This is a genomic window from Variovorax sp. AB1(2024), assembly GCF_037482385.2.
In the GTDB taxonomy this organism is placed as follows: domain Bacteria; phylum Pseudomonadota; class Gammaproteobacteria; order Burkholderiales; family Burkholderiaceae_C; genus Variovorax.
In genome coordinates this window covers 1,466,369-1,523,236 of sequence record NZ_JBBHKP020000001.1, presented here as the reverse complement: position 1 = coordinate 1,523,236, position 56,868 = coordinate 1,466,369, and the positions used below count along the sequence as shown (strand labels likewise).

The following is a 56,868-nucleotide window of genomic DNA, read 5'->3' as shown; positions in this document are numbered from 1 at the left end:
CATCGGTCAGCGGCTTGCCGCTGATGCGCTCGAACACCAGCGGGCCCGAGGGACCGGTGGCGGCCGCCACGCTGAAGGCCGGGATGTCCTTGGTGGCGCGCTGGCGCTTCAGGCGGCTGAACACGCGCTGCTCCAGCGGGTAGCTCGCGAGCACCGCGCGCACGCTGCGCACCAGGTTCTCGTCCATCTTCAGCGGCGAGCGCGGCGGGCCTTGCGCGATCAGCACGTCGAGCTGGTCTTCGAGCGCCTTGCGCTGGTCTTCGGGAATGCCGCGGTCGAGGTTGCGCGACCAGTCGAGCGTGATCCAGGCCTTCAGTGCCTCGGGGTCGAAGTGCTCGGGCTGGTAGAGCATCAGGTAGCTCTTGAGCGCCTCGTAGGTGTACTCGAGGTTGTCTTTCTGCGCGGTGCGCAGCTGGTCTTCGATGCGCTTGGCGATCTGCGGCAGGAAGGCGTCGTTGAGCGCGCGCTGGTGCGTGAGCATGGCGGCGGCGTCGAGCTTGTCGCCCTGGTAGAGGCCCAGCGTCATCGACAGCGGCTCGTTGCCGTCGTGGTTGTCGGGCGTCTTCCAGATGTCGCGCAGGCCCTGCAGCACGGGCGCGACTTCCACCAGGTTCTGCACCCGCGCGGGCAGCGCAGCCAGGTTCTGCCGGGCGGGCTCGACGCGGGCCTCGACCGACTTCAGGTAGTTCATGTTCTGCAGCGTGCTGTAGCCCCAGGCCGCGAGCAGGCCGACGGTGACCAGCGCCATCGCCGTCACGCCGATCACGCGCAGCGTGTGGCGGCGGCGCTCCAGCTTCACGTCGGCACCGGCCAGGCGCTGCTCGGGGAACACCACCTCGCGCAGCAGCGAGGTGAGGAAGTAGCTGCGCCCGCTGCTCTTCTGCGGTGCGAGCATCGCGCGCTCGATGCCGAAGCTGCGCGCCAGGCTGCCCATCACGCGGTCGATCGGGCTGCCTTCCTGCGTGCCGCTGGTGAAGTACACGCCGCGCACCCACGGCGGCTGCGCGAAGCGCGAACCGGTGAACACCTGCTCCAGCAGGTCGGACAGCAGCGGGCCGACGGAGCCGAACTGGGCAGGGAAGCCGAAGATCGCCGCGCGGCGCGTGCCGTCGGTCTCGCGCTGCATGCGCGCGATGAGGCCGTCGTTCACGCGGTTGTGCAGCAATGCGAATTCGCGGTTGAAGGCCGTGGAGAGCCCCTTCTCCTCGACCTGCAGGTTCTCGTCGGCCGGCAGCGTGAAGCCGAAGACCTGCGCACGCTGCTCCTTGCCCAGGTCGTCGAAGTAGTCGGTGAAGCCGTAGAGCAGGTCGCTCTTGGTGACGAGCACGTACACCGGCAGCCGCGTGGTGAGCTTGCTGTCGAGTTCGAGCAGCCGCGCGCGGATCGACGCCGCGAGCTGGCTGCGCGCCTCCGGCCCCTGGCTCAGCAGGTCGGCCACGCTCACGGTCAGGAACACGCCGTTCAGCGGCCGGCGCGGGCGCGCCTTCTTCAGCAGGCCCAGGAAGCCTTCCCATGCGCTCTTGTCTTCGGACTGGTGGCTGTCCTGCGTGGTGTAGCGCCCGGCGGTGTCGATGAGCACCGCTTCGTCGGTGAACCACCAGTCGCAGTTGCGCGTGCCGCCCACGCCGCGAATGGCGCCGGGGCCGAACTTCTCGGCCAGCGGGAAGCTCAGGCCGGAGTTGACCAGCGCGGTGGTCTTGCCGGCACCGGGCGCGCCGATGAACACGTACCAAGGCAGGTCGTACAGGTAGCTGCCGCCCGAGATGGAGAGCCAGTCGCGCCAGCCGGGTTTCTTGCCGGCCGCATGCAGGCGCATCTGCTTGAGCGTGGCGACGGCCTCGCTGAATCGCGTGTCGAGGATCTTCTGCTCGCCGTTGACCGGGGCATCGGCCCTGGCGGCGGGCGCCTTCATGAGGCCGTCGGTCAGGTGGCGGCTCGCGCGGCGGGCGCGCCAGCGGCGGTACAGCGCGCGCAGCACCACGACGAGCACGATGACGCCGATGACGATGGCGCGCGTCATCTCGCCTTCGAGCGGCGCGAGCGAACCGATCTTCACCAGCGGGCCGATCCACCAGACCAGCAGCGCGACGACGATGAGCGCAAGCAGCGTCAGCAGCAGCGGGCTGAACAGGAAGCCGAAGATTTTCTTGATCATTTCGTCGCTCCTGGAACGGGAGCAGCCGATGTGGCGGCGGCGAGCCGGTCGGGTTCGGTCAGCAGCACGATGTCGACGCGGCGGTTGCGCGCGCGGTTGGCGGGCGTGTCGTTGGCGGCCACGGGCTCGGCATCGGCCTTGCCGTCGGAGCGCATGCGCGCGGGCTCGACCAGCGTGCTCAGCGCGCCCTTCACCGCGTCGGCACGCGCGGCCGACAGGTGCCAGTTGGACGGATAGCGCAGCGAGCGGATCGGCTGGTTGTCGGAGTGGCCGGTGATCAGCACCTCGCCCTTCACCTCGGCCAGCGCCTGCCCGATGCGGCGCAGCACCGGCAGCGACTGCGCCATCGGCTCGGCGCTGCCGGAGCCGAAGAAGGAATCACCGCGCAGGCGCACCACGCTGCGGTCGGCTTCGTCGGTCACGGTGACCAGGCCCTGCTTGATCTCCGGCTCCAGGAAGCGCGCGAGGCGCGGCGTCTTCGCCGGCAGGGCCGGCGGCGCGATCTGGATGTTGGGCGCGCGCAGGCTCGAGACTGCGGCATAGGTGGTGTCGGAGCGGTAGTTGAGCGTGAGCCGCAGCGCGAACCACGCGAGCGCCAGCAGCAGCGCGAAGCCGGCCGCGAACACCCACAGCGGCAGCGACTCGCGCAGCCGCACCGCGCCCGCGCCCTGCCCGCGCCAGTGCGGAGAAAGCTCGGGCTCCACGGCGGGGCGGTCCTTGGCGATCAGGTCGGCCAGGCGCTGGCGCACCGAGTCGAGCTGCGCGCGGCCGTTGTCGACCACGCGGTAGCGGCCCTCGAAGCCGAGCGCGAGCACGCTGTAGATCAGCTCCAGCAACTGGCGGTGCGTGGGCACGTCCTGCGCGAGCTTGGCGAGCAGCTGGAACACCTTCTCGCCGCCCCAGGTCTCGTTGTGGAACTGCACCAGCAGGCTCTGCTTGTTCCAGCCGGCCTGCACGCCCCAGGGCGTGTTGGCCACCGCTTCGTCGAGCGCGGTGCACAGCACGTAGCGCGCGGCGAGCACCGATTCGTTGCTCACGCCGGCGCGGCGCGCATTGGCGTCGAACTGGTTCACCGCGTCCGCGGTGGAGGCGCGCAGGGCCGGCACGTTGGGCGGCTGCGCCAGGTTGCGCAGCTTGCCTATCAGCACCAGCAGCTTGCCGGCGGCCGACACCAGCGGGTTGAGCAGGCCGAGCTCGCCGACGTCGGCGGCCGGCGTCGGATCGGCACCGCCGAAGAACGGCGCCGGTGCAGGCGCAGGCGGCGCACCGCCCGGCGTGCGCGGCTTGGGCTTGATGACCGTGCGTTCGGATTCGAAAGCGGCAAAAGGATCGGGAGGTGTGCTCATGATGGCTCCACGCTGACGGTGCCAATAAGTGCGCGAAGACTGGGGGTCATGCTCGTATCGCCCAGAAGGCAAGGTCGAGGCCGGGGAAGTCGCCCGCGATGTGCATCGCGATGCCGCCCGACTGCTCGAGCTGGCGCCACAGGTCGCTGTTGCGTGTTTCGAGCTCGAAGTAGTTGGCGCCCGTGTGGAACGGAATCTGCCGCGGCGCGACCGGCATCGGCGTGAGCGTGACGCCCGGCAGCGCCAGGTTCACGAGGTCGCGGATGCGCTCCACCGGGCCGATCTTGACCTGCGTGGGAAAGCGCGCGCGCAGCGCCTCGCTGGGCATGTTCGCGTTCACCGCGAGCACGAAGGTCGCCTTGCGCTGCAGTTCCACGTCCGTCACCATCGCCACGCGCACGCCGTGCTTGCGGTCGTGCAGTTCGATGCGGATCGCCGACTGCTCCAGCACCATCGACAGGCTGCGGCGCAGGTCGTCCATGAGCGGGCGGAAGCTCGTCGCGAGGTCGTCGTGGATGTAGGGCCCGAAGCGCGCCACGCGGCGTGAATCCCGAAAGCTCGCCAGGTCGCCGGCCAGCCCGAGCGCATGCTCGAAGAAATGCTGCGGATGCAGCATCGCGCTTCTGGCCAGGTGCGCGAACACCGCCTCGTTGCGGTTGACGGCCTGCAGCAGCATGAAGTCGGCGATCTCGGCCACGCCGCCGGTGCCGCCCTGCGTCATGCGGCCGGCAAGCGCCTCGCCGCGCTGGCGCAGCAGGCCCAGCAGCTCGTCGAGCCAGGCGCGGATCACCGAATGGCCCGCCACGTCGAGCAGCGGCGGCAGCATCGCGCGGTCCAGCAGCACCTGGTTGTCGACGCGGCGCTCCTGCACGCGGGCGATGCCGAGCGTGGTCCAGGCGTCGGTCGCCTCGCCGGCGCGCATCAGCCGCGTGTGGAGCTGGCCCAGCTGCAGCATGGCGGTGCGCTCGCCGGCGGTGTTGGAGTCGGGCACCTCCGACTCGAGCACGCGGTGGCGCACCAGCTCCTCGTAGTCTTCCGCGTCGGCCTCGCGCGCGCTGGCGCGGCGCAGCGGCAGCGCGAGCACCACGGCCTCGTCGCGCATGCCGGCGGGAATGTCGATGGGCTCGGGCAGCGGGTCGACCGCCGGCATGTCGAACACGGTGCCGTCGCCGAACACGCCCACCGCCCGCACCAGCGCGAGCTTGCCGAGCGTGAGCGCGGCGGCATCGATCTCGAGTTCGGCAAAGCCCCAGGCATAGGGCGTGGTCGCGCGCAGCAGCACATGCCGCGCATGGTCGGCATGGCGCTCGCTTTGCTGCAGGTGCTGAGGCTGCAGCAGCATCCCCTCGCTCCACACCACTTTTGTTCGCCAGCTCATCCACGCTCCGTCAACGGCAAGGGTGCCGGAAAAGAAGCACGGAGTTTCAGGCGCGCGACGCGGCGGGCAAATCCGCCTTAAGGCCTAGGCGCGGGGGTTTGGTGGTACGGCGAAGGGACTAGGGACCGCCGCGAGGCGTCAGCGGTTCGGCGCGCGCAATGCCTCGACCTGCTCCGCGTAGGTCTTCTCGATGCGCTGCAGCCGCTGTTCGCGCGCGGCCTCGTTGACCCACGAAGCGGCCATGGCGCGCTGCCTGCCCAGCTGGTACTCCAGCCGGGCTTCGGGCAGCAGCGCGCTGTCGTCGGCCTCGACGTAGCCGTAGCCCGCGCGCAGGTTCTTCAGCACCTCGCGCTCGGCGTCGCCGCGCGGGCCCCTGGCCTTGCCGTAGCCGGTCAGGAAGTTCTGCAGCCGCGCCTGGAACTCGGGCGGGTAGCTGCGCCGCACCACCATCGGCGCGCCCGGCGGCGGCTCCGACTCCCACACCACCTGCAGCCGCTCGGCCTCGATAGGGAACTGCTGCCTGAAGCGTTCGAAGTCGGTGGTGTTGTTGGTGGCCACGTCGGCGTCGCCGTTGGCCACGGCGAGCGCGGTGGCCTGGTGGGTGCCGACGAACTCGCTGAGGAAGCGGGTTTCCATCTGGATGTTGTTCGGCAGGAAGAACTGGCTCTGCGGCACGATGAAGCCCGTGACCGAGCGGCTGTCGCCGCGCGCGAGCCGCCAGCGCTGCGGCTCGGCGAGCAGGCCGGCCAGCGTGTTGAGAGGGCCGGCCTTGCGCATCAGCAGCACCGCGCGGTGCTGGGGGTTTCCGGGCTGCTTGGCAATCTGCGCCACCACCTTCATGCGCCGCTGCATCACGGCGTCGAGCGCCATCTTGGCCGACAGGAAGGCCATGTCGATCTCGTCGCGGCCGATGGCGCGGTCGAGTTCCTCGTAAGACGGCACCGAGTACGAGCTGACCGGGACGCCGAGCGCGCGGCTCATGTCGGCCATCAGCGGCGTCCACAGCGCCCGCGACTCGACGGTGCCGCCCAGCGGCAGCACGCCGAAGCGCACCGCGCGCACCACCTCTGGCACGCCGGTCGCGCCCCTGGCGGGCGCGGGCGCGGGCGCCGGCGCCGCCGCATTGGCGCCCTGCGCGGCGGCCGTGGCGGGCGCGGCCAGCATCGCGGCCGACGCGGCGCAAAGCAGCGTCGCGGCAAGCAGTCGGGCGGCGGCGCGGGCCATCAGGGAGACACGTCCTTGAGCACGCCGACCTGCTCGGCGTAGCTGCTGTCGATGCGCTGCAGGCGGGCTTCGCGCGCGGCGTCGTTGACCCACTGCGCGGTCATGGCATTCTGCCGCGCCAGTTGCCAGGCCAGCCTGGCGGCCGGCTCCAGCGAGCTGTTGTCGGCCGGCAGGAAGCCGGCCAGGTCGTGCAGCGACTTGAGCACCAGCCGCTCGGCGTCGCCGCGCGGGCCCTTGGCGCGGCCGTAGGCGGTCAGGAACACCTGCACGCGCTTGCGCAGCTCGGGCGGGTATTCGCGCCGCACCACGATCTGCGCGTGCGGAATGAGGTCCGACTGCCACAGCACCTGCAGCCGTTCCGCTTCGGCCGGAAAGCGCTGCTTGAAGCGCTCGAAGTCGGCCGTGTTGTTGGTGGCCACGTCGGCCTCGCTGTTGGCCACGGCCAGCGCGGTGGCCTGGTGGGTGCCGACGGTCTCGCTGAGGAAGCGCGTCTCCATCGCGATGTGGTTCGGCAGGAAGAGCTGCAGCTGCGGCACGATGAAGCCCGACACCGACTGCTTCTCGCCGCGCGCCAGCCGCCAGCGCTCGGGCTGGGCCAGCAGGTCTTTGAGCGAATTGAAGGGCGGCACCTTGCGCGCCAGCAGCAGCGCGCGGTAGCCGGGCAGGCCGTCGTGCCGCACCACCTGCGCCACCACCTTCATGCGGCGCTGGGTGACGGCGTCCAGCGCCATCTTGCCGGACAGGAAGGCCATGTCGACCTCGTCGCGCCGGATGGCCTGCTCCAGCGCCTCGTACGAGTTGACGGACAGCACGCTCACCGGCCGGTCGATGGCGCGGCTGAGCTCGGCCAGCAGCGGATCCCAGTCGCTGCGCGACTCGAAGGCGCCGCCCAGCGGCAGGATGCCGAAGCGCACCGGCGGCTCGCGCGCGGTGCCCTGGGCGCAGGCCAGCAACGGCGCGAGGCCGACGAGCAAGCCCATCGCCGCCGCGCGCAGGGCAGCTGGAAACAGGGCAGTGAGGCGCAATGAAACCAGCATTTTTTGACCGGATGGCATGGGGTTCGCCGACGGGCGGCGGGTCTGACACGGGCTGTGCGGACGCCATTAAATAGCAATTGCGCGTAGTTTTCGTGATGTTTTTCCTGCTTCCCTGTTCGCTCCGGCGCCCCTAAGCTCGGGCCTCCATGCGTCCGAAGCCTTCATGAACTGGAACTTCCGCGTCCTCCGCGGCCTGGCCCGCCTCACTTTCGCGCAGCAGCTGATCCTGCTGGCGCTGGTGCCGGCGGCCTTGGCCACGCTGGCGGCCATCGCGGTACTGACGCGCCAGCACCTGGGCAACCTCACCGAGCTGATGCGGGCCAATGCGCAGACGGTCGCGCTGCAGGTGGCCACGGTGGCGCAGGCCCCGCTGGCGCGCATGGACCGCCGGGCGCTGCAGCGCACCGCCCAGTCGGGCACCTACCAGCCGCATGTGCAGCAGGTGCAGATCTGGACCGAGGACGGCGAGATCGTCGCCAACTCCGAGACCTCCGACCGCGCGCGCGGCGAGGGCCTGCAGGTGGTGGTGCCGATCGTGGGCGACGACGGCCGCCACACGGGCAAGGTGATGGTCGAGATCAGCCTGAGCGCGGTGCAGAGCGCGCGGCGTTCCGTGTGGCTCAACGTGGCGCTGGTGCTGGCCTTCAGCCTGGCGGGCGTGGGCCTGGCCGGCTGGTGGGCCGCGCGGCGCATCAGCGAGCCGATCCGGGCGCTGGGCAAGGCGGTGGACCGGCTGGGCGCGGGCGAGGACGCGAGCGTGGCGATCGAGGGAACGTCGGAGGTGCGCCACCTGCAGCACGGCTTCAACCAGGCCGCGCGCGCGCTGGCCGAGAGCCACCGGCTGCTGCAGAGCCGCATCAACGAGGCCACCGCCGAGCTGGCGCGCAAGAACCAGCAGCTGGAAGTGGCGAGCCAGGCCAAGACCCGGCTGCTGGCCGCCGCCAGCCATGACCTGCGCCAGCCGCTGCACGCGCTCACGCTGTTCTCCGACGGACTGGCCAACGGCGAGACCGACCCGGTGAAGCTGCAGCGCATCGGCCACATCCGCGAGTGCGTGGATTCGCTCGACCGGCTGTTCTCCGAGCTGCTGAACCTGTCGCAGCTCGACGCCGGCGTGCTGCAGCCGCAGTGGGCCGACTTCCCGCTCGACCGGCTGTTCGACGAGATCAGCCGCAACTTCCGCCCGGTGGCCGAGCAGCAGGGCCTGCGGCTGGTGGTGCGCAAGACCGACGTGTGGGTGCGCTGCGACTACGTGATGCTCTCGCGCATCCTGAACAACCTGGTGTCGAACTCGCTGCGCCACACCATCGAGGGCGGCGTGCTGATCGGCGCGCGGCGGCGCGGCAAGGGCGTGCGCATCGACGTGGTCGACACCGGCGTGGGCATCGCGCTGCAGCACCAGGCGCGGGTGTTCGAGGAGTTCTACCAGGTCGAGCCCACCGGCCGGCAGGCGGCGCGCGGCGCGCGCGGCATGGGGCTGGGCCTGGCCACGGTACAGCGGCTGGCCGACCTGCTCAACACCCGCGTCGACCTCAGCTCGAAGCTGCACAAGGGCACCTGCGTGCGGGTGCAGGTGCGCTCGGCGCCGGCCGCGCTGCCGGTGCCGGCGCTGCCGGTGGCCCTGGCCGGCATGGAGGAGGAGGAAAGCCTGGCCAACGTGCGCATCCTGGTGATCGACGACGAGCGCACCATCCTCGAAGGCCTGAGCGTGGTGCTCGCCAACTGGGGCGCCGAGGTGCTGCCCGCGCAGACACGCGCCGAGGCGCTGGCCATGGCCGACGGCTGGGCGCAGCCGCCCGACGTGGTCATCAGCGACCTGCTGCTGCAGGGCGGCGACAACGGACTCGACGTGATCGCGGCGCTGGAGCGGCACCCGCGCGGCATCGGCCCCGGCACCGCGCGGCTGCTGGTGACGGGCGAGACCAAGCCCGACCGGCTGCGCGAAGTGGCCAACGCGGGCATCACGGTGCTCTACAAGCCGGTGTCGCCGCGCGTGCTGCGCCAGGCCATCCAGGCGCAGCGCGCCGCCGCGGCCGCGCTGCTGGCGGACGCCTGACGGCCGCCTTGCGGGGTAGGTGCGCGGGTAGTCCGTCGGACATAGGCCGAGCGGCTGCCGCGCAGTGATATTCGTCACGCGGGCAGGCCGCCGCGGCCACTGACATAAGCCCTCCGCCTTATCGCAAGAAGCAGGGGCGGTCCTTACATTGGATCATCGCCCCTTGCTGCGGAAGCAGTCCATGTTCCTTGCCGTGCCCCACATCTTCGCGCTCTTCCGCGGACGTCCAGGACGCCCCGCGAAACCGCGCGCGGGCGTGCGGCGCGGCGCGCTGGCCCTGCTGGCCGCGGCGGCCGCGTCAGCCACGGGCCTGGCGGCTGCATCCAGCCTCACCGTGCTGATGGGCGACGACATTCCGGCGTCCTCGGAGTTCGTGCAGCAGCTGCGCGCCGACCAGGAACCCGGCAGCCGCTTCGAGCTGGTGCGGCTGCCGGCCGGCGGGGCCGCGCCGTCTTCGGAGCCGCAGCTGGCGCCGGACGCCGGCACCGACCCCGATCGCGCCGCCAATGCGGGCGTGCGCACCCGCGGCCTGCGCGCGGCACCGGCCGACGCCCCGCTGACCATGGCCGTCGGCCCGGCCGCCGCGCGCGCCGCGGTCGAGCGGCCCGGCCAGGAGCCGCTGGTGCTCGCGATGCTGAGCCGGCTCGACTACGAGACGCTCAAGGCCGCGAGCCCGGCGGCCCTGCGGCGCAGCGACCGCCGCGTGGGCGTGCTGCTGCGCGACCCGGCCATGACCGACCAGCTCGCGCTGATGAGCGCGGTGCTGCCGCAGAAGCACCGCGTGGGCGTGGTGGCCACGCCCGAGTCGGAGCCGCTGGTGCGCGAGTTGCAGCGCGCCGCCCAGGTGGCCAACCCGGCCTGGGACGTGCGCATCGAATACGCGCCCGACGCCCGCTCGCTGGCCGCCGCGCTGCGCATCGTGGTGCCGCAGAGCGATGCGCTGATGGTGCTGCCCGACCTGATCGGCGACAACCAGGCGGCCACGCTCTCGGTGCTTCGCGCGGGCGCCGGCGCGGGCCTTCCGGTGTTCGGCACCAGCGAAGGGCTGGTGCGCTCGGGCGGCCTGGCCGCGGCGGTGTCGACGCCTTCGCAGCTCGCCCAGCAGGCACGGCTGCTCGGCCAGAAAGTGGCCGCCGCGAACGCGAACGCAAGCAGCAACAACGGCCCGCTGGTGGAAGCGGCGACGCCCGCCAGCGTGCGCGTCAACGCCACCGTGGCACGCGGACTCGGCCTGCGCCTGCCGGAGGAACGGGAACTGACCGAGCGACTCGCGGCGCCGCGATGAGCACCGCCGCGCGGCCCTCCAATGGCACGGCACCGGATGCGGCGCCCGCCGCATCGCCGCCGCCGCCCAACCACACGCTGGTGGTGCGCGGCAACCTGCAGAACGACCTGTTCCGCCTCGGCGTGGTGCCGTGCGCAGCGGTGGCGCTGGCGCTGACCGGCTGGTTCACGCACAGCCGGCTGCAGACGCTGGAAGCCGCCTTCGATGCCGAGGGCCAGGCGGTCGCGCGGCAGGTGGCGGCCATGTCCGACCTGAGCCTGTATGCGGGCGACCTGCCCGCGCTGCAGAACGTGGCCAATGCAGCGCTGCGCGGCGGGCAGGTGACGCGGGTGGAAATCAGCAACAGCGCGGGCGTGTTCGTCACCGCGGGGCCCAAGACCACCTCGCTCGCGCGGCTGCGCATGTTCACTTCGCCGGTCACGCTGCGCGAGGCCTCGCGCGCCAGCGCCTTCGCGCCCGCGGGGTCCACGGCGGCGGGCGACACGCCCATCGGCCTGGTGCAGACCTTCCGCGACACCACGGCCTACACGCGCGAGCGCAGCCGCTCGCTCATTGCCGGCATCGGCATCGCGATGGTGGCGCTGATCGCAGCCTGGGCCTCGGTGCGCCACATGGCGCGCACGGTGGCGCGGCCGCTGCGGCGCGTGTCGCGCACCGTCGCCGCGCTGGAGACCGGGCAGTTCGACGTGCGCTGCGGCGTGGTCGAAGGCGGCACGCGCGGCACGCACGAGCTGGCGGTGCTGGCGCACGACATCGACCGGCTCGCCGAGCGGCTGCAGCACAACCGCCAGGTCAGCGAGGAGCGCGTGCGCGAGGCCACTGCCGTGGCGCTGCAGCGCATGGCCGAGGCCGAGCAGGCGGCGCTGTCGCGCGCGCGCTTCCTGGCCGCCGCCAGCCACGACCTGCGCCAGCCGCTGCATGCCATGGGCCTGTTCATCGACGGCCTGCTGCCCGGCGCCACGCCGGCGCAGCGCCCGGCCGTGCTGCGGCTGCAGGAGAGCACCGAGTTCATGGGCGTGCTGCTCGACGACCTGCTGGAGATCTCGCGGCTCGACGCGCAGGTGCTCACGCCGGCGATCGCCAAGGTATCGCTGGACGCGCTGTTCGACCAGATCGACGCGCAGCATGCCGCCGCGGCGGCGCAGGCGCGCGTGCGCCTGCACTGGAGCGACCGGGGCCTGGCGGTGCGCACCGACGCGGCCATGCTGCGGCGCATCGTCGGCAACCTGGTGAGCAACGCGCTGCGCCATGCGCCCGAAGGCGGCACCGTGCTGGTGGCCGCGCGGCGCTGCGCAGCGGGCGTGCGCATCGAGGTGCGCGACAACGGCGTGGGCATCGCGCCCATCCACCAGGGCCGCATCTTCGAAGAGTTCTACCAGGTGGCCAACACCGAGCGCGACCGCCGGCGCGGCTTCGGGCTGGGGCTGGCGATCTGCGCGCGCATCGCCACGCTGCTGGGCACGCGCATCACCGTGCGCTCGGCGCTGCAGGCCGGCAGCACCTTCGCCTTCACCCTGCCCGCCGCGCGCGCCGCCGACGCGGCGCCGCCCGAGCCGCCGCAGTTCGCGCCCGCGCCGCTGGCCGGCCTGCGCTGCCTGGTGGTGGACGACGACCCCGCCATCCTCGAAGGCACCCGCACGCTGCTGGCGCAATGGGGCTGCCAGGTCGACTGCGTGACCACCGGCGCCGAGGCCATCGCGCGGCTGGGCGGCGGCGGCGTGCGCTACGACGCCGTGCTGTGCGACCTGCAGCTGGCGGGCGACGACGACGGCGTGAACGTGCTCGACGCCGCCAAGCGCCTGCAGCCCGACGCGCTCGCGGTGCTGGTGTCGGGCGCGACCGGGCCCGACGTGCTGCAGCGGCTGCGCCAGGGCGGCGTGATGCTGCTGACCAAGCCGGTGGCGCCGGCCAAGCTGCGCGCGCTGCTCACCACGCGGCGGCAGGTTGCGGCAAGCTGACGACCGCGCAAGACCATCCACACCCGGACCGCCCATGCTCTCCATCGACGCCCTCCCGCAGATCCGCCCCTTCATCGCCACGCCCAGCTACACCGGCCAGCTCACCAGCGACTACGTGCGCAGCCTGCTCGGCCTGGCCAACCTGGCGTGGCGGCACGGCTTCGCAATGCAGACGCGATTCCTCGACGGCGACAGCCTGATCCCGCGCGCTCGCAACAGGCTGGTGGCGGAGTTCATGGCCGACGCGCGCTGGACGCATCTGTTCTGGATCGACGCCGACATCGGCTTCGAGCCGGAGGCCGCGCTGCGGCTGCTGCTGGCGGACCGCGCGGTGGTGGCCGGCGTGTACCCGCACAAGAGCGACGGCTGGCCGGGCGAGGGCCTGGCGCAGGCGCTGCCCGCGGGCAGCACGCGCGAAGACTTCGAGGCGCGCCACGCGGTGTTCCCGGTGAACCTGAAAAACGCCGGCGTGGACGCCGACGGCTTCGCCGAAGTGCTGGACGCCCCCACCGGGTTCATGCTGATCGAGCGCAGCGTTTTCACCCGGCTCGCGCAGGCCATGCCGCAGCTGCGCTACACGCCCGACCACATGGAAGACGCGCAGGCGGCCGCGCAGGCGCACTACCGCTTCTTCGACGTGTGGGCCGAACCCGGCAACGGCCGTTACCTGAGCGAGGATTTCGCCTTCTGCCGGCGCTGGCAGTCGATCGGCGGGCAGGTGTTCGTCGACACGCGCTCGCGGCTGAGCCACACCGGCACGCGCACCTACCGCGGCGATTTTTCGCGTTCGCTGGCGATGTCCGCGGGCCCGTCCGAAGGTCAGGCCTGAAGCAGCGCCGCCAGGTCCTTCGGCAGGCTCGCGAGCGCATAGCCGCGCCCGGGCGCCACCGCGGCAAGCCGCAACGCCGGCCCTTCCTCGGCAAGATAGTCGTAGCCCATGGGCTGCAGGCGTCGCTCGGGGTCGAGGCGCCGGTACAGGTCGCGCCGCGCGACGCGGTCTTCGCGGCGAATCATCTTCAGGTGGTAGAGCCGGTAGTAGCTGCGGTACATCACGCCGTGTTGCGCCACCGCGTCGGGGTACCACGGTCCATGCAGCGCCGGCGCCTGCGCAAAAGCGATCTCCTGCGGCAGGCGGAACAGGCAGGCGCGCGACTTGTGCGCCCACGGGCCGTCGATGCGGAACCGGTCGGGCGCGTCCCACAGTTCCCGCATCGCGACCGACAGGCAGGACAGCTGCGTCTCGGAGAGCGAATCGACGATGGCATTCAGGTTGTCGAGGAAGAGCGTCTCGTAGCGCTCGTCGGCATCGCACGCCAGCACCCAGCCGGCACCGTGCGCGCGTGCGCATTCGAGCAGGCGGCGGCGGTTCTCGCGCTCGTTCCATGCGTGCCTTTGCGCCGGCGCCGGCGGGTTCGACAGCAGCTCGAGCAGCTTGGGCTCGCGCCGTGCGATGTGCGCCGTCTCGTCGGTCGAGCCGTCGTCGAGCAGCACGAAGCCGTCGACATGCGCGCGCAGGTGCGCGAGGCAGCCCTCGAGCAGCCGCGCCTCGTTGCGCAGCTGCATCACGCAGACGATGCGCGGGCGCGCGGTCAGGCGTCGTGGCGCTTCCTTGCTGCAGCGCGGGCAATGAAAGTGCGGCGCCGGCTCGTGGTGGACCATGCGCGCGCAAATCTCGCACTGCAGGCGCGAACCCATCGCGAACACGGGCGCGGGGCGCAGCCAGGGTGGCGCGTCCTGCGGCGACGGCGGCAACGCAGCGGCGTCCGTGCGAGCGATGCGCGTGAAGTCGCAGCCCCACGCGCGGCGCTCCGCGCCCTCGTTCGCGCGCGCGGTGGCCGGGGTGCAGCATGCCCAGTCGTTGTCGGGGTCGAACTGCTCGCTGCCGTCGCGCGCCTCGAAAGAAAGGTGCAGCAGCTTCAGGTCGGCGCAGGCCAGCAGTTGCCAGCCGGCCATCTCCAGGCGCACGCGGAAGTTGTCGTCGTCGCCGCCCCAGCGCGCCAGCGATTCGTCGTAGCCGCCGACGGCATCGAAAGCCTCGCGCGCGCAGCACAGGGAGCCGTAGAAGGTGCGCAGGTAGAGCGCGTCGGGCACGGCGTGTGCGAACAGCGTGGCCAGCGCGGCAGGCATAGCATGGGCGCCGGGCTCCGGCGCAGCGTCCAGTTCGTCGAACCGCGCGAAGCCGACGCGGCCGACCGCCACGCCCCGGCCGCCCTGCATGGCCGCATGCAGCGCGATGGCGGGAGCATCGCCCACGTAAGCGGATTCGGGCGAATGCACGAACACGAAGCGGCCCGCGCTGTGGCGCACGCCCGCGTTGATCGCACAGCTCGGCGGGCGCCACGCGTGCGCGCGGTCGTTGGCCAGCAGGGTCCAGGCAACGCCGGGAAAGCGCGCGAGCAGTTGCCGCAGCCCCTTTTCCTCGCTCGCATCGTCGAGCGCGATCACCACCTCGATGCCGGGGCGCGACCAGAACGGCGCGTTGAGCGCGACGACGCGCTCGAACTCGGCCAGCTTGCGATAGAACGGCATCACCACGCTGAGCCACGGCCGCGCCGCGCCGGGCGCGGTCATGCGCGGCCCCGCCCGGACGCGTCCTCGCCGGCGGCCGCGCCGCGAGACAATGCTTCTTCACGTGCCCGTGTTCCCACCAGCGTCATACCGCCATCATGAACGGCTGCTTCATCAACCTGCAAGACAGCATCGCGCGCCGCGAGGCCATGGAACTGCAGCTGCGCGCGCTCGGCCTGCCGGGCATCGCCCGCCTGGAGGCGACCGGCACGCACGGGCTGCCCGCGCACGCCGCCTTGCCGGACGCCCCGGTGAGCCCGCGCGAGCACGCCTGTTTTCTTTCGCATGCAGGCGCCATCGACAGTGCGCCGCCGGGCGACTTCTTCCTGGTGCTCGAAGACGACGCGCTGCTGAGCCGCGCGCTGCCGCCGCTGCTGCGCCAGCCCGATGCGCTTGCGCAGCTCGGCGGATTCGACCTGGTGTTCCTCGAGTGCATGCCCGGCATTTCGGCGCCCGGCCTGCTGGCGCTCTGGCAGGCGTTGCGCAAGCACCTGCCGCACGACGCGCACGGCGCGGGCATGCCGCGCGATGCCATCGGGGGCGTGGAGATTCTCGATGCGCGGGGCCTCTACAACTGGGGCGCGGTGGCCTACCTGGTCACGCCGCAGGGCCTGCGCACGCTGCCACCGCTGCTGCGCGAGGCGCTGGCCGCGGGCCCGGCGCTGGCCTTCGACATGACGCTCAACACGCTGGTGCACGACGGCCGCATCCGTGCCGCCGTGCTCGCGCCGTTCCTGGCCACACCGGCGCTGTCGAGCCATGCGCAAAGCACCATCGACGACCGGCCGCGCGCGGCCGGGAACGACGCGCTGTCGGGCGCGCTGCGGCGGCTTTTCTTCGCCGGCCCGCTCGACGCGCCCGAGCTCGAAGCCCACGTCGGTGCCTATCGCCATGCGGCGCTCACGCAAGATCCGCAGCTGCAGTTGCTGGCCGACCTGATGGCGCAGCTCTTCGTCATCAGCGCGCGGCCGCCGCATTGAAGCCGCGCGCTCAGAAGTCCGAACATCCGTTGCGCCGCTCGGTGTTCACGCAGCTCAACAGGTTGGGCCGCGAGCGCACGCGCGACCATTCGCGCGCCAGCACGTCGCCGGCCTGCGAGGCGCGGTCGCCGTCCAGCGGGCCGGTGGCCAGGCAGATCGGTGCCTGGCCGATGTTGCGGTCGTACAGGTAGGTGGAAGGCAGCTCGCGCAACACGTCCACCGTGGGCAGATCGGCCGGGCTGAACTGCGCCACCACGGGGGCCGCATCCACGCGCAGCGTGCCCGGCACCACGCGCACCGCGTAGCCCGCGGCCGACGCGAAGGCGCCGTCGATCGGGTAGCTGCCCGGCGGGCTGCCGGCGTTGGCGCTGGTGCCCGGCGCACCGCTGAAGCTCGACGCGTTGTCGCCCAATATCAGCCCGCTCACGCTGTACGTGAAAAGCGGATTCGGCGCGCCCTGCGGCCGTGCGGCGTCGCCGATGGTCACGGTGGCCGTCGGCTGCTGCGCATAGATGAAGTGGTTGCCGCCGGCCGGCACCGTCACCGTGCACAGGCCCAGGTAGGCGCAGTGATACAGGTTGGGCAGCGTGCCGGTGCCGGCGAGGCCGCCGCGCGCCTCGCCCACCCAGGTGTCGGCCCAGATGCGCCACGCACCGCCGCCGATGGCGAAGCCGCCCGGATTCTGGAAACGCGCGGCCGCCACCAGGTCGGTGCCCGCCCCGCCGGCCACCGTGGTGCCCAGCGTGAGGTCGTCGGCCAAGGTGCGCACGAACACCGTGTTGGCCGCCATCGACGCCACGCCGGCCGTTGCCGCCTGGTTGGTGGCGGCGTCGAAGCCGGCGACGCTCGGCGCACCGATGGTGACCGCATTGGCGTCCACGTAGCCGAACCCGCCCGCGGCACCGCCGCCCACGACGGCCACGTTGTTCGCCGGGTTGCGCAGGTCGACGCTGCCCTGGAGCGAACGTGCGAGCAGGCTCGTGGCATTGATGACGCCCGCAGCCGATTGCGTGATGTTGCCGGCCGACAGCAGCCCGACCTGCGTGGCATTGATCGCACCGTTGACGGCGATGTTTCCGCCGCCGTCGTTCTGCAGCGTCAGCGCGCCCGAAGCCGACAGCGGCCCGGCCACGGTGATGTCCGCCGCCTGCGTGTTGCTGCCCGCGACGATGGTGGGCGCGCCCAGCAGCGCGAACTCGGCGCCCGAGACCGAGAAGCCGCCGGTGCCCGCGCCGCCGAGCACCACGGGTGCGGTGGTGGCATCGGACGCGGCGAAGTTCTGATCCATGCCGCCCGGCCGCAGGTCGATGGCGCCTGCCGCGCTCACCGGCGCGCCGATCACGATGGCGTCGGTGCTGCCGTCGTTCACCGCGCGCAGCACCACGTTGCCGCTGCCCTGCACCACCGGCAGCGCGCCCGGCAAGGTCGGCGAGCCGCCGGCCTCGATGGCAACGCCGGCGCCGCCGTTGGCCGAGCGGCCGGTGATCTCGATGCCGCCACCGCCGGTGGTCGTGATGCGTGCACCGTTTTCCAGGCGCACGCCGCTGTCGCCGCCCACGGCGGGCGCCGTCGGGTCGTTGTTGAAGTTGTAGCCGCGCAGCGCGATGGTGCCGCTGCCGCTGGCGATGCTGCTTCCGCCGTTCACCAGCACGCCGTAAGAGCCCGCGAAGGTCGACGAAGCCTGGCGCCGCGCCACGCCCTGCACCGTGATGTTGCCGCTGGTCGTCGACAGCGCCGAAGCCGCGCGGCCGTCGGTGATGACCACGCCGCTGTTCCAGTCCGCCGAGCTGCCGCGGATGTCGATGGCGCCGCTCGAACTCGCCAGCTGCACGCCCGCCAGCGTGACGTTGCCGCCCGCGATCTGCACCGCGCCGCCCGCGCCGGCGTTGCTCTGCCCCACGCGCGTGTCGATCTGCGAATCGACCAGCGTCACATAGCCGGTGGGTGCGCCCGGCTGGCCGCTGTAGAGCGTGACGGCGCCGCCGCCGGTCTGCACGCTCGCGCCGTTCATGCCGATCCGCCCGCTGCCCGGCGTGCCGTCGCCGCGCGCGGTCATGGCGACGCTGCCGCCGCGCGTGTCGATGCTGCCGTTGTACGTGATGGTGCCGATGGAGCCGGAGGGCGTGCCGTCGGGGTTGAAGCCCGCGTTGAACACCACGTTCAGCGGCCCGCCCGCGCCCGAGGAGCGGATGACGGTGCCCACGCCGTTGGCCTGGATGCTGCTGCCCGAGTCGAGCTCGAAGCTCAGCGCGCCGGCAGCGGCGGTGTAGTCGATGAGCACGTCGTTGGCCAGCGTGATGCTGCCCGTGCCCACGCCGCCCGTGCCGGTGGTGATCTTCACACTGGCGCCGCCGTTGAGCGCGGCGTTGATGTCGCCGTCCTGGATCGTCGAGTTCGACAGCGCGTCGAAGGGGTTGGTCGGCAGCGTGCCGGCGCCGGCGCCGCTGACGATGGCCACCGCGTAGGGGTCGACCAGCCAGGTGCCCGCGGCGCCCGCCGGCGCACCCGCGTTCGCGCGAATGCCGGTCAGGTCCAGGTTGCCGCCGGAGGTCTCTATGAAGCCGCCGTTGCCGCCGGCCGCCCCGCCGCGCGCGCTCAGCGTGCCGTGCGCGCGCAGGCTGTTGTCCGCCAGCAGGCGGATGCTGCCGCCGTTGCCCGTGGCGGAAGCGCTGTCGGCCAGCACCGACAGCCCCGGCGCCAGCGCGAGCATGCCGCCTGTGTTGTCGCTGGTGCGCGTGGTGGCCTGCAGGCGCACGTCGCCGCCCGTGCCCGCGCCGCTCGCGTCGGCCAGCGTGCCGGCGGCACCGGCCAGCGCGCCGGCGTAGATGTTGCGGCCGGTGACGGTGATGCCGCCGCCCGCGCCGTCGCCGCTCGCCGTGCTCAGCAGGGCATCGGTTTGCGCGCCGCGCTGCAGCAGCACGTCGCCGCTGCCGCCGCTCACCGCGATCTGCCCGCCCTCGGCCCGCAGGCCCTGGCCGGCGCCGCTCGCGCGGATCCACACCGCCGCCGGCGTGAGTCCTTCGTCGATGGCGCCCGCCGGCGGCTGCGGGTCGCCGTTGAAGTCGTACACCACGCCCGCGCTGCCGGTGGTGCCCACGACGTCGATGCGCTTGCCCCGCCCCGCCACGATGCCCGTGTCGCCCACGGTCACGCCGCGCGAGGCGCCGATGGTGGAGGATGCCGACAGCTTGCGGAACTGGTCGTTGGCCAGCAGCGCGCCCAGGTCGGCGCCCGTGCCCTCGACGCGCACGTTGCCGCCGGTGGCGATGTCGGTGCCGCTCACCGCCACGCCCACCGACACCGCGCGCGACGACCAGTCGGCGACCTGGTCGGTGTCGCTCCATCCGCGGGTGGCGCCGCGCACGCTGATTTCGCCGCTGCCCGATGCGATGCGGCTGCGCGTGTCCGGGGGGCCGTCGTTGAACGTCTGCCCTATCGACACCCCCGCGCCGCCCAGGCCGCCGACACCGTCGAGCGTGATGCCGCCGCTGCCGCTGATGATTTCCGCGCCGGTGATCAGCACGCCGGTGCTGCCGGAAAAAGTGGAGCTCGACACCACGGTGCCGCCCTGCCCGCGCAGGCTGATGCTGCCGCCCAGCGCGCAGCTGGCGGCACCCGGCGCGCAGGTCGAGATGCGGCCGCCCGTCACCTGCACGCCGGCGCTCTCGAACGGCACGTTGAAGTAGGTGTCGTCGGTGTAGCCGATGGCGCGCCCGTTCTGCGCATCGCTCTGGCCGTAGAAGCGCACATTGCCGCCGTTGGTCTCGATGGTCGCGCCGGTCAGGACGATGGGCGCGATGCGCATGCCGTTCGTGTCGGTGATCGGCATGTCGGTGGCCGGCAGCGCCGCACCGGCCGCGTCGGCGTTGAAGTCGACGTTCAGCGGACCCGACGTGGACCTGATCGACGACCGGTCGGACATGCCGATGCCGGTGGCCGAATCGACGCGCAGCGATGCGGTGCCGCCCGCGCTCTTCACCACCGCGGAAGCGGTGTCGAACACCACGCCCAGGGGCTCCTGCCCGCCTTCGGCGTTGCGTGCGTTGCTGCCGAGCACCACGTCGGTCGAACGCCCGAGCGCGCCGCCGATGGCCGCGTCGCTCAGCTGGCTGGAGGCTGCGCCGCCTGCGCTCGGATAGGCGCCCGCGTCGTACGCCGGCGCCGTGGCCGTGACGACGATCTGTTTTTCGGACTGCAGGCTCCACTGACCGTTGGCGCCACCGTTGGCGCCCCCTGCCGCGGACACCGAAAGATCGCTTGCGACCTCGATCGCATTCGCGCTGGTGGAGATCGCACCCCCCTTGCCGCTGCCGGAGCCCTGCGCCGACAGCTCGCCCGACAGGTGCAGCCCCAGCACGGTGTCCGTTGGCGGCGCGCCGGCCGCGCCGGGCAGCGTCGTGTAGTCGGCCGCGCCGATGCGGATCTCGCCGCCCGCGGCGTTGCCCGCGCTGCCGTCGGCGCGCAGCACGGTGGTCGGCCCCACCGACAGGCCGCCGAGCGCCGCCAGCTGCACCGTGCCGCCGCCGGCCTCGCCGCTTGCGTCGAGCGTGGCGCCTTCCACGCGCACCTTGCCCGCGGCCACCGTGATGCGCCCGCCCGCCACCGTACCGGTCGATGTGGCCTGCAGCGTGCCGCCGACGCGCACTTCGTTGTTGGCGCCCGCGCTCAGCACGATCTCGCCGTTCTTCATGCCGAGCGAGTTGGCGCGCACCGTGCCGCTCTGGTTTACCACCAGCTCGCCGGGCGTGATCGACTGGCCCACCAGCACCACCCGGCCTGCGTTGGCCTGCAGGGTGCCGCTGTTGGCGACCGATGCACTGGCGGCTTGCGAATCCGTCAGGATGTTGAGGCTGGTGAGGCCGTCGCCCCCGATGTCCAGCGTGATCTTGCGGCCCGACGCCAGCGCCACCGTCTGGCCGTCGGCGGTGATGGTGCCGGTGGCCTCGTTGCCCACGCCCGCGCCCATCAGCACCACCGGCCCGCCGGTGGCCGTGATGTCGCCGAGGTTGCGCACGGTGGCGGTGCCGATGTCGGCACGCTCGAAGGCAAGGCGGGTCTGGCCGTCGAGAAAATTCGCGTCGCTGGTGGTCATGGCCAGCGTGGAGGCCAAGAGCCCGCCCACGTTGACGCTCGCGCCCTGGCTGAACAGCACGCCGTTGGGGTTGATGAGGAACACCCGGCCGTTGGCCGTGAGCTGGCCCGCGATGGTCGACAGCTCGTTGCCGTTCACGCGGTTCAGCAGGATGCTCGAACTGCCCATGGCCTGCTGGATGTTGACCGCGTCCTTCGCGCCGATGGAAAAGCTGTTCCAGTCGATGATCGCGCGCAGCGATCCCTGCGTGATGCCGAGCGCCTGGCCGCCGCGCGGCGTGGCCGTGAGGACCGGGTTCACCGTCACCATGCCCTGCGTGGTGAACATGCCCGGCTGGTAGCTCGGCAGGATGACCTGCGCGAGCGCGGGCGCCATGCCCATGCAGGCCAGCGACAAGGCCAGCGGACGCAGCGCGAGGCGCGGTGCGAGAGGTTTGAGTTTGCGTGGCTTCATGGTCAGAACGCCTTTTGAACCTGGACGTACAGCCGCGGGCCGCGGCCTCCGCCATCGGTCTGCGGCCGCGGCGTGCCGTCGCGCCATGCCAGGGTCGCATTGATCGAGAAATTGCCCGGCCGCGACCAGCTCAGCCCGATGCCGTAGCCGCGCAGGCTGCGCGAGTTCTCGCCGTCGAACGGCGAGGGGTGACGCTGCAGCCGGCCGCGCGCGGCGTCGTAGAACGCGAAGGGCGTCAGCTCTTCGTTCACCGACCAGCGCCATTCGACGGTGCCGATCAGGCCCTGGTCCACGAGCAGTTCACCCGACGGATAGGCCCGCACCGCGCGCGCGCCGCCGAGCGCGAGCTTCTCGGAGGCATCGAGGTTCTTGCTCGCCCACTGGCCGCCGATGGAGAGGTACAGCGAATGCCGCGGCACGATGGCCTGCAGCCGCGACAGCTGGAAGCTCAGCTTGTTGAAGCCGCCTTCGGTGTGGCGCCCGCCGAAGGCCTGGTCGTCGGCCCGGCCCTGCGGGTCGCGGATGGACAGCGAGCCGTGGTAAAGCGTGCCCGAGCTGGCCCAGTAGCCGCCGCCCAGCACGTCGTCGCGCCGCTCCCAGGTCCATCCCACGCCGAAGCCGCGCACGCGCTTCCTGGCGTCGTACTCGAACGCGCGGATTTCGTCGTCGAGGTCCTTGCTGTCGGCGCTCAGGCGCAGGAAGAGGTTCTGCTGGCGCTGCCGGATCAGCGGGTAGTTGAGCGACACGTCGAACACGTTGGCGCGGCCCTGGGCCTCGAGGTCGGAAAACTGCCCGCCCAGGTCGTAGCTCACGCGCGAGAGGCCCACGCCGGCGCGCAAGCCGCTGGTGCCGATGGGCGCCTCGTAAGAGACGCGGCCGAACTGCAGCGCGTTGCCGTTGGACACCATCACCCGCGCATCGAGGTTGTCGCCGATGCCGAAGGGGCTGAGCCAGCGCACGGTGCCACCCACGCGGTAGCGGCCCGATTCCTTGGTGCCGTGGTTGTCGCCCTCGGCGGTGAAGGCCCAGCGCGGCGCGGGCGCCACCTCGACGGACAGGTCGGTGGTGCCGGGCTGCGAGCCTTCCTGCAGGCCGGAGGAAACCTTGATGCCGGGCTGGTCGGACAGCAGCAGCATCGCGCGTTCGTAGGCCGGCGCGCTGACGGCTTCGCCGGGCTGAAGCGGCGCGAGGAAGCCGCGCACGCGCGCCTCGGCGATGGGCGCGTCGGGCGCGACGACGACCTCGACCTTGCCGAGGCGGCCTTCGATGACGCTGATCTCGACGATGCCGTCGCGCACGGTCTGCACGGGCACCACGGCCTGGGCGAGGAAGTAGCCGCGTTCCTTGTAGCGTGCGGTGATGGCCTTGGCGAGTTCCTCGAGCTCCGAGAGCGTGACGTCGCGCCCGATGTAGGGCGATGTGATGGCCTGCAGCTCTTCGTTGCTGAGTGCCTTGACGCCGTTGAGGCGCAGGTCGTTGAGCCTGAACGACGCGCCTGCAGGCCTGGGCGGTGCGGGCAGGCTTTGCGGTGCGACGGTGCCTGGTGCTTGTGCCAGGGGCCGATCGCAAGTGCCGCAGGGATCTTGTGTGGGGAGCAGCGTGTTTGTTTCTTCGGTCTCTGCTGCGTGCGTGCTCTGGGCTGCGATCAGCAATGCCGCGCTGAACAGGGTTGCTGCTGCGAAGGCCGTGGGCGTCAGGGGGTGGCGGGCTTGCATCTCAGTGCTCTGTGCTGCGTTGTGCTGCTGTTGTTTCGGGGCGCGTGCACAGGGCACCGGGTACTCCCCTCCGCGAATGTCCCCCGGGGCTGCGCCCCTCCTCCTTTATTTCGCTGCGGGGAGCACCCGGCACCCTGTGCACTGGACACGCTGCTGTTTCACGGCCGATCGACGAACGCTCTGTCCAACGATCACGCCGGCGGGGTGCCTTGCGCAGCGAAACAAAGGAGGAGGCCGCAGGCCGGGGGACATTCGCGGAGCAAGGCACCCCGTCGCCGTGATCGCGCCCCGAACAAAGAACATCGAACAAGAACCAAAGCTTCATGTCGCCCCCCCCACCGTTAGACGCCAGTTGCCGATCAGGTTGAACGGTGCCCAGAAGAAGGGATGGGACATCTTGGGGTCCTTCAACACGGCAAGCTGCCCCGCCTGCATCGCCTTCTGGATGTCGCGGCCCCTGGCCAGCTCGCCATAGAGCGTGCTCATGAGCACCGCCGTGGCGTCGTCGGACACCGGCCACAGCGACGCGATCAGGCTCGAGCTGCCGGCCGAGAGAAACGAGCGCGTGAAGCCCAGCACCTCGTCGCCCTGCGCGATGCGCCCCAGCCCCGACTCGCAGGCCGACAGCGTGACCAGCGCGGTGCCGTCCATCGGCAGGCCGAGGATCTCGTGGGCCTCCAGGAAATTCTGCTTGCCGCCCTCGTTGGCCAGCAGGATGCGCGAATACAGCGGATCGACCGCGTCGGCCTCCGCATGCGCGGCCACATGCATCAGCGGCGAGCGCGAGGCCACGTCGCGGAACTGCGTCTTGGTGGCGGCGGCGCCCATGTACACCGTGTTGCGCGGGAACAGCTGCGCGAGCTGCTTCACCTCGGTCTCGGCGCCGGGCAGGTCGTACTTGTCCTCGATGCGCGGATTGCCGAAGGCGGTGAGCGACGCGTTCACGCGCGGGGTGCGCTGCGCGAGCTGCACCGCGATGCTGATCGACGGTGCCACGGCCACCGGGTGCGTCTCGATGATGTAGCGCCCGTCCAGCCGCAGCGCCTGGAACGGCAGGTAGTGCAGCGGCCCGTGCGGCACCACGATCAGCCTCTGCCCCGGCGCCAGGCCCAGCGGCCCGAGCAGCGCGGCGCCCAGCTTGTCGGCGTTGGTGATGGCCGTGCGGCGGCCGCGCACGATGGAATTGCGGAAGGTCTCGACCAGCTCGTTGAGTTCGTCGCGCTTCACCGCCACGGTCTTCTCGGTGATGCTGTTCGCGCTCACCACCCACACCACCAGCCGGTCGGGCAGCGAATGGAACTGCACCACGCGCTCGTCGGGCGCCAGCGTGGCCTGCAGCGCCGGCAGGTCGATGGTGTTGGCGGCCTGCTCGTTGATCTTCGCGCGGCCGCGCACCGCGTCGAGCAGCGCACGCGAACGGCTGTGCTCGCTCACCTCGAAGGCCTGGCGCGCATCGCCCGCGTCGCTGTACACGGCCACGCCGCGCTCGAACACCGTCTGCAGGTCCGAGAACAGGCCCATCTTGAATTCTTCGCTGCGGAACTTCGCGCGCACCTTGTCGACGTCGCCCAGCGCGCGGCCCACGGCCTCGGCCGCCGCCTGCTTCTGGCCCAGCGCGAGTTCGCTGCGCGCCACGCCGTCCCAGGCCCAGAGGCGGTAGTACTCCGTGTCGGCGCCCACCTGGCGCGCGGTGAGCGCGCGGTAGGCATCGCGCGCCTCGGCAGGCTTGTTCTCGGCCAGCAGCAGGCGCGCGCGGGTGCGGTCGAGCTGCGCGGTGAGCGGCGCGTCCTTGGGCGGGGCCATGGTGCCGATCAGCTCGCGCGCCCGCGCGGTGTCGCCCGCTTCGATCAGCGCATTGACCAGCGAGGCCTGCACCAGCGGCGCATAGCGCGGCGAGCTGTTGGCCAGCGCCTCGTCATAGCTGAGCACCGCGCCGGAGAAGTCGCCGCGGCGCGTGCGCACGTCGCCGATCACCTTCTGCACCGGGCCCACCACCAGCTTGGGGTCGCGCGCCTGATGGCGCAGCGCCTCGCGCGCGAATTCCTCGGCCTTCTCCAGCTGGCCGGAGTAGCTGTAGACGATGGCCAGGTCGCGGTTGGCCATGGCCATCAGGTTGGGGTCGTTGGTGGCGTTGGCCAGGTGCAGCGCCTTGCTGGCGGCACGCACGCTCTGGCGGAACTCTCCCGCCTCGGCCAGTGCCACGGCCTGGCTGCAGTACTGGTAGCCGGAGAGCTTGACGCTGTCCTGCCCGTAGAGCACCGCGCCTTCGCTGGTCAGGGCCAGCAGGGTGTCGGTGTCGGCGAGCCGTGCCTGCTCCATGCGGTCGGCGGCGGCCTCGGCACCGGTCGGCGCCTGCGCGCGTTGCTGCTGTTGCTGCTGCGCCGCCGCCGGGGAACCGATGCCGGAGGCGAGAAGAACGCCCGCAAGACCCAGCGCCACCGCAAGGCCCGCGCGGCCACATGCGGGACGCTCCCATCCCCAACTGGAAAACCAAGCCATTGGACCCCCGCGTCGGGCCCATGCACCCGCTGCAAGCGGGCGGCCGGCGCCTCGGAAGTGGGCGCCGTTCAGGCCTCGGGGCGGAGTCTAGGAGCGGCCACCCGCCGCGCCTATTCGCAATACGGTCTAGCGCAAACGAACTAGGACTGCCGCGGTTCAGGCGGGCACGGCGTCGATGTTCGCCCGGTCCCAATGGCGGTGCTTCGCGATGGCCGCGATGAAGTCGCTCGCCACCTGCGTCGCGGCCGTGGTGTCGCCCATGTTGGTGACGGGCGTCGCCGCCACCACCACGCCGGCCGGCGCGTCGGCCGGCGGCACGTCCGCGCCGATGCCCAGCGAGGACAGCAGCCGCACGCCCTCGCCCACGGTGCAGATCGCCTTGCAGTGCTTGTAGGCCTCGAGCACGAAGTGCACCGCATCGCCGATGCCGCTCATGGCCGCGGCGCTCTCGCTGCCCGCGGGCACCAGCACGGCGTCGAACATCACCGACGGCGTGTTGGCGAAGGTCATGTCGACATCGATCTGCCGCTTCGACGCGCTGGCGACGGTGCCCAGCTTCGGGCCCACCGTCTTGCATTGCGCGCCGGCCTGCTCGAGCGCGTCGCGGATCGGCTTGAGCGAAGCCGAGTCGACACCGTCCGCCACCAGGATCGCGATCTTGCGGGTGCGGATGGAGCCGTCGCCGGTGTCGGCCATGCTGAGCGCGCGCGACTCCTCGATGGGCAGCGTCATGCGGTGTTCGCGAAAGCCTGCGCGGCCTGCCGCCGCCTTGGCATCGGGCTCGCCGATGCCCAGCGGCTCGGCCACGCGGCGCGCGAGCTTCTCGTCCACGTGCGCGAGGTTGTCGACCACCCGCTGGCGGATGGCCGGCACCTCCAGCTTCGACAGCTCGAAGCGGAAGGCCGCGATGATGTGTTCCTTCTCGGCCGCGCTCTGGCTGTTGAAGAACAGGCGCGCCTGCGTGAAGTGATCGTCGAACGAGGCGCTGCGGCGGCGCACCTTCGGCGGATCGATTTCTTCGGGGAACGACTGGAAGCCGTGGCTGCCGCCGTCCACGCGGAACTCGGCGCCGCTGCCCAGCGTATTGGGCTCGTAGGCCACCTGGCCGCGCGAAATGGTCTGGCGGTGCATGCCGTCGCGCTGCATGTTGTGGAACGGGCACACGGCCTTGTTGATGGGCAGTTCGTGGAAGTTCGCGCCGCCCAGGCGCGAGATCTGCGTGTCGGTGTACGAAAACAGGCGACCCTGCAGAAGCGGGTCGTTGCTGAAGTCGATGCCCGGCACCACGTGGCCCGGGTGGAAGGCCACCTGCTCGGTCTCGGCGAAGAAGTTGTCCGGGTTGCGGTTGAGCACCAGCCGCCCGATCTTCTGCACCGGCACCATCTCTTCGGGAATGAGCTTGGTGGGGTCGAGCAGGTCGAAGCCCAGCGAGTGTTCCTTGTCCTGCGGAATCATCTGCACGCCGAGTTCCCATTCGGGGAAGTCGCCGTTCTCGATGGCTTCCCACAGGTCGCGGCGGTGGAAGTCGGCGTCCTTGCCGGCGATCTTCTGTGCCTCGTCCCACACCAGGCCATGGATGCCGAGCTTGGGCTTCCAGTGGAACTTCACGAAGTGGCTCTCGCCGCGGCTGTTGATGAAGCGGAAGGTGTGGACGCCGAAGCCTTCCATCATGCGCAGGCTGCGCGGAATGGCGCGGTCGCTCATGGCCCACATCAGCATGTGGGTGCTCTCGGGCATGAGCGAGGCGAAGTCCCAGAAGGTGTCGTGCGCGCTCGCGGCCTGCGGCATCTCGTGGTGCGGCTCGGGCTTGACGGCGTGGATGAGGTCGGGGAACTTCATCGCGTCCTGGATGAAGAACACCGGGATGTTGTTGCCCACCAGGTCGTAGTTGCCTTCGCGGGTGTAGAACTTGACGGCGAAGCCGCGCACGTCGCGCACCGTGTCGGCGGATCCGCGCGAGCCGGCCACGGTCGAGAAGCGCACGAAAACGGGCGTCTTCTGGTCGGGGTCCTGCAGGAAGTCGGCGCAGGTGAACTGCGACATCGACTTGTAGACCTGGAAGTAGCCGTGCGCCGCGGACCCGCGCGCATGCACCACGCGCTCGGGAATGCGCTCGTGGTCGAAGTGCGTGATCTTCTCGCGCAGGATGAAATCTTCGAGCAGCGTGGGCCCGCGCACACCCGCCTTGAGCGAGTTGTGGTTGTCGGGAATCTGCAGGCCCTGGTTGGTGGTCAGGGTCGGCGGATGCTCGACCGTGAAGCCTTCGAGCTGCTGCTGCTTGGCGCTGCTGCCGTCGCTCGCCTTGGCGGCGCTCGCGCGGCGGCCCGCAGCGGCCTTGTTCTGTGGCGTCATCGGGGATTTGCTGGAATCTTTCATGGGTAGGGCGCTCAGCCCATTTCGTTGTTGTCCAGGAACATGTCGAGCACGTTCACCAGCGCGATCAGGCAAATGCAACCGGCCACCGCGGCGACGGCCCACACAAGAATCTCGTCTCCCCACGCACCGGTGAGCGAGTCGAACAGCGTTGAAAACTCCATGATTCCCTCCGAGGAACTAGTACAGCCATACACACAATGCAGGTTGCTCGCAAGGTTATGTTTGGTGAGCGAAGTAACCCGTAGTGGCCCCCCGCCCCCCTCTGTGGGAGAACAAGCGCGCAGGCGGTAGGAGCGCGCCGACAGCGCATGGCGGCGGCCTACGCCGGGTCGCGCGTCCTGGATGCGTGGCTGTGCAACCCGCGTCGCATAGCATGTGGAACACGTGGCACTCATCGTGCTTGTCATCAGTGCCCGGGCCATTCCAGGGAAGAAAGAACTTCATGCAGATCAGGATCGGTTTCGACATCGAGCTCGGCGTCACCGCCCCCACGGCATTGATCTACATGCTGCAGGTGCATCCGTCGCGCGCCGGCGACTTGCAGGACGGCGAGCACATCACCATCAGCCCGCCACTGGTGACGGACCACTACACGGACAGCTTCGGCAACCAGTGCGCGCGAGTGCACGTGCCCCCGGGCGTGAGCAGAGTGCGGCTGCGCAACCACGCGACGGTGTACGACACCGGCTGGCCCGATGCAGTCGACTTCGGCGCGGTGGAGCACGCGACGGCCGACCTCCCCGTGGAGACGCTGCCCTTCGTGCTGCCCAGCCGCTACTGCGAGGTCGACAGCGAGCTGCTGGGTTTCGCATGGGCCAACTTCTCGAGCGTGACGCCCGGCTGGGCGCGCGTGCAGGCGATCTGCGACTTCGTGCACCGGCACCTGCGCTTCGACTACCAGAACGCGCGCGCCACCCGCACCGCGCTGGAGGGCTACCGCGAACGCACCGGCGTGTGCCGCGACTTCGCGCACCTGGCGATCACGCTGTGCCGCTGCATGAACATTCCCGCGCGCTACGTGACGGGCTACCTGGGCGACATCGGCATTCCGCCGGTGCGCTACCCGATGGACTTCAGCGCCTGGTTCGAGGTGTACCTGGGCAACCGCTGGCACACCTTCGACGCGCGGCACAACACGCCGCGCATCGGGCGCGTGGTGATCGCGCGCGGGCGCGACGCGGCGGACGTTCCGATCACGATGGTGTTCGGAGCGAACACGCTGCAGCGCTTCGAGGTGACGACGGAAGAAGTGCTGCAGTAGTTGTTCGTCTTGCGCCTTCCCCTTCCGGGGGAAGGTTGGGATGGGGGCCGGCCCTCGTGCAGGCACGGTGCTGTCTCGAACGCCGTCGTGCCCCCACCCCTGCCCTCCCCCGGAAGGGGAGGGAGAAATACCTCACTTGCCGCTGTAGCCCAGCAGTTTCATCGCGGCGGCCAGGCCCTTGCGGCTGCGCTCCATCGCAGCCCACGGCTTGTTGCCGGTAGCGAAGCGTTCGGCCGCGTTGCCGACGTTCCACTGGTCGGCGGCCGTGAGCGTGGGCAGCTCGTCCCACGCCACCGGCACCGACACGCCCAGCCCCGGCCGCGAGCGCGCCGACCACGCGCTCACCGTGGTGGCGCCGAAGCCGTTGCGCAGGTAGTCGACGAACACCTTGCCCACCCGGTTGCGCGGCCCGCTCTTGGCCACGAAGCGCGACGGAATGGTCTCGGCCAGGTGCGCCACCACTGCCTGCGAGAAGCCCTTGACCATGTCCCAGTCGTACTGCCGGCGCAGCGGCACCACCACGTGCAGGCCCTTGCCGCCGCTGGTCTTGAGGAATGAAGGCAGGCCCAGTTCGTCCAGCAGGGTGCGCACCAGAATGGCCGCCTCCTGGATCTGCGGCCACGCGACGCCTTCGCCGGGGTCGAGGTCGAAGGTCATGCGGTCGGGCTTGCCGATGGCGCGCGAGGTGGCGTTCCAGGTGTGCAGCTCGATCACGTTCATCTGCGCCGCGCCCAGCAGCCCGGTCTTGGTGTCGATCTGCAGCAGCGGCTCGTGGCCGGGGTCGAGCGCGGGATCGAGCAGGCGCACGCCGGGGATCTCGCTGTTCTGCAGATGTTTCTGGAAGAACAGCTCGCCGCCCACGCCCTCGGGCGCGCGCACCAGCGACACGGGCCGTCCGCGCAGGTGCGGCAGCATGAGCGTGGCCACGCTGTCGTAGTAGGCCGCGAGCTGGCCCTTGGTGATGCCGCTGTGCTTGTCGATCACGCGGTCGGCATGAGTGATCTTCTGGGCCATGGGGGTGATGTTTCCTTCCTCCGGCTGCTCGCGGCGGATATCGCGCGCGGGCTTGTCGGCGCGCAGGCCCTGGAACACGGCGTGCCGCACGCGGTCTTCGCGCGTCCACTCGCCGAACGAGACCTCGGCCACCAGCGTGGGTTTGACCCACTGTGCCTTGACGCCGCAAGGCTGCGGCGAGAACGGGCAGTCCTCGGTCGCCAGCTTGTCGAGCCGGGCCTTGACGTCGGCAAGGCGCTTCGCGTCGAAGCCGGTGCCGACGTTGCCGCAGTAGCGCAGCCGGCCGGTGGCCTCGTCGTGCACGCCCAGCAGCAGCGCGCCGAAGCCGGCGCGCGAGCCCTTGGGCGCGGTGTAGCCGCCGATCACGAACTCCTGGCGCCGCTGGTTCTTGAGCTTGATCCAGTCGGGCGAACGGCGCGACACGTAAGGCGAGCCCTTGCGCTTGCCGACGATGCCCTCGAAGCCGATGCGCGCGGACGACGCGAGCAGGTCGCCCGGCGCCGCGTCGAAGGCCTCGCTCAGGCGCAGCGGCGCGGGCGGTTTCTTGCCGACGAGCTTTGCAAGCCGCGCGCGGCGTTCCTCGACCGGCATGTCGCGCAGGTCCTCGCCGTCGAGAAAGGGCGCGTCGAACAGCCAGTAGACGATGGCCGACGTCGCGCCGCTGTCGAAAGCGTTCTGCAGTGCCTGGAAGTCGGGCGCGCCGTTCTTGCCTTCCACCGTGATCTCGCCGTCGAGCCATGCCGCGCCGGTGGGCAGCTTCGCGAGCGCCGCGGCGAGCGCGGGCAGCTTGGCGGTCCAGTCGTGGCCGTTGCGGGTGAAGCAGCGGACCTTGCCCTTGTCGATGCGCGCGAGCAGGCGGTAACCGTCGAACTTGAGCTCGTAGAGCCAGTCGTCGCGCGATGCAGGCGGCGACGACGCAAGGGTGGCGAGCTGGGGCTGGAGGCTGGCGGGAAGCGCTGTCTTCTTCACTGCCTTCTTCACTGCCTTCTTCACTGCCTTCTTCACCGCCTTTTTCACCGCCTTCGCGCTTGCCTTCGCAGGCGCCCTGTCCGGTGCCTTCTTCGCCGGCTGCCCCACCTCGTCCACGCCGCGTCCGCTCAGCACGCTCGCCGGCTGCGCTTCGAGCACGTCGTAGTCGGCGAGCGGGCGGGCCTCGGCGTCACGCTCCTTGATGAGCAGCCAGGGCTCGTGCGACTCATCGCCCTTGCCGTGCATGCGCACCAGCGTCCAGTGGCCGTGCAGCTTCTCGCCGCGCAGCTCGAACTTGAGCTTGCCGGCCGCGAGCGACTTGCGCGCGTCGCCCTCGGGCAGCCAGTCGCCGCGGTCCCAGACGATGACGCTGCCCGCGCCGTACTGCTTCGGCGGAATGGTGCCCTCGAATCCGGCGTAGGAGATCGGATGGTCCTCGACGTGCACCGCCATGCGCTTCACGCTCGGGTCGAGGCACGGCCCCTTCGGCACGGCCCAGCTCTTGAGCGTGCCGTCGAGTTCCAGCCTGAAGTCGTAGTGCAGGTGGCTCGCGTGGTGCTTCTGGATCACGAAGGACAGCACGCCCTTGCCCGCCTGGCCGCCGGCCTCAGGCTCGGGCGTGCGCGAGAAGTCGCGCTTGCCGTGGTAGCGCGCCAGTGCCTTGCGCGCCGCCGATGCCGTGGTGCCCATGGCCGCGTGCCTCGTCGATCAGGCCGCGCGGCGGTGGCGCGCCGGCGCCTTGCGCGCGGCCTTGGCGGCGGGCTTGCGCTTCTTCGCGGCGGCCTTGGGCGGCGGCGCGTTTTCTTCCTCGTCGCCTTCCTCATCGCCTTCTTCGCCGGCTGCCGCCTTGGCCGTCTTTGCGCCCTTGCCGCGCAGGCTGCGCTGCAGCAGTTCGGTCAGGTCGATGATCTTCGCGCCGCGTCCCTCGCTGGACTGCGATTCCTCGGGCTCCGGCTGCGTCACCGTCTTGGTCTGGCCGGCCTTCACCTTCTTGTCGACCAGCCGCAGGATCTCGTCCTTGAACTCGTCCTTGAATTCGCCGGGGTCCCAGTCGGTGCTCATGTCCTCGACCAGTTCCTTGGCCATCTTCAGTTCACGCTCGCTCAGGCCGGCTTTCTTCACGTCTTCGGAAGGCAGCGGCAGGTCGGCCCAGGGGCGGATGTCGGCGCCCCAGCGCAGCAGGTTCAGCACGAGCCCGGGGCCCGAGGGCACCAGCACGGCCAGGTGCTGCTTGGTCTGGATGACCACGCGCGCCACGCCCACGCGGCCGCTGCGCTGCAGGGTCTCGCGCAGCAGCGCATAGACCTTGGCGCCGCGGTTGATCGGTGCCACGTAATAGGGCCGCTCGAGGTAGACGAAGGGAATGCCGTCGGCCGGCACGAAGGTCTCTATCTCGATGGTCTGCGTGGTCTTGGGGTAGGCGTCGGAAATTTCCTTGTCGCTGAGCACCACGTACTCGCCGTCCTCGTACTCGATGCCCTTGACGATCTGCTCGCGCGCGATTTCCTTGCCGGTCTTCTTGTTGATGCGCTTGTAGCCGACCGGGTCCATGGTGCGCTTGTCGAGCCAGTCGAAGTCGATGCCGTGGTCGGTGGTGGCCGAATACAGCGCGACCGGAATGTGGACGAGGCCGAAGCTGATCGCGCCCTTCCACAGGACGCGCGGCGCGGGGGCTTTTTTCGAGACGGGCATGGGCACACTCCTTCAGCATTGGAATGTGCGCCGCCCGCGTGCGCAGGCGATGTAGGAGCGCGGCCCCAGCCGCCGTCAGGCCGCGCCGGCCGCTCCGACCACAGGCCCCAGCTGTCGCTCGCTGGGGCGCGCGAAGTAGAACCACTCGGCGCCGGGCTGCGCGAGCGCGTTGGGGAACACGATGAAGCCGTCCTCGGGTGCGCTGAGCAGCGTACCGTCGTGGCGCATGCCGATGGGTTCGCCGCGCGCCACTTCGTCGAAGGTGGCCCAGTCGCGCACGAAGCTGTCGTCCTCGTGCAGGCGGTCGGTCACGCCGGCCAGCCGCAGCAGCCTGGGCGGCTGCGCCGGCCCGGCCGACAGCCCCTGCGGCAGCGCGGCCATGCCCAGCAGCGCGAGCGTGCGGCGGATGGCGCGCCAGGCCACCTCGGGCGCCTGCGGGTCCAGGTGCTGGCCGCATTCGAGCGTGACGCCGTAGCCGCCGCGGCTGCGGATGTATTCGTTGGTGCCGCGGCCGAAATCGAGCGCGGCTTCGTCGGCCGGCGTGCCGCCCGCGCGCTGCGCGAGACCGGCGGCGTAGATGTCGAGCCAGCCTTCCACCACGATCGGCGTGCCGATGTGCAGCGCGAGCTGGCCTTCCTCGAACGAGCGGGCAAAGGGCTCCAGCGTGCCGGTGTTGTCGCGCGGGCCGATCATGGCGAACGCCTCGCCCTCGCTCTGGAAGGAATGCAGGTCGAGCAGCACGTCGTGGCGCGCGATGAGCGGGGCCAGCACGTTGGTCACGCGGGCTTCGTAGTCGGCCGGGGCCTCGGTGGGGCGGAACAGGCGGTTGAGGTTGCGCTCGCCTTCGCGCTGCAGGCGCCGGCGCGCGAGCGGATTGGCCACCGGCACCAGGGTGAGTTCGCCGCGCAGCAGCCGCAGCGTGCCGGCCTCGAATTCGGCCAGGATGCGCTCGATGCCCAGCGTGCCGGAGACTTCGTCGCCATGCACGCCGCCCAGCACGAGCAGGCGGGGCCCGGGATTCAGCGAGGCGAAGGAATGGATGCGCAGGCTGTCGGTGGCTGCGCCGTCGAATGGATCGGAGGACATCCGGCAATTATTGCGGAGCGCTTTCCCTGTGCGCAAAGGCGCTATTCATTCCATAGCACCCCGCCCCCGTGCTCGCCTACAGGGGGTGCCTTGCGTGTCCTACCGGGCCGGCGGCGGCATCGGCCCACGCTCGTACTTCATCGAAGCGAAGGAGCCCCCCACATGACCAAGAACAGCAAGGCCCAGCCGGCCGCGCCCCAAAAGAACGCGGACGGCGGCAAGACCAAGGTGGCGCAGGAGGGCGAATCGTCGCCGCGCCTGCCGCACGAGCGCGACCAGTCGTCCGACAGCCAGCAGACGCCGGACGGCCGCCCGACCGAAGTGGGCCGCCAGGCCCATGAAGACGTGGAACGCGGCCTGGTCGACACCGACCGCGGCCTGGAGGCCAACCGCGTCTACAAGGACGGGAAGCTCAAGCGCTGACCACGCCGGCCAGCTGCTTGCGCATGTCGCCGATGACGGCGCCGTAGTCCTTGGCGTTGAAGATCGCGCTGCCGGCCACGAAGGTGTCGGCGCCGGCGGAGGCCACGCGCGCGATGTTGTCGACCTTGATGCCGCCGTCCACCTCGAGGCGGATGTCGCGGCCGCTCTGCTCGATGCGCTTGCGCGCCATCTCGATCTTGCGCAGCGCCGAGTCGATGAAGCTCTGGCCGCCGAAGCCGGGGTTCACGCTCATGATGAGGATCAGGTCGATGTCGTCGATGGCCCAGTCGAGCGCTTCCAGGCCCAGCCCCGGGTTGAACACCAGCCCGGCCTTGCAGCCGGCCGCCTTGATGGCCTGGATGCTGCGGTGCACGTGCGGCGACGCATCGGGGTGGAAGCTGATGTAGTCGGCGCCCGCCTGCGCGAAGGAGGCGGCCAGCGCGTCGACCGGATGGATCATCAGGTGCACGTCGATCGGCACCGGGGTGCCGTCGGCGGTCTTGGCATAGGGCTTGAGCGCCTGGCAGATCATCGGGCCGAAGGTCAGGTTCGGCACGTAGTGGTTGTCCATCACGTCGAAATGGATCCAGTCGGCGCCGGCCGCGATCACGTCGGTCAGTTCTTTGCCGAGTTGCGCGAAGTCGGCGGACAGGATGGAGGGCGCGATGCGGAACGGGGTGCTCATAACCCCTGATTCTCGCAGCCGGCGCAAGTCCGACCAAAGGCCTCCGTTACCATGCGCCCCATGTCACTCAGCCCCTTCAGCGTACAGGTCGAACCGCGCTTCCTGGCCGACCAGTCGTCCGCCAAGGACAACATCTACACCTTTTCCTATACGGTGACGGTCACGAACACCGGTTCGGTGGCCGCCCAGCTGATCGCGCGCCACTGGCTGATCAACGATGCCTCGGGCCATGCGCAGGAGGTCAAGGGCCTCGGCGTGATCGGCCAGCAGCCGCTGCTGGCGCCCGGCGAATCTTTCCGTTACACCAGCGGCTGCCGCCTGCAGGCACCCAGCGGCACGATGCACGGCAGCTTTTTCGTGGTGACCGAGGAAGGCGAGCGCTTCGACGTTCCCATTCCCATGTTCGTGCTGGAAGCCGACATCGGCGGCGCACCCGTCTCCCGCGTATTGCACTAGGCACGGCGCGCCTCCTCTTTCCCTTCCCCGCCCCCCACATGGCTGCCGCATCGCGCGACTTGCAGGGGCTGCTTGCCGGCCTCGACCCTACGGCCGATGTGGCGCAGCGCCACATCTGGCTCATCAACATCTTCGACTGGCTGCGCGGCGACCGCGCCTCGCCCCAGGCGGCCATGGGCCGCGTCCAGCTGCTGCTCGACGCCATCGAGGCGCGGCCGGAGCTGCGCGAGCGGCTGCGCGCCTGGTGGCGTGCGTTCACGCAGTCGGTCGACCTGACCACGCTGCTGGCCGACTACGGCTTCGCGCCGCGCACCGCCTTCGCCAGTGAGCTGGGCGAACGGCTGCGCCGCAAGATCCTGCCCGGCACGCCGGAGACCACCGACGCGTCGGACCTGTTCCGCATGGTGCTGCCGGGCGTGTTCGACGCCGGCTGGATCGCGCTGCTCGACGAGACGCAGCTCGCGCGCATCGGCGCGCTGCTGGCCACCTCGGCCACGGATGCGGCCATCGACGACGACGGCGCCCCGCGCTGGCGCCACACGGTGATGGACGCCGTGACCTACTGCGCCAGCCAGGTGGTGGCCACCGGCTTCTCGCCCGAACTGCGGCTGCGCATGAGCCCCGAGCTCGTCGCGGCCCGCCCGTTCCACGCGCTGATGGCCGACCTCGACGGCCTGCGCGAGCAGATGTTCGCGCAGCCGCGCGACGAGGCCGCGCTGCAGGCGGCCTTCGTGGTCTTCCGCGACCGGCTCGACGCCTGCCGCACCGTGACCTCGTCGGTCTACACGCACCTGGAGGACAACGGCATCTCGGTGGGCCTGGTGTTCCGGCTGCGCCAGCTGCGCGAGCGCGTGCTGCGCATCCGCGAGCTGCTCGACTGCCTGATGTCGCCCAGCCCCGCGCCCAGCGTGGCGCGGCTGATCGGACGGCTGGTGCTGGCGGGCGGCGAGCGCAACAGCATCCGCGCGCTGATCGCGTCCAACTCGTCGATGCTGGCCGCCAAGGTGACCGAGCGCAGCGCCGAGACCGGCGAGCACTACATCACCCGCGACCGCGCCAGCTACGCGCAGATGGTGAAGAAGGCCGCGGGGGGCGGCGCGCTCACTTCCATCACGGTGCTGCTGAAGTTCGGCATCTATGCGCTGGGCCTGTCGGCCTTCTGGAGCGGGCTGGCCGCGGGCCTCATGTACGCGGCGAGCTTCGTCGCCATCCAGCTGCTGCACCTGACGCTGGCCACCAAGCAGCCCGCGATGACCGCGCCGGCGCTCGCGGCGCGGCTGCGCGACATCAAGTCGGACGAGGCGGTGGCCCGGTTCGTGGACGAGGTGGCCAACCTGGTGCGCTCCCAGGTGGCGGCGGTGCTGGGCAACGTGCTGGTGGTGGTGCCCGCGATGGCGGCGGTGGCGCTGTTGATACAGCTGGCAACCGGCCGGCCGCTGCTCGACGCGGCGCATGCGGCGGCCACGCTGAATTCGCTGTCGCTGGCCGGCCCGACCGCGCTTTATGCGGCATTCACCGGCATCCTGCTGTTTTCGGCCAGCATCATCGCCGGATGGACAGAAAACGCCTTTGTCCTGCACAGACTCGACTCCGCCATGCGTTACAACCCCCGCATCGGCGCTTTTCTGGGTGCCGCACGGGCTCGCCGCTGGGCCGACTTCATGCGCACGCACATCTCAGGCTTCGCCTCCAACATCTCGCTGGGACTCATGCTCGGACTGCTGCCCGCGTTCGCGGGTTTCTTCGGGCTCGGCCTGGATGTGCGCCACGTGACACTGTCGGCCGGGCAGATCGCCGCAGCCGCAGCGTCCACCGGCCCCGCGGTGCTGCAGCAGCCCGCGCTGTGGTGGGCGGTGGCGGCCATTCCCGTGATCGGCGCGCTCAATGTGAGCGTGAGTTTCTATTTCGCTTTCCGGCTGGCGCTGCGCGCGCACAGCGTGAGCCTGAATGACCGCGCGCGCATCCGCCGCGCGATCTGGGCGCGCTGGCGCAGCCGGCCGGTGAGCTTCTTCCTACCTGCATGAACCTGACGAGCTTCCTCAACGACCTGCTGGGCTTCTGGTCCGAATGGGTGCGCCCCTCGGCCGGCCTTCCCACCGTGCTGTGGTCGCTGCTGCTGGCGGCGGCCGCGGCTTCCGGCCACCTGGTCCAGCGCTACCTGGGCCTGCCCAAGGTGATCGGCTATTCGCTGGTGGGCGCGGTGGTCGGCTTCGCCGGCTTCGAAGGCGCGATCTGGCCGCTGCGCGGCATCAGCCTCTTCCTGTTGGAGCTGGGCGCGGCCGTTGTGCTGTTCGAGGCCGGCGGCCGGCTGCCGCTGCGCTGGTTCCGGCACAACCCGATGGTGCTGGTGCAGAGCCTGCTCGAAGCCACGCTCACCTATTTCGGCGTGTACTGGATCCTGACGCTGCTGGGCCTGCCCGAGCCGGTGGCCAACCCGATCGCGCTGATGGCCATCGTGGCCTCGCCGGCGGTGCTCAGCCGCGTGATCATCGACACCCGCGCCGCCGGCCCGGTGACCGAACGCGCCATGACGCTGTCCACGCTCAACACCTTCTACGCGCTGGCGCTGGGCTATGCGCAGGCCGGGCTGATCGAGCGCGCGCCGCAAACGGTGCTGCAGCAGCTCTATCCGGTGGCCGTGGTGCTGGGCCTGTCGTTCGTGGTGGGCGGCATCATGGCGCTGGCGCTGCGCTCGGCGCTGCGGGTGATGAGCCCGACCAGCGAGAACACGTCGATCCTGCTGCTGGCGATCATCGCGGCGGGCGCCGCCCTCACCGCGCACATCGGCGGCTCGGCGCCGCTGGCGGCGCTGATCGGCGGCGTGCTGCTCAAGACGCTCAACCCCAAGCCCTGGGCCTGGCAGCGCCAGCTTGGCACGGCCGCCTCGCTGCTGACGATGCTGATGTTCGTGCTGGTGTCCATCGTCGCCGCGCAGGCCGACTGGACCCTGCCCGTGGCCAGCGTGGTGCTGGCGGTGATCGGCGTGCGCCTGCTGACCAAGATCGCGGGCGTGGCCATCGCCAACCCCGGCAGCGGCGCAAGCTGGAAGCAGGCTTTCTGGGTCGGCTGCGCGATGTCGCCGCTGTCGTCGATCGCGCTGCTCATCGCCTCCAATTTCGCCACCGCTTCGCCCCTGCTGGGCACCATGATCACGCAGGTGGCCCTGCCCTCGATCCTGCTGATGGAAGTGGTGGGCGCGGTGCTCGCCACCGTGGCCATCCATGCGGTCGGGGAGAGTTCGGTGCCCTGGGCGCCCCAGGCCTTCAGCACCACCGAGGACACGCAGCGATGAGCAGCAGCAGCAACAACAGCGCGGCCACCCCCGTCGATCCGGACAGCGACGACGTGCGCTCCGCCCCGCTGCCTGCGGACCCGGCGAGCCGCATGGTCAAGCTGGAGCCCTTCAACAAGTCGCAGGCGCTGTCGCTGGGCGTGGAGCTGGAGCTGCAGCTCGTGAACACGCACGACTACGACCTCGCGCCATACGCCGAGGACATGCTGCGGCTGATGGCGCAGACGCCGCTGCCCGGCAGCGTGGTGCCCGAGATGACCTCGAGCATGATCGAGATCTCGACCGACATCTGCCATTCGGCGCAGGACGTGATCACGCAGCTCTCGCCGATCCGAGAGGCGCTGATCCGCAATGCCGACAAGCTCAACATCGCGGTGGTGGGCGGCGGCACGCACGCTTTCCAGCAGTGGCACGAGCGGCGCATCTACGACAAGCCGCGCTTTCGCGAGCTGTCGGAGCTGTACGGCTACCTGAGCAAGCAGTTCACCATCTTCGGCCAGCACGTGCACATCGGCTGCCCCGACGCCGACGCGGCGCTGCTGATGCTGCACCGCATGTCGCGCTACATCCCGCACTTCATCGCGCTGTCGGCGTCTTCGCCCTTCGTGCAGGGGCAGGACACGCAGTTCGACTCGGCGCGGCTGAACTCGGTGTTCGCGTTCCCGCTGTCGGGCCGCGCGCCCTTCACGCTGAGCTGGAAGGAATTCGAGGCGTATTTCGAGCGCATGACCCGCACCGGCGTCGTGCGCAGCATGAAAGACTTCTACTGGGACATCCGCCCCAAGCCCGAGTTCGGCACCATCGAGATCCGCGTGTTCGACACGCCGCTCACCGTGGAGCGCGCCGCCGCGCTCGCGGGCTACGTGCAGTCATTGGCCGCGTGGTTCCTGCAGGAGCAGCCCTTCGAGCCGACCGAGGACGACTATCTCGTCTACACCTACAACCGCTTCCAGGCCTGCCGCTTCGGCCTGGACGCGGTCTACGTCGACCCCGCCAGCGGCCAGCACATGCCGCTGCGCGACCACATCCTGATGACGATGACGCAGCTCGAGTGGCACAGCGAGGCGCTCAACGCCACGCAGGCGCTGGGCGAACTGCGCACCAGCGTGGAGGCCAACCGCAACGACGCGCGGTGGCTGCGCGAGAAGCAGGGAAAAGAACGGCTGCTGGCGGAGGTGGTGCGGCAGGCGGCGCTGAGGTTCCGGGGCGAAGCCTGAGGCCGCCCGCGGCGCACCCCTTATGCTCGCCGCATGGGTGAATTCGACCTGATCACACGCTACTTCAAGCGCCCCGCCACGCGCTCTCCGCTGGGCGTGGGCGACGACTGCGCCTTGCTCGCGCCCGCGGCGGGCATGCAGCTCGCGGTGTCCTCCGACATGCTGGTCGAGGGCCGGCACTTTCTCTCGACCGTCGATCCGGCGCGGCTCGGCCACAAGGCGCTGGCGGTGAACCTCAGCGACCTTGCCGCCTGCGGCGCGAAGCCGCTGGCCTTCACGCTGGCGCTGGCGCTGCCCGGCGTCGACGAGCCCTGGCTCGAAGGCTTCTCGCGTGGCCTGTTCGCGCTGGCCGACGCGCACGGCTGCGAACTGGTGGGCGGCGACACCACGCGCGGCCCGCTCAACATCTGCATCACGGTGTTCGGCGAAGTGCCGGCCGGCGCGGCGCTGCTGCGCTCCGGCGCGCGCGCGGGCGACGACATCTGGGTCAGCGGCACGCTAGGCGATGCGCGCCTGGCGCTCGAGGTGTTCCGCGGCACGGTGTCGCTGCCGGCAGAGGCGTTCGAGTCGGCGCGCGCGCGCATGGAGCAGCCCACGCCGCGCGTGGCGCTGGGGCAGGCGCTGCGCGGCATCGCGTCTTCAGCCGTGGACGTGAGCGACGGGCTGATCGGCGACCTGGGCCACATCCTGGCGTCGAGCAAGGTGGGCGCCACGCTGGACGCCGATGCGGCCACCGGCCTGATCGCCGCCCAGGCGCCGGGCCTAGGCACCGCCGTCCTGCGCACCTGCGCACTCTCGGGCGGCGACGACTACGAACTGGTCTTCACCGCGCCGCCTTCAGCACGCGCGGCGGTCGAGCAGGCCGGCCTCGACAGCGCGACGCCCGTGTCGCGCATCGGCCGCGTCGAGCCTGACGCGGGGCTGCGCATCGTCGATGCGGCCGGCGCGCCGGTGCCGCAGCGCTTCGGCTCCTTCGATCATTTCGTCTAGCGCCTGGCGGCCACCGCGCGCCAGGCCAGCCATACGGCCAGCGCCGGGGCGAGCGCGAAGCTCGCGAACAGCCAGGCCGCCGCCGAGCGCGCGCCTTCTACGCCGCCCGGCGTGGTGAGCCCCGCCGCATTCGCCACCAGGCCCGCCACCGCGGCGCCCACGGCCATGCCGTAGAGCTGCACCGTGGTGATCGAGGCCGAGGCCAGGCCTTCCTCGCCCTTGGGCGCGAGCGACATCACGCGCGTCAGCAGGTGCGGCCAGCCGATGCCCACGCCAAGCCCCACGGCCGCCAGCGCAAGCGCGACGACCAGCGTCTCCACGCCCGCGCCGAACACGCCCGGCGACGGCAGCAGCCACGCCAGCGCCGCCAGCCCCAGCGTGCAGATCACCGGCCCGGCGCGCAGCATGCGGTCGGCGCCAGCGCCGCTGCGGCCAGAGGACAGCAGCGAGCCCACGCTCCAGCCGCCGGCCATCGCCGCCGTGAGGTAGCCCGCCGCAAGCGGCGTATGGCCGTGCAGCAGCTGCAGGAAGTACGGCACGAAGATCTCGGTGGTGGTGCCGATCAGCAGCAGCGCCACGCTCGCATAGATGGCGCCGAGCGGCGCGCGCATCGAGTAGGCGCCGCTCGGCAGCACCCGCACCGCGGCGCTGCGGTCGATGCGCGTGGCAACAAAGCCGACGGCCAGGCCCACCAGCACGCCGAAGGCCTGCCAGAGCAGGTCGGACAGCAGGCCGCTGGCCGCGATCACCAGCACCGAGGTGGCGAGCAGCCCGATCTGCGGGCCCGGCACGCGCGGCATGGCGGCGGGCCGCGTGTGCGTCACGCCAGCCGAGGGCCGCAGCTGCACCAGCACCAGCACCGCCTGCGCGGCCGCCACCGGCAGCAGGAACCAGAAGGCCCAGCGCCAGTGCCCGGCCTGCGCGAACAACCCGCCCACGGCCGGCCCGCACAACGTGGCGACGCCCCACATGCCCGACACCAGCGCCACCGCGCGCGGCCACAGCCGCTGCTCGAACACCAGTTGGATCAATCCGTAGCTCAGCGCCGCGAGCAGCCCGCCGCCGAGCCCCTGCACCGTGCGGCCCGCGAGCATCCACAACATGGCCGGCGCCAGCGCACAGCCGATGGAGCCGGCACCGAACACCGCCAGCGCTGCCAGGCATGCACCGCGCGGGCCGAGCACCGCCAGCAGCCGCACCGACAGCGTGGCGCCCAGGATCGAGCCGACCACGAAGAGCGTGGTGCTCCAGGCGTACCAGTCGAGCCCGCCGATCTCGCGCACCACCGAGGGCAGCACGGTGGTCACGATGTGGACGTTGATGGCATGTAGCGCGACACCGCCGGTCAGCGCGAGCGCGCGCCAGCCGTTGCGGCCGCTGAAGAGTTCGCCCCAACCGGCAGTGGGGGGCGCGGGCCGCAGGGCGGCGGAAGAAGAAGACATGACAAGGATGCGGAGGACTTGGAAGAAGCCTTGGATGGTAGGCCGCACGCCTCAATTAAACAAGCTATTGCTTTGATAAATAAAACGGCTGCTGCACAAGCCGCCGAACAGGCCGCGCCGCAGATGCGCGACACTCCTGCCCCTGATGCAAGCTGCTTCTTCTTCCTCCTCCACCACCACTTCGCCCATCGACGCCTCCCCGTCCGGCGCCATGCCCCTGCCCTCCATGCGACGCGCCACGCTGCGCTTCATGCTCTCCCACCCCGCGCACTTCATCGCGCTGGGCTTCGGCTCGGGCCTGCCGCGCTTCGCTCCCGGCACCGTGGGCACGCTGTGGGCCTGGGCGGCCTTCGCGGTGATGCAGTTGTGGTTCACGCCCGCGACCATCGGCTGGATCATCCTGGCGTCGCTGCCGGTGGGCTGGTGGGCGTGCACCGTCACCGCGCGCGACATGAACGTGGCCGACCCCGGCGCCGTGGTGTGGGACGAGGTCGTCGCCTTCTGGATCGTGCTCTGGCTGGTGACGCCGGCCGGGCTGCTGGCGCAGGCCGTGGCCTTCGCGCTGTTCCGCTATTTCGACGCCGCCAAGCCCGGCCCGGTGGCCTGGGCCGATGCGCTGTTCAAGCAGCGCGACGCGGCACAGGTGCGCTGGTGGCACGCGGGCTTCGGCATCATCCTCGACGATCTGGTGGCGGCCTTCTGCACGCTGCTGGTCATTGCGCTGTGGCGCGACTGGTGAACATGGTGAAAGCGATGGATTCTTCTTCGACCACGACGACGACGACAAAAACCGCCGAGGCGACGACAACGCTCGCGGACCTCGACACGCCCGCGCTGGTCGTGGCCGTGGCCGGCCTGCTGCAGAAGAAGGGCTGGATGCTGGCCACCGCCGAGAGCTGCACGGGCGGGCTCATAGGCGCGGCCTGCACCGAGCTCGCGGGCTCCAGCGCATGGTTCGAGCGCGGCTTCATCACGTATTCGAACGAAGCCAAGACCGAGATCCTGGGCGTGGACGCGGCGCTGATCGCGGCCAACGGCGCGGTCAGCGAGCCCGTGGCGCGCGCCATGGCCGTGGGCGCCATCGCCCGCTCGGCACCATCGCGCGTGGCGCTGGCCGTGACCGGCGTGGCGGGCCCGACCGGCGGCACGCCCGACAAGCCGGTGGGCACCGTGTGGTTCGGCTGGTCGGTCGACGGCCAGGTGCGCACCGAGCGCCGCCGCTTCGACGGCGACCGCGCCACGGTGCGCGCGGCCACGGTGCACTACGCGCTGCAGACGCTGGTCGAGCTGCTCTCGGCCCGATAGGACAAGACGCGACCGGACACACCAGGAGAGACAGAGCCCATGACCGCAGTGACCAACGCCCAGACCATCGAGCGCTTCTACAGCGCATTCGCCAAGCTCGACGCGCCGACCATGGAGGCCTGCTACGCGCCCGATGCCGAATTCGACGACGAGGCCTTCTCGCTGCGCGGGCGGCGCCAGGTCGGCGGCATGTGGCGCATGCTGGCGAGCGCCACGCAGGCCAAGGGCGCCGACGTGTGGCGCCTGACCTGGCGCGACGTGCAGGCCGACGAGCGCACCGGCGGCGCCCACTGGGACGCGCACTACCGCTTCAGCGCCACCGGGCGCATCGTCGACAACAGCGTCGACGCGCGCTTCACCTTCACGCCCGAAGGCCTGATCGCCACGCACCACGACAGCTTTGCGTTCTGGACCTGGTCGCGCCAGGCGCTCGGCGCGCCGGGCCTGCTGCTGGGCTGGACGCCGATGCTGCGCAAGAAGGTGCGCGCCACCGCCGCCGCCAATCTCGCAACCTACCTCGCACGCCAACCATGACCCACAACGCCACCGCCCTCGTCTTCACCAACAACGAAGCGCAGCACCGCTACGAGGCCGCGCTCGACGGCAAGCTCGCGGCCTATGCCGAATACAACCTGCTGACCGACGCCATCATGTTCACCCACACCGAAGTGCTGCCCGAGCATGAAGGCAAGGGCGTGGGCTCCGGCATCGCCAGGCACGTGCTCGACGAGGCCCGCGCCAAGGGGCTGCACGTGATTCCGGTGTGCCAGTTCATCGCGGGCTACATCCGCAAGCACCGCGAGTACGCCGACCTGGTGCGGCCGGACATCCAGCGCGCATTCAAGATCTGAACCGGGCTCGCCCCCAGGCTGCGCGCACTTCGCGTCGCTTCGCCAACCCCCTGCCGGGGCGACACCTGCGGCCCGGCGAAGCCGGTTCCGCGGTGTTCACTGATCAGGCCGAGGATGTCTTGGGCGCCGGCAGCCACGCGAAGGCCGCGATGCCCAGCACCAGCAGCGCGGCGATGGTCGCCAGCACGGCCGTCAGCGGGTCGGCGCCGTGCGCGGACGCCACCGAGGCGGCGACGCCGGTGCCCCACTGCATGAGCGCCACGCCGAGGAACATCGCCATCGTGAACACGGCCATCGCGCGGCCGGTGAGCGCGGCGGGGTAGGCACCGCGCACATCGGCGTACTGCCAGACGATGAAGCCCGAGAGCACGCCGATCAGCAACATGCCCGCGATGTCCAGCCAGGCCGAGTGCAGCATCGCGATGAGCGCGAAGAGCCCCGCATAGCCGAGCGCGCAGATCACGATCCAGCGCCGCCGCGCTGCGCCGTCGCGGTCGAGCCGCCCGAACAGCGGCGCGCCGACCAGCGAGATCACCGACACCGCCAGCGCGACGTTGCCGCTCTCCACCAGCGAATAGCCGTGCCGCCCCATCATGAGCGGGCCGAGCCACAACCCGCGCAGCGAGATGAAGGCCGCGTACGTGACCGCGCCCAGCACCACGATGCCGAGCGTGTGCGGCATCGCGAACAGCGCGCCGAACTGGCGGATGGCCTCTGGCACCGATTCCTTCACCTGCGGCACGGCCGAAGCGGGCTCGTGCACCCAGTGCCAGATGGCGAGCCAGGCCAGCGCGGCCGCCACGGCCAGCACCAGGAAGCCCGCGCGCCATGAATAGGCCTGCACCAGCCACGCCAGCGGCGTGCCGGTCACCAGCATGCCCAGCCCGCCGATGGCCAGCACCATGCCCGACACGGTGGCGAAGCGCGCCGCCGGAAAGTGCCGTGCGATGAACACGGTGCACACCAGGAAGGCCGGCGCGCAGCCCACGCCGATCAGCGCCTGCCCGGCCACCAGCACCAGGTAGCTAGAAGCCGCCGCCGACAGCAGCGCGCCCGCGATGGCGATGGGAAAAGCCACCAGCACCGTGCGCCGCACGCCGTGCAGGTCGATGCCGATGCCCATGAACAGCTGCATCGCGCCGAACGCAAAATGAAAAGCCCCCGAGAAAATCCCGAGGGCCTGGGCCGACAGCCTGAAGTCGGTTTGCAGCGGACTCGCCATGATGGCGCCGACCGTGCGGAACGCCTGGCTCAGCGCAACCCCGGCGCACAGCGCCAGGACCATGACCCATGCCGCGCGGGGGGTCAGGGGTTCTGCGGCGGAGCGCTGCGCGGGGACCGGGCTCATGTCCGGGAATTTTCAGGGAGTTCTTGTCCGGGGCGCATGCACAGGCCACCGGGTACTCCCCTCCGCGAATGTCCCCCGCCTTCGGCTCCTCCTTTATTTCGCTGCGGGGAGCACCCGGCGCCCTGTGCATGATGAGCGCAGCGCGTGATCGGGCCGTTCGACCGCCGCTCCCATCGATCACGCCGATGGGGTGCCTTGCGCAGCGAAATAAAGGAGGAGGCCGAAGGCCGGGGGACATTCGCGGAGCAAGGTACCCCGTCGGCGCGATCGCGCCACGAAGAACAACGCCCCTCGAAAACGCCCCGGTCACTCACCGTGGCATTTCTTGTATTTTTTTCCGCTGCCGCATGGGCAGGGATCGTTGCGGCCCGGCGTGGCCTCTTTGCGGATCGTCTCGGCCTTCGGGCCCAGGCTCTTCCAGAGCTGGCGCAGGTCGTAGACGGCCCAGATGGCGGCGCCGAAATCGTCCAGGCGCTGCTGGCTCACGCTGGGCGGGCCGTCTTCGCTGTACATGGAAACCGTGGGCTTGGCGTTGTCGTCCTCGGTCAGCGCGACGATGTTGTCGAGCGCGTCGTTCAGCATTTGCGCGGCTTCCTTGTCGCGCGGCGCGGCCCAGTCTTCGGGCCAGTTCTCCACCGCGTACATGAAGCCGAGCGCCCACACCTGGGCGAACGACGGAATGGCTTCGCCGGCGACTTCGGCGCGCTCTTCCTCGGGCAGCGAGGCGATGGCGCCGCGGGTGTCGAGCACCTCGGGCTGCCAGCTGCGTTCGTCGTCGAGCGTCTCGACGGGGGCGTCGAGGCCTTCCTCGATCTCGATCCAGCGGCGCTTCCAGTTCCAGACGAACTCCATGTGCTTGGCCGACGAGAAGCTGTCGCCCAGCAGCACGGGCCAGTACTCGGAAGGCATGATGGGGCGGCGGGTGCAGATCAGCGCGGCCATGAAGCCCTCGCAGAACTCCCACTGGGGAATTTCCTCGTCGTGTTCGCGCATGGCGTCGAGCGCCTGGTCGAGCGCGTCGAAATCGTCGGGGCCGAGGGGTGCGGGAGTGGCCGAAGCGGCCGGTGTGGGGTCGGGAATGGTCGTCATGGCAAGGTGGAAACAGCCCTCTATGATGCAGCAGGCTCCGGTCGACACTATTTCTATGCCCACGATCATTCCATTTCCGGCGCGCTACAGCGCCTTCGCCCTGTGTGTGGCCGGTCTCGTGGCGTGCCTCGCCTTCGTGCTGGTTTCGCCGCATCTGTGGTTTGCCTGGGTCGGGCTGGCCATCTTTGCGGTACTTTCCGGTACCGGCGTACACGACCTGCGGCAGACGCGCCACGCCATCCTGCGCAACTACCCGGTCATCGGCCACCTGCGCTTCCTGCTGGAGTTCATCCGCCCCGAGATGCGGCAGTACTTCATCGAGAGCGACTCGGAAGCCGCGCCCTTCTCGCGCGCCCAGCGCTCGCTGGTCTACCAGCGCGCCAAGGGCGACCCCGACAACCGCCCCTTCGGCACCCAGCTCGACGTGACCGCCGCGGGCTACGAGTGGATCAACCACTCGATGCAGCCCACCAAGCTCGCGAACCACGATTTCCGCATCGTGATCGGCGGCACGCCGCAGCCGGCCGACGCCGATCCGGCACAGGTCTGCACGCAGCCCTACAGCGCCAGCGTGTTCAACATATCGGCCATGAGCTTCGGCGCGCTGTCGGCCAACGCCATCCTCGCGCTCAACCAGGGCGCCAAGATGGGCGGCTTCGCGCACGACACCGGCGAAGGCTCCATCTCGCAGCACCACCGCGTGCACGGCGGCGACCTGATCTGGGAAATCGGCTCGGGCTACTTCGGCTGCCGCAACGACGACGGCACCTTCAGCGAAGAGCGCTTCACCGCCAACGCGCGCGACCCGCAGGTGAAGATGATCGAGATCAAGCTGAGTCAGGGCGCCAAGCCCGGACACGGCGGCGTGCTGCCGGCGCCCAAGGTCACGCCCGAGATCGCGGCAGCGCGCGGCGTGCCGGTGGGCGTGGACTGCATTTCGCCCGCCTCGCACAGCGCGTTCTCCACGCCGACCGAGATGATGCACTTCGTCGCCCGGCTGCGCGAACTGTCGGGCGGCAAGCCGACCGGCTTCAAGTTCTGCCTGGGCCATCCGTGGGAGTGGTTCGGCATCGTCAAGGCGATGCAGGCCACCGGTATCACGCCCGACTTCATCGTGGTCGACGGCGCCGAGGGCGGCACCGGCGCGGCGCCGGTCGAGTTCAGCGACCACGTGGGCGCGCCGCTGCAGGAAGGCCTTCTGCTGGTGCACAACACGCTGGTGGGCGTCAACCTGCGGCACCGCATCAAGATCGGCTGCGCCGCCAAGGTGATCACCGCCTTCGACGTGGCCCGCATGATGGCGCTGGGCGCCGACTGGTGCAATGCGGCGCGCGGCTTCATGATGGCGCTGGGCTGCATCCAGGCGCAGAGCTGCCACACCGGCCATTGCCCCACCGGCGTGACCACGCAGGACCCGCTGCGCCAGCAGGCGCTGGTGGTGCCCACCAAGGCCGATCGCGTGCGCAACTTCCACCGCAGCACGCTGCATGCGCTGCAGGAACTGGTGCAGGCCGCGGGCCTCGACCATCCGCAGCAGATCACCGCGCACCACATCGTGCGCCGCATTTCCGACACCGAAGTGCGCTTGTTGAGCAACCTGGTGATGCAGGTGCAGCCGGGCGCCCTGCTCGGCCCGCTCGACGCGCAGCACAATGTTTTCCGCACCTACTGGCCGCTGGCCAGTGCAGAGAGTTTCCAGCCCGTGACGCAGGGCCCGCAAGGGCTGGTGTCGGGCTTCGCAATGGCCGCATGAATCCACTGAAACGAGGCGCGAACGCGCGCCTGCAATCGCGCAAGGGCGCAGCTTCGGCGCCCGCGCCCCTCGACGCGCTCGCGCGCACGCCGGCTCCCGGCGACTACGCGGAGTTCCTGCGCGTCACCCTGCCCCGGCAGGAAAAGAACGTGGCCAGCCACCGCTTCGGCAGCGAACGCGTATGGCTCAAGAAGGCCGGCCCCCGTCACGGCAAGTGGGGCTACCGCGTGATGGCCGCCGTGGCCCGCATGGCGCGGCTGGACATCATCAAGCCGGTGCCCAACCCGGGCGGCGAAGCGGCCATCGCAACCGAGGCCCGGCGCCTGAAGACGCTGGCGGCCGCGGGCCTGCGCGTGCCGACCGTGCTGGCGCAGCAGGCGGACGGCCTGCTGATCTCCGACCTCGGCGAAAGCGGCCGTGCGACCGTGGTGCTGCAGGAGCGGCTCGACCAGGCCGCCGCCGCCGGTCCCGCCGCGCTGCTGGCGGTATGGCGCGAGGGCCTGGCCGCCATCGCCGCCGTGCACGTGCGCGGCCAGCACCTGAGCCAGGCCTTCGACCGCAACCTCGTGCAGTGCCCCGATGGCGTGATCGGCTACATCGACTTCGAGGACGACCCGGCCGAAGTCATGACGCTGGCGGAATGCCAGGCCCGCGACTGGCTGAGCTACCTGCACTCGACGGCCATGATGCTGGAGGCCGCCGCGCCGCAGGCCGCGGGCCAGCACTGGCATGCCGCGCTGGCCGGCGTGAGCGAGGAAGTGCGCGAGCGCATCGCGAACGCGGCACGGCGCATGAAGTGGGCGCAGAAGCTGCCGGCCAGCCGGCGCTGGGGGCGGGATACGCAGCGGGTGCGGGCTGTGGCGCGGCTGCTGGGGCGGTGGCATCTGGCGGCGCCGGCAGTGCTGCAGAACTGACAGCAAGGTCGCAGGCTAAGGGAGCTTCCTGCGGCTGAGCCGCTTGTGCTGCCATCGGCGAAATGCCCAATCCCCAAGCAAACCGCCCGCCAGCAAAGCAACAAGCTGAACGGCAAGCGCAACCATATAGGCTTGCCCCAGATCGTCATCGTTCTTCGCAAATTTGAGTTCGTACCAATGGCCTGCGAGGCCAATGAGTTTGTAGAAGACTGAGCCGAGCGCGATCGCTCCGACAACGATGGAGAGGATGCGGATGACCAAGCTCATAACAAGAACCCGAAGAAGCTATCGACGCTCGAGCTTCCGCCGCTGCCACTTGCGGAACATCCAGTCGCCGAGCCACCCGCCCACGACAGCGGCAATCGCTTGCACCGCAAGAGAGAGAACATAAGCATCGGCCACGTCGTCGAAACTCCGGGCTTGGTTCGCTTCGTACCACTGCCCGATGGGCATTAGCAGGCCCGCTGCAACCAGAAAACTGAGTGCCAGTGCGCCAGCCACAACGCTGAGCAGTCGTAGCAGTAGTTTCATAGGACTGGCCAAAACCATATGGCTTCTGCTCGACGCATATCGGTGATGACTCCTTCCCAAGAAATGTGCCACTGAATAAAGAACCAGGACGACCGTTTGGTTAGCCGCGCCCCATTCCAAAGATCGATGTGATCACCCTGCCTCCCTTCGCCCCAGTAGTTCTGGATGAACACGATCCCGGTGCGCTTTGCAATTTTGTCGAAGCCTTCCTTGCCCGTGTATTTCTCTGTACGGGCCATGAGGCCCGACTTGCCAGAGTCCAGCCAATTCGCCAACTCCTGCGCCCTGATCGGGTACTTCGGACTGTCCTTCTGCCAGGAGTAGACACCTCGGAAGCTCTCCATGCTCAGGCTCGAACGGATGAAGGCCGCACCCACGTTGATGGCACATTGATCCTTGTAGGCGTCCCTGTCGAGCAAGGCGTCGTCACCCTTGATCGTCGGATGGTTCGACCAGAGAGTCGCAAAAGATGGCTGCATGGGATTCCGGGCAACGGCAAAGGCGGGAGCCCAAAATCTACCGCGCCTCCTGCGACTTTCGACGGCCGGAAAGGTTGTCAATTGATACCCGGCGCAGAAACTTCGCGACACCCGCCGCTAGGCCGCGAACGCCGCCCGCACCGCCACGCCGCGCAGCGCCAGCCGCTTCTTCATGGACAGCACCGCCTTGTCCTTGCTCAGCAGCAGGGCGCCGTGCGCCACGGCCAGGTCGATGAACACCTGGTCGTCGGGGTCGCTGCACACGCAGGGCGCGCGCGGCGGAACGCCCTCCACCATGCGCACGCGCGCGTCGAAATCGGCCAGCACCGCCGGCACCTGCAGTTCCCGCTGCGCCATGCGCCTGGCGATGAGCGGGTAGCCCAGCACGCGTTCGAGCTCCACGCGCATGGCGGCCGTGGCCAGCCAGCGCAGCTCGCCCGCGGCCAGCCGCTCTGTCAGGGGGCCCCAGGCGGGGTCTTCGAAGACGAGCAGGTCGAGCGCGATGTTGGTGTCGATGACGACTGGGCCGGGTTCTGTCAACGTCATGGAATGTTCGGCAAATGCGGGCGATGTTGCACCATGCGGGGTCGGTGTCAGGTCCGCGTCGGGTCGGTACGCGAGAATACCGTCTTGCCAAACGCTTCCTCGGACAACGCCTCCTTCATGAAACGAATACCGCTGCTCTGCCTTGTCCTGCTCGCCTCGGCGGGTGTCAGGGCCGAGTGGCTGACCCTCACGGGCACGCCCGGGGACGCCGACAGCAGCTATGTGCAGGTCGATCCCGCCAGCATCGAGGTCGACGGCGCGCACCGCACCGTGGCGCTGCGCATGAACCTGCAGGCAGAGCGCCTGAACCGCGACGGCGTGAGGTTCCGCTCTTTCCAGGGCGTCGCCACGGTCGATTGCGACGCCCGCAGCGCCCGCTATGTGAGCGCAAGCTACTTCTCGCAGCCCAATTTCGTGGGCGAACCGGCCCAGGTGAAGCATTTCGAGGCGGGCGACGTTCGCCCGGTGACCTTGCCCGGCGCGCCGCCCGAACTGGCCGCGCGCACGGTCAATGCAGCCTGCGCCGTTCGGCCGACGCAGGCGCCCAGGCCCGAGGGCACCGGCGAATCACTTCCGCGCTGAGCCCGCGACCATGTCGAAGCGGAACAGCCGGCATTCGATGGGGCCGTTCCACATCGGCACGCGGCGCGACTCCTTCAGGCGCATCTGCCTGGGCAGCTTCAGGTCGGGCGTGAGCACCCAGGCGGTCCAGCCGGCGTAGTTTTTCTTCCAGTGGGCCGCGAGCTGGGGAAAGAACTCACCGCCGTCGCCCTGCTCGGTCTGCGCCGATTCGCGGGCGCCGAAGCGGCCGGTGCCGGCCACCCCGCCCACCTCGATGCGCTCGCCGTACGGCGGGTTGAGCATGATGACGCCGGCCTCGACCGGCGGCATGCGCTGCAGCGCGTCGCCGCCGCGGAACTCGACGGCCTGCGCCACGCCCGCGCGTTCCGCGTTGCGCTCGGCAAAGTCGACCATGCGGTGCGACACGTCCGAGCCGAAGATGGCGACGCCGTGGTCCCGCGCGCCGGCCTCGGCTTCTTTCCTGATGGCGGTCCAGACATGCGCCTGGAACGGCAGCAGCTTCTCGAAGCCGAAGCGCCGCAGCGACCCGGCCGCGATGCCGCGCGCGATCTGCGCCGCCTCGATGGCGATGGTGCCGCTGCCGCAGCAGGGGTCGTAGAGCGGCTGGGCCGACACTTCCCCGGTCTCGGGGTTCCACCAGCCGCTGGCGGCCAGCATGGCGGCGGCCAGGGTTTCCTTCAGCGGGGCGTCGCCCTTGTCCTGGCGCCAGCCGCGCTTGAACAGCGGCTCGCCCGAGGTGTCGATGTACAGCGTGCAGGTGTCGGTGGTCAGGTGGGCGAACACGCGGCAGTCGGGCCACTGGGTCTCGATGCTCGGGCGCACGCCGTTGGCCTTGGCGCGGAAGCGGTCGGCAATGGCGTCCTTGATGCGCAGGGTGGCGAAATTCAGGCTCTGCAGCGGGCTGTGCTGGGCCGTGGTCTCGATCTTGAAAGTCTGCCTGGGGGTGAACCAGATCTCCCAGGCCACGCCGTTGGCGATGGCGTAGAGATCGTTTTCATTGCGGTAGGGCGCATGGGCCAGCTCGACCAGCACGCGCTGCGCGAGCCGGCTGTGCAGGTTGAGCTTGAGGGCGTCGCGCCAGTCGGCGCGTACCCGCACGCCGCCGCGCAGCGTGAGCAGGTCTTGCCCGGCACGGCCGGTCAGGGCGTGCACCTCCTGGGCGAGGAATTCCTCGACGCCGGCGGCGCAAGGCAGGAAAAAGGAGAGATCGTTCACTGAAAGTTGGCCATCGGGAAGCCCGACTAGGGGACTCCATTGTCGCCTTGTCACAGCCCTTCTCTATATAGTCGATTCGCCGATGAACCCCATCCTCGTTCCACCGGCGGCATCCGCCGCCCCGATCGCCGCCGGAAGCGACCGCTTCGCCATCGAATGCGAGGTGCTGCGGCTCTCGGTACGGCCCATCGGCCCGGTGCTGCTGGTGCAGTACCTGCTCAACTGCGGCGTGGCGGCGCTCTTCGCCTGGCAGTACTCGCTGGCGCGCGCGCTGGTGTGGATCGGCCTGATCACCATGGTGACGGTACTGCGCGGCTTCTTTCCGCAGCGGCTGCCGGAGCCGTTCACCCCGGCCACGCTGCGCGCGGCGCAGCGCCTGCACACGCTGCGCACCGGCATCTGGGAGCTGGCGCACGGCATGGCCGGCGTCCTGCTGTTCAACCCCGGGCGCGCCGACCAGCAGCTGCTGCTGGGCCTCATCCTCATGGGCATGACGCTGTCGTCGGCCTTCTCGGTGTCGTTCTATACGCCGGCCACGCAGCTGGCGATCACGCTGCTGCTGGCGCCGGTGATCGTCACGGGACTGTGGATGGGCTCGCCGGAAATGATGGCCGTGGCCGTCATCGGCATCGGCCTGATCGCGATGATGTGGAAGCTGGTGGCCGAGCGCTCCCGCCAGCTCGAGGAAAACATCGGGCTGCGGCTCAACGAACGCACCCTGCGCGAACAGGCACTGGCGGGGCTGCGCGCGTCCGAACAGGCGCAGGCCGAGCGGCTGCGCTTCTTCTCTGCCGCCAACCACGACCTGCGCCAGCCGGTGATGGCCATCGGCCTGCAGGCCGAGGTGCTGCGCCAGCAGCTGGAAAGCGGCGCCGACACGCCGGCGGTGCAGCACACCGTGGCCTCGCTGGCACGCGCGCAGCAGGCGCTGGAAGGGCTGACCAATCAGCTGCTCGAAATCGGCCGCATCGAGGCCGCTGTCGATCCGCTGCGGCCCGAGGCGGTGGCGCTGGCCCCGCTGCTGCATGAACTGGCGCGGCAGGCGGGCAACGGGCGCGTGGGCGTGCGCTGCCCGGCCGGCGCGGCTGCCTGGACCGACACCGTGTCGCTGCGCCGCGTGCTGGCCAACCTGGTGGACAACGCGGTCAAGTTCACGCCGCGCGGGCGCGTGCTGCTGGCGGTTCGGGCGCGCCGGCGCGAGGCCGGCCCCGCCTGGCGCATCGAGGTGCGCGACAGCGGCATCGGCATTCCGGCGGAAGCGCAGGAGCGGGTGTTCAACGACTTCGAGCAGATCGGCAACGTGGAGCGCAACCTGCAGCGCGGCCACGGGCTGGGCCTGGCGATCGTGCGGCGGCTGGCGGCGCAGCTCGGCATCGAGGTGGCGCTGCGCTCGGCGCCGGGCCGGGGCTCGGTGTTCAGCTTCGAGCTGCCGGCGGCGCCGGACGGCGCGGCGGTGACGCGCGCACTGCCCTCGCCGCAGGCCGGCAACGGCGCGGCGGCACACAACGCGCTGCCGCCCGGGCTGGCCGTGCTCGTGGTGGAGGACAACGCGGTCGTGGCCGACAGCCTGCTGGCGCTGCTGCGGCAATGGGGCGTGGCGCCGCGCGTCTACGCCAGCGCGGCCGAGGCGCTGGCGCTGGCCGACCTGCGCGCGCTGGACGCGGCGCTGTGCGACATCCGCCTGCCGGGCACGCTCGACGGCATCGCGCTGGCCGAACGGCTGCAGCGGCAGAAGCCGTCGCTCACCATCGCGCTGATCTCGGCCGACATCAACGAGGCCACCCAGCGCCTGGCGCTGGAGCGCGGCTGGCATGCGCTGCGCAAGCCGGTGCAGCCGGACGAGCTGCACGGGGTGCTGCTGAAGGCGCTGCCGCCGGGCTGAAGGCGTCCGGCTCGGCCTGCGGTTCCGCTGCCGTTGCAGCGCTGGCACGGGCCGTGCAACAGCGTCACGGCTTCCGATATATGCTCCGCGCACAGGCCGCCGGACCTGCCCCGATGTCCACCGCCACTCCTCTTTCTTCCCTCCCCGCCGATCCGCGCAACCTGCGCTACGGTGGCGTCGCCATCGCCTTGCACTGGCTGCTCGCGGCACTGATCGCGGGCTCGCTCGGCGTCGGCCTCTACATGACGGGGCTGCCGTTCTCCCCCCTGCGCCTGAAGCTCTACAGCTGGCACAAGTGGGCCGGCGTCACCATTTTGCTGCTGTCGGCGCTGCGGCTGGCGTGGCGGCTCGGGCACCGGCCGCCGGCGTTGCCGGCCACCATGTCGCCGTGGCAGCTCTCGGCCTACCGCACGGGCCATGCGCTGATGTACCTGCTGTTCTTCGCGATGCCGCTCTCGGGCTGGGCCTACAGCTCGGCAATGGGCGTGCCGGTGGTGTGGTTCGGCGCGCTGCCGCTGCCCGATTTCATGCCGGTCGACCAGCCCTTTGCCGAGGCGGTGCTGCAGCCGCTGCACAAGGGCTGCGCCTTCACGCTCGCGGGCGTCACGCTGCTGCACGTGGCGGCGGCGCTCAAGCACCACTGGATCGACCGGGACGGTCTGTTGAAACGCATGTGGCCCGCGCCACGCAAGGAATCCGCCGGATGAAGCGCCGTTACCTTTTCGTTCCCCTGGCCTTGCTGGCGCTTGCGCCGGGCATGGCCGCCTTCGCCGAGCCGCCGGCCGCGAAGCTGGTCGCCGACAAGAGCCAGATCGTGTTCGTCAGCAAGCAGATGGGCGTGCCGGTGGAAGGCACGTTCAAGAAATTCGACGCCCAGGTCGCGTTCGACCCGAAGAAGCCCGAGGGCGGCAGCGTGGCGCTGCGCATCGACACGGCCAGCGCCGGCTTCGGCATTCCGATGAGCGACGCCGAACTGCCCAAGGCGCCGTGGTTCGACGCGGCGCACTTTCCGCAGGCCACCTTCCAGTCGAGCGCGATCAAGGCGCTGGGCGACGGCAAGTTCGAGATGACGGGCAAGCTCACCATCAAGGGCACCGCGAAAACGGTGACGGTGCCGGTCGGCATCGCCCCCGCCGGCGGCAACCAGGCGGTGGCGACCGGAAGCTTTACGATCCAGCGCCTCGACTACAAGGTCGGCGACGGCGAATGGACCGACACCTCGATGGTCGCCAACGAGGTGCAGGTGCGCTTCAAGCTCACCATCGCGGGCCTGGGCCCGCTGTGAAGACCCGCCAGGCCGCGCCGCTGCTCACTCACTCCACTCTTTCATGACACACCCAGCCACCGCCGTGAAGAAAAAGCTCATCCTTGCCGCGCTGCTGTCGGCCGCGGCCTTCTGCGGCAGCGCCGCGGCGCAGGACTACACGGCGCCGCCCGTGGCCGTGAAGCCCGCGGGCGGACCGAAGAAGAACGCGAACTACGTGGTCGACCCGACGCACACCTTCGTCATGTACGAGATGGGCCACTACGGCACCACCACCAACCGCGGGCGCTTCAGCACCAAGGATGGGTCGGTGCAGATCGACGGCACCGGAACCAGCGGCAAGGTCGACATCACGATGGACATCAGCTCCATCAACACCGGCGTCGACCTGCTCAACCGCCACGTGCAGAGCAAGGATTTCTTCAACGTGGCGGAATTCCCGACCGGCCGCTTCGTGGCC

The 56,868-nt window shown here is 70.4% G+C and carries 46 protein-coding genes (2 of these 46 only partly in view); 23 read left to right on the top strand and 23 right to left on the bottom strand.

Translation table 11 applies throughout. The features are described from left to right. The 5 genes from tssM to phnD all read right to left on the bottom strand — a co-directional run. Positions 1-2,155 carry the 5' portion of a type VI secretion system membrane subunit TssM gene (gene tssM / locus WIX39_RS07225; protein ID WP_409194755.1) on the bottom strand. It extends 1,448 nt beyond the left edge of the window, so the window shows 2,155 of its 3,603 coding nt (coding positions 1-2,155); it begins with the start codon at positions 2,153-2,155; its stop codon lies beyond the left edge, outside the window. After that, entirely contained in the window at positions 2,152-3,501 is a 1,350-nt protein-coding gene (locus tag WIX39_RS07220) for a DotU family type VI secretion system protein (RefSeq protein WP_409194754.1), read from the bottom strand. Before WIX39_RS07220 ends, tssM begins: the two co-directional genes overlap by 4 nt. 46 nt (positions 3,502-3,547) lie before the next feature. Next, positions 3,548-4,879 (bottom strand): type VI secretion system baseplate subunit TssK, encoded by a 1,332-nt coding sequence (tssK, locus tag WIX39_RS07215; protein ID WP_409194753.1) that lies wholly within the window; start codon positions 4,877-4,879, stop codon positions 3,548-3,550. A 138-nt stretch (positions 4,880-5,017) separates the two neighbouring features. Continuing rightward, positions 5,018-6,103: a phosphate/phosphite/phosphonate ABC transporter substrate-binding protein gene (locus tag WIX39_RS07210; RefSeq protein ID WP_409194752.1), complete on the bottom strand. Its 1,086-nt coding sequence runs from the start codon at positions 6,101-6,103 to the stop codon at positions 5,018-5,020. Then, the gene (gene phnD / locus WIX39_RS07205) at positions 6,103-7,140 is read right to left on the bottom strand and encodes a phosphate/phosphite/phosphonate ABC transporter substrate-binding protein (protein WP_409194751.1); all 1,038 of its coding nucleotides are present in this window, start codon (positions 7,138-7,140) and stop codon (positions 6,103-6,105) included. Before phnD ends, WIX39_RS07210 begins: the two co-directional genes overlap by 1 nt. Before the next feature lie 163 nt (positions 7,141-7,303). Between phnD and WIX39_RS07200 the strand changes: the two genes are divergently transcribed. The 4 genes from WIX39_RS07200 (at position 7,304) to WIX39_RS07185 (ending at position 13,268) form a co-directional block, all read left to right on the top strand. Continuing rightward, positions 7,304-9,196: an ATP-binding response regulator gene (locus tag WIX39_RS07200; RefSeq protein WP_081265868.1), complete on the top strand. Its 1,893-nt coding sequence runs from the start codon at positions 7,304-7,306 to the stop codon at positions 9,194-9,196. 181 nt (positions 9,197-9,377) lie between these two features. Then, a complete protein-coding gene (locus WIX39_RS07195) occupies positions 9,378-10,481 on the top strand; it encodes an ABC transporter substrate binding protein (protein ID WP_409194750.1) in 1,104 nt (367 codons plus the stop codon). Then, positions 10,478-12,439, top strand: coding sequence for a hybrid sensor histidine kinase/response regulator (locus WIX39_RS07190; RefSeq protein WP_409194749.1), 1,962 nt, complete (start codon positions 10,478-10,480; stop codon positions 12,437-12,439). The genes WIX39_RS07195 and WIX39_RS07190 overlap by 4 nt, the downstream gene beginning before the upstream one ends. A 34-nt stretch (positions 12,440-12,473) precedes the next feature. Further along, a complete protein-coding gene (locus tag WIX39_RS07185) occupies positions 12,474-13,268 on the top strand; it encodes a hypothetical protein (RefSeq protein ID WP_409194748.1) in 795 nt (264 codons plus the stop codon). On the opposite strand, the gene WIX39_RS07180 is transcribed toward WIX39_RS07185, so the two are convergent. Further along, entirely contained in the window at positions 13,259-15,010 is a 1,752-nt protein-coding gene (locus tag WIX39_RS07180) for a glycosyltransferase family 2 protein (protein ID WP_409194747.1), read from the bottom strand. The genes WIX39_RS07185 and WIX39_RS07180 overlap by 10 nt on opposite strands. A gap of 95 nt (positions 15,011-15,105) precedes the next feature. Here WIX39_RS07180 and WIX39_RS07175 point away from each other — a divergent pair, with 95 nt between their 5' ends. Further along, complete coding sequence (locus WIX39_RS07175; RefSeq protein WP_409194746.1) at positions 15,106-15,987, top strand: hypothetical protein; 882 nt, start codon at positions 15,106-15,108, stop codon at positions 15,985-15,987. Between the two features lie 10 nt (positions 15,988-15,997). Here the strand turns inward: WIX39_RS07175 and WIX39_RS07170 are convergent, their stop codons facing one another. From WIX39_RS07170 to WIX39_RS07150, 5 genes are all read right to left on the bottom strand, one after another. Then, positions 15,998-21,532: a filamentous hemagglutinin N-terminal domain-containing protein gene (locus WIX39_RS07170; protein WP_409194745.1), complete on the bottom strand. Its 5,535-nt coding sequence runs from the start codon at positions 21,530-21,532 to the stop codon at positions 15,998-16,000. A gap of 2 nt (positions 21,533-21,534) precedes the next feature. Beyond that, positions 21,535-23,247 (bottom strand): ShlB/FhaC/HecB family hemolysin secretion/activation protein, encoded by a 1,713-nt coding sequence (locus WIX39_RS07165; RefSeq protein WP_409194744.1) that lies wholly within the window; start codon positions 23,245-23,247, stop codon positions 21,535-21,537. Between the two features lie 321 nt (positions 23,248-23,568). Continuing rightward, a complete protein-coding gene (locus WIX39_RS07160) occupies positions 23,569-25,746 on the bottom strand; it encodes a CHAT domain-containing protein (protein WP_409194743.1) in 2,178 nt (725 codons plus the stop codon). Between the two features lie 156 nt (positions 25,747-25,902). Beyond that, positions 25,903-28,098, bottom strand: a complete 2,196-nt coding sequence (katE, locus tag WIX39_RS07155; RefSeq protein ID WP_234382127.1) for a catalase HPII — start codon at positions 28,096-28,098, stop codon at positions 25,903-25,905. A 35-nt stretch (positions 28,099-28,133) separates the two neighbouring features. Then, on the bottom strand, positions 28,134-28,283 hold the full coding sequence (locus tag WIX39_RS07150; protein ID WP_172839840.1) for a hypothetical protein: 150 nt from the start codon (positions 28,281-28,283) through the stop codon (positions 28,134-28,136). Between the two features lie 281 nt (positions 28,284-28,564). Here WIX39_RS07150 and WIX39_RS07145 point away from each other — a divergent pair, with 281 nt between their 5' ends. Then, positions 28,565-29,383 (top strand): transglutaminase-like domain-containing protein, encoded by an 819-nt coding sequence (locus WIX39_RS07145; protein WP_409194742.1) that lies wholly within the window; start codon positions 28,565-28,567, stop codon positions 29,381-29,383. A 132-nt stretch (positions 29,384-29,515) separates the two neighbouring features. On the opposite strand, the gene ligD is transcribed toward WIX39_RS07145, so the two are convergent. The 3 genes from ligD to WIX39_RS07130 form a co-directional block, all read right to left on the bottom strand. Further along, a complete protein-coding gene (gene ligD, locus WIX39_RS07140; RefSeq protein WP_409194741.1) occupies positions 29,516-32,056 on the bottom strand; it encodes a DNA ligase D in 2,541 nt (846 codons plus the stop codon). An 18-nt stretch (positions 32,057-32,074) separates the two neighbouring features. After that, a complete protein-coding gene (locus tag WIX39_RS07135) occupies positions 32,075-33,058 on the bottom strand; it encodes a Ku protein (protein WP_106935928.1) in 984 nt (327 codons plus the stop codon). Positions 33,059-33,133: 75 nt separating this feature from the next. After that, positions 33,134-34,144 (bottom strand): succinylglutamate desuccinylase/aspartoacylase family protein, encoded by a 1,011-nt coding sequence (locus tag WIX39_RS07130; protein WP_409194740.1) that lies wholly within the window; start codon positions 34,142-34,144, stop codon positions 33,134-33,136. A 162-nt stretch (positions 34,145-34,306) separates the two neighbouring features. Here WIX39_RS07130 and WIX39_RS07125 point away from each other — a divergent pair, with 162 nt between their 5' ends. Continuing rightward, the gene (locus WIX39_RS07125; RefSeq protein WP_081267844.1) at positions 34,307-34,567 is read left to right on the top strand and encodes a hypothetical protein; all 261 of its coding nucleotides are present in this window, start codon (positions 34,307-34,309) and stop codon (positions 34,565-34,567) included. Here the strand turns inward: WIX39_RS07125 and rpe are convergent. After that, entirely contained in the window at positions 34,557-35,252 is a 696-nt protein-coding gene (gene rpe, locus WIX39_RS07120) for a ribulose-phosphate 3-epimerase (RefSeq protein ID WP_285411470.1), read from the bottom strand. The two genes, WIX39_RS07125 and rpe, sit on opposite strands and share 11 nt — an antisense overlap. A 60-nt stretch (positions 35,253-35,312) precedes the next feature. Between rpe and apaG the strand changes: the two genes are divergently transcribed. From apaG to thiL, 5 genes are all read left to right on the top strand, one after another. Beyond that, complete coding sequence (apaG, locus tag WIX39_RS07115; RefSeq protein WP_081267842.1) at positions 35,313-35,708, top strand: Co2+/Mg2+ efflux protein ApaG; 396 nt, start codon at positions 35,313-35,315, stop codon at positions 35,706-35,708. Positions 35,709-35,746: 38 nt separating this feature from the next. After that, on the top strand, positions 35,747-37,732 hold the full coding sequence (locus WIX39_RS07110; protein WP_081267841.1) for a site-specific recombinase: 1,986 nt from the start codon (positions 35,747-35,749) through the stop codon (positions 37,730-37,732). Then, positions 37,729-39,000, top strand: a complete 1,272-nt coding sequence (locus tag WIX39_RS07105; RefSeq protein ID WP_081267840.1) for a cation:proton antiporter — start codon at positions 37,729-37,731, stop codon at positions 38,998-39,000. Before WIX39_RS07110 ends, WIX39_RS07105 begins: the two co-directional genes overlap by 4 nt. 92 nt (positions 39,001-39,092) lie before the next feature. After that, positions 39,093-40,217: a YbdK family carboxylate-amine ligase gene (locus WIX39_RS07100; RefSeq protein ID WP_159053750.1), complete on the top strand. Its 1,125-nt coding sequence runs from the start codon at positions 39,093-39,095 to the stop codon at positions 40,215-40,217. Between the two features lie 33 nt (positions 40,218-40,250). Further along, the gene (gene thiL / locus WIX39_RS07095; protein WP_409194739.1) at positions 40,251-41,207 is read left to right on the top strand and encodes a thiamine-phosphate kinase; all 957 of its coding nucleotides are present in this window, start codon (positions 40,251-40,253) and stop codon (positions 41,205-41,207) included. On the opposite strand, the gene WIX39_RS07090 is transcribed toward thiL, so the two are convergent. Together WIX39_RS07090 and WIX39_RS07085 are read right to left on the bottom strand one after the other, a co-directional pair. Beyond that, on the bottom strand, positions 41,204-42,649 hold the full coding sequence (locus WIX39_RS07090) for an MFS transporter (RefSeq protein WP_409194738.1): 1,446 nt from the start codon (positions 42,647-42,649) through the stop codon (positions 41,204-41,206). The genes thiL and WIX39_RS07090 overlap by 4 nt on opposite strands. Positions 42,650-42,700: 51 nt before the next feature. After that, positions 42,701-42,901 carry a hypothetical protein gene (locus WIX39_RS07085; RefSeq protein WP_409196374.1) on the bottom strand — a complete coding sequence of 67 codons (201 nt, stop codon included), beginning with the start codon at positions 42,899-42,901 and terminating at the stop codon, positions 42,701-42,703. Between WIX39_RS07085 and WIX39_RS07080 the strand changes: the two genes are divergently transcribed. From WIX39_RS07080 to WIX39_RS07065, 4 genes are read left to right on the top strand one after another with little or no spacing between them, the layout of a single operon-like run. Then, positions 42,861-43,388 (top strand): phosphatidylglycerophosphatase A family protein, encoded by a 528-nt coding sequence (locus tag WIX39_RS07080; protein ID WP_409194737.1) that lies wholly within the window; start codon positions 42,861-42,863, stop codon positions 43,386-43,388. The two genes, WIX39_RS07085 and WIX39_RS07080, sit on opposite strands and share 41 nt — an antisense overlap. 14 nt (positions 43,389-43,402) lie before the next feature. Then, a complete protein-coding gene (locus tag WIX39_RS07075; protein ID WP_106937584.1) occupies positions 43,403-43,954 on the top strand; it encodes a CinA family protein in 552 nt (183 codons plus the stop codon). A 39-nt stretch (positions 43,955-43,993) separates the two neighbouring features. Beyond that, a complete protein-coding gene (locus WIX39_RS07070) occupies positions 43,994-44,488 on the top strand; it encodes a nuclear transport factor 2 family protein (protein WP_081267835.1) in 495 nt (164 codons plus the stop codon). Beyond that, on the top strand, positions 44,485-44,805 hold the full coding sequence (locus WIX39_RS07065) for a GNAT family N-acetyltransferase (RefSeq protein ID WP_106935935.1): 321 nt from the start codon (positions 44,485-44,487) through the stop codon (positions 44,803-44,805). Before WIX39_RS07070 ends, WIX39_RS07065 begins: the two co-directional genes overlap by 4 nt. A 103-nt stretch (positions 44,806-44,908) precedes the next feature. Here WIX39_RS07065 and WIX39_RS07060 read toward each other — a convergent pair whose 3' ends face one another. Then, on the bottom strand, positions 44,909-46,090 hold the full coding sequence (locus WIX39_RS07060) for an MFS transporter (RefSeq protein ID WP_106937585.1): 1,182 nt from the start codon (positions 46,088-46,090) through the stop codon (positions 44,909-44,911). Positions 46,091-46,459: 369 nt separating this feature from the next. After that, complete coding sequence (locus WIX39_RS07055) at positions 46,460-47,242, bottom strand: UPF0149 family protein (protein WP_081267833.1); 783 nt, start codon at positions 47,240-47,242, stop codon at positions 46,460-46,462. Between the two features lie 55 nt (positions 47,243-47,297). Here WIX39_RS07055 and WIX39_RS07050 point away from each other — a divergent pair, with 55 nt between their 5' ends. Beyond that, a complete protein-coding gene (locus WIX39_RS07050) occupies positions 47,298-48,995 on the top strand; it encodes an FMN-binding glutamate synthase family protein (RefSeq protein ID WP_106935936.1) in 1,698 nt (565 codons plus the stop codon). Continuing rightward, complete coding sequence (locus WIX39_RS07045; protein ID WP_081267831.1) at positions 48,992-49,909, top strand: hypothetical protein; 918 nt, start codon at positions 48,992-48,994, stop codon at positions 49,907-49,909. The genes WIX39_RS07050 and WIX39_RS07045 overlap by 4 nt, the downstream gene beginning before the upstream one ends. A 15-nt stretch (positions 49,910-49,924) precedes the next feature. Here WIX39_RS07045 and WIX39_RS07040 read toward each other — a convergent pair whose 3' ends face one another. The 3 genes from WIX39_RS07040 to WIX39_RS07030 form a co-directional block, all read right to left on the bottom strand. Then, positions 49,925-50,176 (bottom strand): hypothetical protein, encoded by a 252-nt coding sequence (locus tag WIX39_RS07040; protein ID WP_106935937.1) that lies wholly within the window; start codon positions 50,174-50,176, stop codon positions 49,925-49,927. A gap of 260 nt (positions 50,177-50,436) precedes the next feature. Then, positions 50,437-50,919 (bottom strand): type VI secretion system amidase effector protein Tae4, encoded by a 483-nt coding sequence (locus tag WIX39_RS07035; protein ID WP_106935938.1) that lies wholly within the window; start codon positions 50,917-50,919, stop codon positions 50,437-50,439. Between the two features lie 117 nt (positions 50,920-51,036). Next, a complete protein-coding gene (locus WIX39_RS07030) occupies positions 51,037-51,465 on the bottom strand; it encodes a PIN domain-containing protein (protein ID WP_409194736.1) in 429 nt (142 codons plus the stop codon). Between the two features lie 117 nt (positions 51,466-51,582). Between WIX39_RS07030 and WIX39_RS07025 the strand changes: the two genes are divergently transcribed. Next, positions 51,583-52,047, top strand: coding sequence for a surface-adhesin E family protein (locus tag WIX39_RS07025; protein WP_106935940.1), 465 nt, complete (start codon positions 51,583-51,585; stop codon positions 52,045-52,047). Here the strand turns inward: WIX39_RS07025 and WIX39_RS07020 are convergent. Next, complete coding sequence (locus WIX39_RS07020; protein ID WP_106935941.1) at positions 52,033-53,262, bottom strand: THUMP domain-containing class I SAM-dependent RNA methyltransferase; 1,230 nt, start codon at positions 53,260-53,262, stop codon at positions 52,033-52,035. The genes WIX39_RS07025 and WIX39_RS07020 overlap by 15 nt on opposite strands. Before the next feature lie 82 nt (positions 53,263-53,344). On the opposite strand from WIX39_RS07020, the gene WIX39_RS07015 reads away from it, so the two are divergent. The 4 genes from WIX39_RS07015 to WIX39_RS07000 form a co-directional block, all read left to right on the top strand. Then, positions 53,345-55,144 (top strand): ATP-binding response regulator, encoded by a 1,800-nt coding sequence (locus tag WIX39_RS07015; protein WP_106935942.1) that lies wholly within the window; start codon positions 53,345-53,347, stop codon positions 55,142-55,144. 113 nt (positions 55,145-55,257) lie between these two features. Then, on the top strand, positions 55,258-55,851 hold the full coding sequence (locus WIX39_RS07010) for a cytochrome b (protein ID WP_106935943.1): 594 nt from the start codon (positions 55,258-55,260) through the stop codon (positions 55,849-55,851). Further along, the gene (locus tag WIX39_RS07005) at positions 55,848-56,429 is read left to right on the top strand and encodes a YceI family protein (RefSeq protein ID WP_081267822.1); all 582 of its coding nucleotides are present in this window, start codon (positions 55,848-55,850) and stop codon (positions 56,427-56,429) included. Before WIX39_RS07010 ends, WIX39_RS07005 begins: the two co-directional genes overlap by 4 nt. A 43-nt stretch (positions 56,430-56,472) precedes the next feature. Further along, positions 56,473-56,868, top strand: the 5' portion of a protein-coding gene (locus tag WIX39_RS07000; protein ID WP_199851862.1) for a YceI family protein. It continues 261 nt past the right edge of the window; 396 of the gene's 657 nt are visible here — the first part of the coding sequence; it begins with the start codon at positions 56,473-56,475; the stop codon falls past the right edge of the window.

Coding starts and splice junctions, on each gene's coding strand:
- WIX39_RS07110 (WP_081267841.1), top strand. CDS start 35,747: ATGGCTGCCGCATCGCGCGACTTGCAGGGGCTGCTTGCCGGCCTCGAC.
- WIX39_RS07180 (WP_409194747.1), bottom strand. CDS start 15,010: ATGACCGCGCCCGGCGCGGCGCGGCCGTGGCTCAGCGTGGTGATGCCG.
- WIX39_RS07145 (WP_409194742.1), top strand. CDS start 28,565: ATGCAGATCAGGATCGGTTTCGACATCGAGCTCGGCGTCACCGCCCCC.
- apaG (WP_081267842.1), top strand. CDS start 35,313: ATGTCACTCAGCCCCTTCAGCGTACAGGTCGAACCGCGCTTCCTGGCC.
- WIX39_RS07220 (WP_409194754.1), bottom strand. CDS start 3,501: ATGAGCACACCTCCCGATCCTTTTGCCGCTTTCGAATCCGAACGCACG.
- WIX39_RS07055 (WP_081267833.1), bottom strand. CDS start 47,242: ATGACGACCATTCCCGACCCCACACCGGCCGCTTCGGCCACTCCCGCA.
- WIX39_RS07005 (WP_081267822.1), top strand. CDS start 55,848: ATGAAGCGCCGTTACCTTTTCGTTCCCCTGGCCTTGCTGGCGCTTGCG.
- WIX39_RS07165 (WP_409194744.1), bottom strand. CDS start 23,247: ATGCAAGCCCGCCACCCCCTGACGCCCACGGCCTTCGCAGCAGCAACC.
- tssK (WP_409194753.1), bottom strand. CDS start 4,879: ATGAGCTGGCGAACAAAAGTGGTGTGGAGCGAGGGGATGCTGCTGCAG.
- WIX39_RS07200 (WP_081265868.1), top strand. CDS start 7,304: ATGAACTGGAACTTCCGCGTCCTCCGCGGCCTGGCCCGCCTCACTTTC.
- katE (WP_234382127.1), bottom strand. CDS start 28,098: ATGACGCCACAGAACAAGGCCGCTGCGGGCCGCCGCGCGAGCGCCGCC.
- WIX39_RS07160 (WP_409194743.1), bottom strand. CDS start 25,746: ATGGCTTGGTTTTCCAGTTGGGGATGGGAGCGTCCCGCATGTGGCCGC.
- WIX39_RS07015 (WP_106935942.1), top strand. CDS start 53,345: ATGAACCCCATCCTCGTTCCACCGGCGGCATCCGCCGCCCCGATCGCC.
- WIX39_RS07065 (WP_106935935.1), top strand. CDS start 44,485: ATGACCCACAACGCCACCGCCCTCGTCTTCACCAACAACGAAGCGCAG.
- WIX39_RS07075 (WP_106937584.1), top strand. CDS start 43,403: ATGGATTCTTCTTCGACCACGACGACGACGACAAAAACCGCCGAGGCG.
- WIX39_RS07025 (WP_106935940.1), top strand. CDS start 51,583: ATGAAACGAATACCGCTGCTCTGCCTTGTCCTGCTCGCCTCGGCGGGT.
- WIX39_RS07035 (WP_106935938.1), bottom strand. CDS start 50,919: ATGCAGCCATCTTTTGCGACTCTCTGGTCGAACCATCCGACGATCAAG.
- phnD (WP_409194751.1), bottom strand. CDS start 7,140: ATGCTGGTTTCATTGCGCCTCACTGCCCTGTTTCCAGCTGCCCTGCGC.
- WIX39_RS07175 (WP_409194746.1), top strand. CDS start 15,106: ATGAACGGCTGCTTCATCAACCTGCAAGACAGCATCGCGCGCCGCGAG.
- WIX39_RS07050 (WP_106935936.1), top strand. CDS start 47,298: ATGCCCACGATCATTCCATTTCCGGCGCGCTACAGCGCCTTCGCCCTG.
- WIX39_RS07080 (WP_409194737.1), top strand. CDS start 42,861: ATGCCCCTGCCCTCCATGCGACGCGCCACGCTGCGCTTCATGCTCTCC.
- thiL (WP_409194739.1), top strand. CDS start 40,251: ATGGGTGAATTCGACCTGATCACACGCTACTTCAAGCGCCCCGCCACG.
- rpe (WP_285411470.1), bottom strand. CDS start 35,252: ATGAGCACCCCGTTCCGCATCGCGCCCTCCATCCTGTCCGCCGACTTC.
- WIX39_RS07210 (WP_409194752.1), bottom strand. CDS start 6,103: ATGGCCCGCGCCGCCGCCCGACTGCTTGCCGCGACGCTGCTTTGCGCC.
- WIX39_RS07090 (WP_409194738.1), bottom strand. CDS start 42,649: ATGTCTTCTTCTTCCGCCGCCCTGCGGCCCGCGCCCCCCACTGCCGGT.
- WIX39_RS07085 (WP_409196374.1), bottom strand. CDS start 42,901: ATGAAGCGCAGCGTGGCGCGTCGCATGGAGGGCAGGGGCATGGCGCCG.
- WIX39_RS07185 (WP_409194748.1), top strand. CDS start 12,474: ATGCTCTCCATCGACGCCCTCCCGCAGATCCGCCCCTTCATCGCCACG.
- WIX39_RS07105 (WP_081267840.1), top strand. CDS start 37,729: ATGAACCTGACGAGCTTCCTCAACGACCTGCTGGGCTTCTGGTCCGAA.
- WIX39_RS07170 (WP_409194745.1), bottom strand. CDS start 21,532: ATGAAGCCACGCAAACTCAAACCTCTCGCACCGCGCCTCGCGCTGCGT.
- WIX39_RS07150 (WP_172839840.1), bottom strand. CDS start 28,283: ATGGAGTTTTCAACGCTGTTCGACTCGCTCACCGGTGCGTGGGGAGAC.
- WIX39_RS07130 (WP_409194740.1), bottom strand. CDS start 34,144: ATGTCCTCCGATCCATTCGACGGCGCAGCCACCGACAGCCTGCGCATC.
- WIX39_RS07070 (WP_081267835.1), top strand. CDS start 43,994: ATGACCGCAGTGACCAACGCCCAGACCATCGAGCGCTTCTACAGCGCA.
- WIX39_RS07045 (WP_081267831.1), top strand. CDS start 48,992: ATGAATCCACTGAAACGAGGCGCGAACGCGCGCCTGCAATCGCGCAAG.
- WIX39_RS07030 (WP_409194736.1), bottom strand. CDS start 51,465: ATGACGTTGACAGAACCCGGCCCAGTCGTCATCGACACCAACATCGCG.
- WIX39_RS07040 (WP_106935937.1), bottom strand. CDS start 50,176: ATGAGCTTGGTCATCCGCATCCTCTCCATCGTTGTCGGAGCGATCGCG.
- WIX39_RS07195 (WP_409194750.1), top strand. CDS start 9,378: ATGTTCCTTGCCGTGCCCCACATCTTCGCGCTCTTCCGCGGACGTCCA.
- WIX39_RS07125 (WP_081267844.1), top strand. CDS start 34,307: ATGACCAAGAACAGCAAGGCCCAGCCGGCCGCGCCCCAAAAGAACGCG.
- ligD (WP_409194741.1), bottom strand. CDS start 32,056: ATGGGCACCACGGCATCGGCGGCGCGCAAGGCACTGGCGCGCTACCAC.
- WIX39_RS07060 (WP_106937585.1), bottom strand. CDS start 46,090: ATGGTCCTGGCGCTGTGCGCCGGGGTTGCGCTGAGCCAGGCGTTCCGC.
- WIX39_RS07135 (WP_106935928.1), bottom strand. CDS start 33,058: ATGCCCGTCTCGAAAAAAGCCCCCGCGCCGCGCGTCCTGTGGAAGGGC.
- WIX39_RS07010 (WP_106935943.1), top strand. CDS start 55,258: ATGTCCACCGCCACTCCTCTTTCTTCCCTCCCCGCCGATCCGCGCAAC.
- WIX39_RS07100 (WP_159053750.1), top strand. CDS start 39,093: ATGGTCAAGCTGGAGCCCTTCAACAAGTCGCAGGCGCTGTCGCTGGGC.
- WIX39_RS07190 (WP_409194749.1), top strand. CDS start 10,478: ATGAGCACCGCCGCGCGGCCCTCCAATGGCACGGCACCGGATGCGGCG.